This window comes from bacterium (assembly GCA_023150945.1).
Taxonomy (GTDB): Bacteria; Zhuqueibacterota; Zhuqueibacteria; order Zhuqueibacterales; family Zhuqueibacteraceae; genus Coneutiohabitans.
Genome location: JAKLJX010000017.1, coordinates 57488 through 115158, shown reverse-complemented (window position 1 = coordinate 115158; position 57671 = coordinate 57488). Strand labels below are relative to the sequence as shown.

Below are 57671 nucleotides of genomic sequence, written 5' to 3'. Positions count from 1 at the left end.
CAGGTGCCGATCGAAAGCATCATCGCCCGCCTCAAAGAAGTCCGCACCAGTTGCCGGGTGGGCGATTGCTACGGCTATCAAAACGTGATGTATGGCTTGATCGGCGAAGTGCTGCGCCAGGCCACCGGCTACACGTATGAACACCTGCTGCTCACGCGGCTGCTCGTGCCGCTGGAGATGTATGACGCCTCGACCAGCCGCGAGGAGCTGCTCGCCAGCCGCAATCATGCTTCGCCGCACGTGCGGCGCCACAGCGGCTGGCGGGTGGTGGAGGTCAAGCCCACGTATTACTCCGTGCCCGCCGCGGCCGGCGTCAACGCCAGCATCACCGATCTGGCAAAATGGATGAGCGCGCTGCTCGGCGCACGGCCGGAAGTTCTGTCGCCCGAGGTGGTCCAGCAGGTGACCAAGCCGCTGGTGCGCACACCACGGGAACGCCGCCGGCCGCATTGGAACGGCCACATTCGCTCCGCGCATTACGGCCTGGGCTGGCGCATTTTCGATTACGCCGGCAACACCCTGGTCTTTCACAGCGGCGGCTTGCGCGGTTACGTTGCCCAACTCGCGCTGCTGCCGGAACACAACGTCGGCATGGCGTTGTTGTTGAATTGCAGCGAAAGCAACGGCCTGATGCCGGCATTTCTCGACATGTATCTCGGCTTGAATCGGGGCCAGCACGGCGGGCAGGAACAGTTCGAGGAGCATGATCTCAACTAGCGGAGGGCAACTCCGAAGGGTTTCGTGCCTGCCTTTTCACGGCATTCTAGTTGAAGGAAACAAAACGGAAATCCATCTCATGCAACTGCGAAACGCTGTGCCGATGACGATGTTGTTCTTGCTCCTGCTCGGCACGCCCTCCAGCGCCGCCGCGAGCGACAGCAGCCGCGTGTCCGGCGTGCTGGACGGCTTTCACACTGCCGCCGCTCAGGCGGACGCCGCTCGCTATTTCAGCCACTTTGCGCCATCCGCGGTCTTCCTCGGCACCGATCCCGGCGAACGCTGGACGCTGGCGGAATTCAAAGCCTTCGCCCTGCCTTATTTTGAAAAAGGCCGGGGCTGGACCTACACCGTGCAGTCACGCCACATTCAACTCGCCCCGGATCAGCAAACGGCGTGGTTCGATGAATTGCTGCACAACACCAGCTACGGCCTCTGCCGCGGCAGTGGTGTGCTGGTGAAGATCGCGGGCGAATGGAAAATCGCGCAATACAATCTGTCCATACCGATTCCCAATGCCCTCGCCAGACAAATCGTGGCGATCATCCAACAGGGACAGAAATAGCCGCGGCCGCAGGGCCGCCGCTCACCTTCGAATGCAGGAACGCATGAACTCAACTTCCTCTCCTCTGCAAGCCGCCGGCATCCGCTGGGATCTTTCGGATCTCTACACCGGCGTCGATGATCCCCGCCTCGCCGAGACGCTCCGGCTTGCACTTGCGCGCGCCGGAGATTTTCATCAAAACTACTACGGCAAGATTGCGGCCGGTAGCCTCGCCGCACCGGCGCTGCATGCCGCGCTCGTCGAACTGGAAGAGATTCAAGCCATGATGCTGCGGGCGGAAGCCTATGCCTATCTTGCCTTTTCCGCCGACACGGCCAACGACGCCGGCAAAGCGCTGTACGCCAAGTGCCAGGAACTGCAGGCAAATGTGCAGAACCAAGTCTTGTTTTTCGAGCTTGAGCTGCAACAGCTCGAGGAGCAGGCCTTTGCCGCGTTGCTCGCGCCTCCGGCGCTGGCCGGCTACCGGCACTATCTCACCGGCGTGCGCCTGTTTCAGCCCTACATGCTCTCCGAAAAGGAAGAGCAGATCATCAACAAGAAGGATCTCACCGGCAAGCAGGCGCTGGTGAACTTCTTCACGGAATACACCGCCTCCTTCACCTGGCAGCTCGAAGTCGAGGGCGAACTGAAGACGCTGACCGCAGAAGAGATGCGCCATTTGCTGCGCCATCCCGACGCCGGGCTGCGCGAACGCACCAAGCGCGCTTATGACAGCCGCTACGGCGAGAACGCCATCATCTTCTGCAATGTCTTCAACGCCCTCATCAAGGATCATGCACTCGAAACCGAAATGCGCGGCTACGCCAGCCCGATGGCGCCGGCGCATCTGCGCAACCGCCTCGCGCCGGAAATCGTGGACACCATGATGGCGGTGACCGCGGCGCATTATCCCCTCGCGCAGGAATACTACACGCTCAAGGCCCGGCTGCTCGAGTTGCCCAAGACGCGCGGCTGCGATCTGGTGGCGCCGGTGGTGAAGCAGCGCATGCGCGTTTCGTTCGAGGAGGGCCGGGGTCTCATTCTCAGCGCATTCGAGCGCTTTTCGCCGGAAATTGCGCAACTGGCGGAAGAGATGTTTACGCGGCGCTGGATCGACGCCGAAGTCCGGCCGCACAAGCGCGGCGGGGCTTATTGCCATGGCGTGATTCCGCAGCATCACCCCTACATTTTGCTGAGCTACAACGACGATCTCGACAACGTCTACACCCTGGCACACGAGCTGGGTCATGCCGTGCACAACCTGCTGGCGCGGCGCCACCAGTCGCTGTTCAACTATTATCCCCCGCTGGTCGCTGCTGAAACCGCGTCGGTCTTTGCCGAGATGCTGTTGACCAAAAAACTGCTGCAGGAAGTCAGCGATCGCGACTTTCGCCTCGCAATTCTCACCGGCAAGCTCGAAGATTTGTTCGCCACCATTCACACCCAAAACTACTACACCCTGTTCGAGCTGGATGCCCACCATGCCGGCGCGCAAGAACGCCTGTCCGCCGAGCAATTGTGCGAGTTGTGGGTGAATCGCCGGCAGGAGATGTACGGCGACACCGTTGCTTTTCTGCCCGAGCAAAAATGGTTCTGGTCGGCAATTCCGCATTTCATCCACACGCGCTTCTACTGCTACGCCTACACCTTCGGCGCGCTGTTGGTGCTGGCGCTCTTCCGCCGCTATGAAGAAGAAGGCGCCGCTTTCATTCCCCACTATCTGCGGCTGCTGGAGGCCGGCGGCTCGCAGGAACCGGAGGCGTTGGTGGCGCAGTTGGGCTTCGATATCCGCCGGCCGGCGTTTTGGGAAAGCGGTTTTGCGGTGATCCAGGCCATGCTTGCGGATTTGAAGTCGCTGCTCAAGGAATCATCCGGCACGCATTCGTCATGAAGCTCTTGTTCTCCGAAACGCCGCCCGATTACCAGCATTACATCTTTCCGTATGCCATCTGGGCTTTTCCGGAGGCCGGCGAAACGCCGCGCGATTTCTTTGGCCGCGGCTTCCTGCCCTCCTCCAAGAATCTGGACCGCTACTATCTCTGCCGCAGCTTGCGCATCGCCCTCCCCGAATTCAGTCCCTCTTCGGAAAACCGCCGGATCGTACGCAAGTGCGAAGGCCTCACCCACGAACTGGTGCCGCGCAGCGCCTTCACCTTCACGCCCGCCTGGCGGGACTTCTGCCTGACTTATGCCGACATCAAGTTCGGCGCCGAGGTGATGACCGCCGCCCGCCTCGACAATTTGATGAATTCGAAAATCACCTCCCACCTGCTGATCTTTCGCGACCCTGCCGGGCAGCGCAACATCGGCTTGGTGACGCTCTTTCTCGAACCGCCGTACTTGGCGCAGTACTATTACGCCTTCTATGATCTCAACTATTATCGCCGCAACCTCGGCATCTACATGATGACCACTGCAGTGATGCACTTTGCCGAACAAAACCTCCAGCATCTTTATTTGGGAAGCTGCTATTCGCGCAATGCGCTCTACAAGACGCAATTCAGCGGCGCCGAATTCTTCACTGGTGCCGGCTGGTCGCGCGACCTCGACGAGCTGAAATATCTGATCAGCCGCAGCCAGCAACCGCAAACGCAGCATCTCTTCGAAAGCGAAGATTATTTGCACCGTTTCTACGACGGCGACCTCGGCCGCGCAGTCGAGCGCTCGCTGTTTCACCTCGAATAACCCCGCCGTCACCGGACAGAATTCTGTAAGTCTCTCCCTCCCGGTTGCAGCAGTTGACCGCACCGCAAAACTCATCACACGCAAGCCGGCGGCGGCATACGCCTTGCATAAATTGCCGGCGGCGCAAGTGCGCGCCATCTGATCCATTCAATTTGCAGTGATTTGCGCCGGCAGCCGGCGCCGCGGCTCTGCCACGAATGTAATTGCCGCCGGAAACGTAATTCGTACCCGCGCGACCGCGCAGTCTTTGCGGCTTGATTCGTTTGCAACCTGGCGGCTGCGCAAGGTCTCTGCAGTGTGAATTCATTGTACCAATGAGCAAGGGCTTTCTCCCGCGGATCGAAACAACCCAACCGACAAAAGTCCTTTTCGTCTGCTGATTTGTTTCCATTCGTGGGCGCTTCCCTGCTGAGAATTCGCAATCACTTTTGTGCTACAAGGATTGGACAACACCTCGCTTCCACCTTATTGAAAGGACTTCAATATGCACCTGCGTTTACTGCGTTCGGCTGCAGCGATGTTCTTCCTGCTGTTGTTCGTGGCCTTCCAAAACGGGCACGCGCAATTCAGTATCCAGCCTTATGTGCAGAACACCGCGACCAACAAAGCCGTGGTGATATGGTACACCAGCAGCAGTCAATCGGGCTTTCTGCGCTATGGCCGGGAAATGGGGCAATGGCTCAACACCTTGCCGACGCCCAGCGGCACGCGCCATCGCGTCGAGATCACGAATCTCAATCCCAACACCAAATACTTCTATGAAGTCGGCTCCGGCAACGCGGTACATGTCACCGGTGAGCTTTATTTCTTCCGCACGCATCCCAAGCCGGGCGCGCGCGTGCCCTTCCGCTTTTTTGCCTTCGGCGATTTCGGCGACGGCTCGGACACGCAAATGGCCACTGCCGCGCAGTTGATCAAACAGGATCGCCGCCATCAATTCGCGCTGTTGTTGGGCGACATCATCTACAGCAGCGGTTCGCGCGACAAATATCTGAGCGACTACTTTCCGGTTTATCAAGACCTCATCCGCCACAGCGCCTGGTGGCCGACGCTGGGCAATCACGACATCAAATCCAACGGCGGCGCCGCCTATTTTGAATTCTTCGAAACGCCGGCCAACAATCCGAGAAAAATCGAAAACTACTACTCGTTCGACTACGCCAACGCCCACATCGTCTCGCTGGACGATGAGCTGCATTTCTCCGGCAACGATCTGCAGCAGCAATTGGATTGGGTGAAGAAAGATCTCGCCGACGCCAAGAATCGCGGCCAGCAGTGGCTCATCGCCATGTGGCACAAGCCGCCCTACAGCGCCGGCACCCACGGCGACGATGAGGACATTCAGAAATACTTTGTGCCGATCATGGACGAGCACGGCGTCGATTTGGTTTTGTGCGGCCATTCCCATGTGGCCGAGCGCTCATTTCTGCTCAACAACAATCGCATCGTGAACAAGGACCTGAACAGCTATCCCAAGGACGGTTTCAAGCCCGGGACAATCTACGTCGTGTCCGGCGCCGGCGGCAAAACCGGCAGTGTCGATCCGCACCCGTTGATGGGCTTTCAACTCGGCGACGTCACCGGCTTCGAGAGCATCTACATCAACGGCGATACCTTGATCGGCGAATGGATGAACGACAAAGGGGAAAGAAAGGATCGTTTCACCATGATCAAGAGCGGCAGCGGCCGGCCCACGCTGGTGCAGGTCCCGGATGAGGCGATCACGCCCGGCCAGTTTGCGATGCACTATCCCAATCCGTTTCACGCCAGCGCGCCGGGAGCGGGACTGCACCTCCGCTTCAGCATCACCAGCCCTGCGCCAGTGCATGCCGCGATTTACGACATGCTCGGCCGGGAGCTGGCGCGCCTGAGCAACGGCGAGATCCACGCGGCGGGCGAGCATGAACTGCGCTGGAAAGGCCGGGATGAAACCGGCCGAGTCGCGGCCCGGGGCGTTTACTTCTATCGCGTGCAAGCAGGCAATCGCGTGCATTCCGCCAAGGTGTTGGTGCTGCCGTAAAACGAAAAAGCCGGCCGAACGGTGTGCAACGAAATCTCTCTGGCACCAACTCCCACCAAAAAAGGCTCGCGGCCTGGAACATTCCGGGCAACGAGCCTTTTGACTTCAACAGCGGGTTGAGCGACCGGCTGCAACACGAAGCGCAGGTGGGAAACCTATCCAGAGGGCACGGCCGCCGGTTTATTCATCACCGGCTTCCGGCTCTTCCTTCTCGCCTGCCGGGCAGCAGCGATATTCCCGCGATTTCTCCAGCAGCTCGATCTGCTTCTTGAGCAGCTCGTTCTCCAGGCGTTTGCGCTCGATCGCGAGTTGAATCTCACGATCGACCGCCGGCTCGCAGATATCGCATTCATCCAAACAGCCTTTGACGATCACGCCGGGGGTCGGCAGCGAAGAGCGCGATTCGAAGGAAAGCTGGAGCTTGGCTTCCGGCGCAATGTCACCGCCTACTTTGTCCAACAAGCCTTCTTGCACTAATTCCTGATCGACTTGTTGCAACGCCAGCGCGCGGACTTCCGGAGCGAAAGGCTCTTCCAGCGGCAGGTTTGCGCCGAACACCGCGGCCCGCGTCGCAAAACCGGCGGTGCGCTGGCCGCGAAACTCGAAGGCAAAGTTGCGCTCGGCCACCACGCTGGCACGCGCCGCGTTCTCGAGCTCCAGCCGTTTGCCGTCGGTGGCCCGCACGCTTTCAGGCAGGGCGGTGACGCCGGTGCGCGGGATGGGCAGGTTGGGGCTGACGCGGCTATTGTCCACCGGATCGATGACGCGGCGGGTGATGGCCTCGATCTCGAACTTCACCGTCTGAATTTTGTTGATCTGGTAAAACAGAAAGGTGATGGCGCGGCAGCGGTTGGGGTTGGAAAACTCCCGCGAGGCCGATTCAAAATGATCCTGCGTTTCGCCCTCACTGTGGGTACGATTGGAGACTTCACCGATCGAGACCGAGCTGGCGGCGCGCGTGGCCAGTTCCGAGCGGGAATGCGAGGCCTGGGCGTGGCTCCTGAGCTCATGCGCAAAGGTGTTGATCGAGCTGGAATTGTAGGAGCCGCTGGCATTCGCCTCGCCGCCCCACAGCGAAGTCAAACCGGCGTCGGCATGGCCTTCAAAGGCGCTCTGCGATTGATGCGTGTCGGTGGCATTCTGGTTGACGCTGACGTCGTTCATCGACTGCGCCACCATGTTCATGTAGACGCGCGATTCCGACATCTGGGTGTGGCGATAGCTCAGCTTGCTCTCGCTGTCGAAACTGAAACGCGTGCGGCGATCCTGCGAAAACAGCTTCACCTTCTCGCCGGGCAGCAGCGTGGTGGAATAAGCCAGGTCGCCGAGCGCCAGCGGACCGTCGCAGCGCTCGAAGCGGGCGCGCAAAGTCACTTCCACCGGCACGATCAGCCGGCGGTCGTTGATGATGACCTCCGTGTTGCGCGTGAGGCGGTAGGCAAAGCGCATCACATCGCATACCGGTTCGGTTTCCAGGTCAGGGCAGCAGGGGATTTTGGAGGCCGGGATAAGATCTTTGGTGTGGGCCATGGTGGTGACTCCTTCACATTGAAAGTATTGGGAAAGTGTGAGTTGTTGGAGAATACCGAACGATTTCGGATTCGCCCCGGTGAAGCGGCCCTGAGGAGGAACGGCGAAGCGAAGGTCTGTGTTTCTCCAGTAAACGAATAGATGCTGTCGCGCGCCAGAATTCTCGTGACATTTTCACAACAATTCAGCTTTCCGGACGGTGCGTTCCAACTCTGAACAATGTTTCGGGAGAGACGCAGGTGGTGCGCGCTTGCCACGTCGCACGCGCGCAGCAGGCCAAGGCCGGGGCCGGCAATTGCCGTGAAATCAGCCCAAAGCTGCGGCCGGTTGGCCGCTAAAAGGAGAAGCCGGCAGCACCAGGCCAATTGACGAGGTTGGCGTAACGTTTGCCAACTGCCGCATTCAACGCTGGCGGCGCAGCCGGCAACGCCACAGCATGCCCGGCAGAACTGGCCGCCGGCGCCGACCAGCAACACCATCCAGGAGTCAAGGGACTCTGATTCCTCATTTCTTTCTCACCTCGATTCAGTCAATCTTGGGAAGCAACTGCGCAACTTTGTCCGGGCTGGCCGGGTGAAGTACGCAGGTCTGCTCTGAGGCCACATATCTTTTCAGGAAAGGTAATCGCCAATGTTTCGCGAGGTACGGCGCCGTGCCCGGAGATGGGTCATTTTGTTCGGCTTGGGATTCCTGCCTGCTATACCGGCGCTCCATTCCCAGACTCTGCCGGCGCCCCACGTAGATTCACTGCGGCAGGCCATGCAACTGCCGGAAGCCGTGCGCGTGCGCTGGGCCACCAGCCACAACAGCGTGGACACCATCCACGTCAGCGATGATTTCAACCGGCCGGAAATCGGCGAGCATTGGACCTACGACAAACGCTATTGGACGATCAAAGACGGCGAGCTGGTGCTGACGCCCGCGGCCATCTATGGCTGGCGCTATTTGGCACTGTTCGAACCGGTGTTCAACAAGCCCGGGCTGACCGTGCACGAGGTTTCGTATCGCTGGGGCCGGGCGGCTGATTCGATCGGCATCAAAGAGGGCGCGCACGCGTTGATGATCGACACGCTCGCCACCACCGGCAGCGGCTACTGGTTGTGGCATCGCACCAACTGGCACGAAGTGTGGCTGTGGATCATTCGCTATGGCACATGGGAATACCGCTGGGGCCAGGGCAAGAGTGTGGATCAGCAGAAAGCGCAGGTGCGCAACCCCAAAGCCGGCGACCGGGTGCGCGCCGTGATCCGCAACCGTCCCGCCGCGGTCTATTTCGATTACTTCGTCAACGACAGCCTCGATGCCACTTGCTCGGATTCCACCAAGGAGTTTGCCGGTAACGACCGCTGGTATGCCGGCGTGTTCATTCACGGCGAGCAGCTCAACAACGCCGTAGATGATTTCACCATCTCCTGGCTGCAACCGGACAAGATTGCGCCGGCCGCCGTGACGGATTTGCGCGGGGTGGACAGCAGCTCCTCCGCGCTCACGCTCGAGTGGCGGACGCCGGGCGACAACAACTGGGAGGGGCAGGCTGAACGCTACGAAATTCGCTACTCCACCGCGCCCATTACCAAAGAGAATTTTGCCGCCGCGCAATTGTTGCCCGCACCGCCCGTGCCCAAACGCGGCGGCGAGCTGCAGCGCGTGCGCCTCGAGGGTTTGCAGACTTATGAAACCTACTATGTCGCGCTGCGTGCTTTCGATGAAACCGGCCTCGCCAGCGGCCTCTCCAACGTGGCCAAATTGCGCACGCGCGGAGACGGCATTGCCCGGCAACTGGCGCTCGCCGGCGATTGCAACCAGAGCGGTGAAGTCGGGCAGACGCTACCGCTGCCGATCGAGGCACTGGTGACCGATCGCTTTGGCGCGCCCGTCACCGGCTTCGCGGTGCAGTTCGCCGTGATCGCCGGCAACGGCAATCTGCATGGCGAGGCCAGCCGCACGATTTTGACCGACGGCCACGGCCATGCCCGCACCACTTGGACGCTCGGCCCCACGCCCGGAAAGCAGGAAGTCGAAGTTCGCGCCAATGGTTTGACCGGCTCGCCGGCGCGATGTGTGGCCACCGCCACGACCGGCAGCCTGGCGCAAGCCAGTATTGTCAGCGGCGGCAGGCAGGTCGTTTCTGCCGGCCGGGCTTCCGCGCCGCTGGTGGCGCGCTTCAGTGATGATTTCGGCAATGGCATTGCCGGCGGCGCGGTGAAGTTTGCCGTCGTTTCCGGCGGCGGCCGCTTGGCCGATGGTCAAACCACAAAGCAGGCAGTCACCGATGCCAACGGCGCCGCGGCGGCCACGTGCCGCGCGAGTGAGGTGTATGGCGATTCCACTGCCATCATCGCCTCGCCGGCAGCCAGTTCAACGCCGGCGGTGCGATTTCTCATCAAGACCGCGGCGCCGGACTCAATGGCCGCAGCCGGCGGGAACAATCAAACCGCTTTCGCCGGCGCGACTCTACCGGAACCGCTGGCCGTGCAGGTGTTCGATGCCAACGGCATACCGGCCAAAGATTTCGCCGTCACGTTTCGCATCGTCTCCGGCGGCGGCAAATTTGACAACGACACCACCCAAGTCCGCGTGCACACCGACACCAGCGGATTGGCGCGCGTGAAATGGACCCTGGGCAAAAATGCCGGCAACCAGCAAGTGAATGCCAAAGCGGAATTCAACGGCGTGAAACTGCTCAGCTCGCCGCTCTCCTTCTTTGCCGTTGCCAAACCAGCATTGGTCAGCCCCACGCTCTCGCGTCTGGTGGTGACTCCGCAAACCGGCCTGCCGGCGGACAGTCAAGCCGTGGCGACGATCACCGTCACGCTGCGCAATGAACTCAACCAACTCGTCAGCGGTCAGGGCGTGCGCGTAACGGTGTCCGGGCAGCAAAACCTGCTGGCGCCGGCCAGCGCGGCAACTGATGCCTACGGCAAGGCGGTGTTCAAATTGCGCTCACAGCGCGCCGGCCGCAGAATTGTCTCAGCTTATCTGTTATCACCGCTGATGAAACTGGCTGACAGCGTGCAGGTGGAGTTTGTCGCGTTGCCGGCGGTGTCATTTGAAAAGGCGGGGGGAGATCAACAGAGCGGCGTGATCAATCAACCATTGACAGCGCCGGTGGCGGTGCGCTTGCGCGACAAACTCGGCAATCCGCCGGAGCCCACGGCAGTGAAATTCGAAGTAACGGCGGGCGGCGGCGGCGTGTTCGCCAATGGCAGCGGCACGTTCAAGTCGGACAGCAATGGCGTGGCGCAAGCGCGGTGGCAGTTAGGTCCGGGAGTGGGATTGAACCGTCTCAGCGTCAGTGTGCCCGGGCTGTCCACCCCGGCGCTCACATTCACGGCACTGGCGTTGATCACCGCGGTGGAAGATCGAGACGCCGGCAGCGTGCCGATGCAATTCGCCTTGCGGCAAAATCAGCCCAATCCTTTCAATCCGGAAACGAATATTCCTTTTGATTTGCCGGAAGCGGCGCAAGTGCGGTTGGAATTGTACGACATGAGCGGCAGGTTGGTGAGAGTTTTGGCGGAAGGCGAGAAGCCGGCCGGCTCGCATCTACTGCGCTGGGACGGCCGCGATCAGGCCGGACAAGCGGCGAATTCCGGGGTTTATCTTTTTCGCTTGCAGGCGCGGGCGCGGCACAGCGGCGAGGTTTTCACCGCCACCCGCAAGCTTTTGCTGTTGAAATGAGCCTCGCCCGGGCGCTCGGAGCGCCCGGGCGATCAAAGTGATCTAGTGCTGCGCCTCGAGTTTCTCGATCAAAAAGAAAATCTTCTCCGTGCGCAATTGCTGCGCGTCGATCATCTTGATGAGATCGCGATGCCCCGGCTTGGAGATTTGAATCACATGATTCTGCCGGCGCGAAACGTAAGTGACCAGCGGTGATTGCCCGAGATACCGGTCATCCACGATCACGTCAGCGCCGGAGGGGACGGTGTTGATCTGCAATGCGATTTTGCCCTCTGCTGGCGGTGCGGCCAGAGCCGGTTCCGCCGGCGGCAAGGGTGCGGGCAAAGCCGGCGCCGGCGCAGCTTGCGGTTGGGGAATCTCCGTCGCGGCGGGCGCAGGAACAATCAACACCGCCGGCGCCGGCTCTTGTGCCGGGGCGCTCTCGCGCACGGCTGCCGGCTGCGCGGGAAGCGGCACGGTGGCAATCTCGTTTTGGCGACTTGCTGCCGGCGCGGCGGCAGGCACACTGGCGGATTCTCGCGCCAGCGGCTGGGCGCTTTCCGTGAAGAAATTCTTCTTTCTCACCAGACTGCCGTCGGAATTCTTCTCGAGCGTGATGGTGAGCAGCGTCACATGGCCGGGATAGATTCTGACCTGGCCGTCGTGCGTCTCCAACTCGAATTCTTTTTCCTTCCAAAACGACTTGGCGCGAAAGACTGCCCTCACTTGGTAAACCCCCTCTGCCAGCGAAAGCTCGAAAACTTCATTGCGCGGCTGGCGTTCGGCCGTTCGCTGCGGCGGCATTCTCTTGCCGTTGAGATAGAGCGCGACTTCGCCTTTGCTGTTGCGTTGATCGCGAACGTTGTTGATTTGCACGATCAAGGACGGCTGGCCGACGGACGGTGCAGCGGCAAGGGCACCGGCGAAACGGCCGGCAAGCAGAATGACCATCAGAGGCAGCAGCACATGGTAACGGCGGTTGGTGATCATGACTCTTTCCATTCAAGAAGATGAGCCCCTGCACGCCCAGCCTGGGCTGCCGGCGTGATGAAGAAGATTGTTGGTATTCGTTCGAACCGCGAGGACCGGAACCAAGACCCGTTCACCGCGCAAGCTCACCAGGTCAGGCTGCCGTTGCGGCCGAGCGTGGGTTCGCCGGCCACGATGAGAATGCCGTTGTTGAACGGATCGCGCAGGCTGAGCAAGCCGGGTTTCTGCTGAAACATCCAGTCGTTGCGCTCGAGGCGGCTTGCCACCAGCGCCAATTCGGTTTCATTCGGCACGCAAATGGTGAGATAGCGCAAGCCGCGGGCGTCGGAGGGTGCAGGCGGTACGCCCCTGCCCGCCCAGGTGTTCAATCCCAAATGATGATGATAGCCGCCGGCCGCAAGAAAGATGGCTTCGGTTCCGTAGCGCGTGGTCAAAGCAAATCCCAAAATCTCGCGATAGAAGTGCTCGGCGTTTTCCAGATTGCCGACTTGCAGATGCACATGGCCGATGCGCGTGCCGGGATGCAATCCTTCCCACGTAATTCTGCCGCGTCCCAATTCCGCCAGCAGCAAATCCAAATCGAGGGCTTCGGTGGTCATCAGCAACTGGCCTTCCTGCCATTGCCAGTCGCTGCGCGGCCGGTCGGCGTAGATTTCGATGCCGTTGCCGTCGGGATCCGCGAGGTAGATCGCTTCACTCACCAGATGATCCGAGGCGCCCTGCAGCGGGTAGCGCATATCGAGCAGATGATGCAGAGCGCGCGCGAGATCGTAGCGGCCCGGCACCAGAATCGCGAAATGATACAAGCCTGCGCTGTTGAGCGGCCGCGGCTTGGCATCGGGCAGCAGGGTGAGCGCGAGCAGGGGATGCGAGCCGTCGGCGGACAGCCAGGTAGTGCCGCGCTGGCTCTGCAGAATTTTCAGGCCGAGCAGGTTGCTGTAGAAATTCAGCGATTGTTTCAAATCCGCAACCGTGAGATGCACCGGCCCCATGCGTGTATCGGGGTGCATAGCGAACCTATCCCAAAAAGTTGATCTTGATTGCAGGGAATCGCGATAGTTCAAGGTCGAGACTCCGTCCTGGAATGTTGAGGCGTTGGCACCGGCGTCACTCCTGACAGCCGCACGTCTTCTGCCGCGCAGTCCGAGGTTGGGGTGCAGAGGAATGAAGTGCTGCGGCGTTCATGATTTCCGATCGTTTCAACACTGCAGCAAGCGGCGACAAAATAGTTCTATTTCATCAAAAAGTCAATTCGCGGATTGGTTTTGTTTCGATAGCTCGCCTGTTGGCGGAGGCCTGCACTGCTTGCCATCTCAGAAGATGACGGCACCCGGGTACGTCAGGGCTGGCGCCGGGCACTGCGCGCGTAAGGATATGGCAGGCTGGACGCACGCATCAACTCACCGAGCAGGTAGTGCGAGCCGGTAACGCAGAGCAAATCGTTGCTCCGGCAGCGTGTGCGCGCGGCCTGCAGGGCTTCGCTGCCGTCAGCGCACGCGCGCGCCTGCAAGCCCAGGGCGCGGGCGTGTTGCAGCAATTCGCGGCTGGGCAGGGCGCGATCGGCTACGGCCGTGGCGAAAAAAAACTCCGGCTGCAGCGGCAGCCAGGTGCGCAAAACTTTGGCCACAGACTTGTCGTTCAGCAACGCCATAACCACCTTCAGCCGCCGATCGGGAAAGAGTTCCCGCAGCGTGCGGGTGAGCGCGCGCATGCCGTCGGCATTGTGCGCGGCATCCAGCAGGATCGCCGGTGAGCCGGGCAGAAGTTGCAGCCGCGCCGGCCAATGTGTGTGGGACAAACCCGCGCGAATGGCCTCATCAGAGAGCGGAAAACCGGCGCGGCGCAGCAGCCGGGCGCCGCAAACCGCCAGAGCCGCATTGCGCACCTGATGCAAGCCCAGCAGGTTCAAACGCAGATCAGGATAATCAATATCGTGCGCGGCCGAACGAAGATCGAAGCTGGTACCCTCCGCCGCCAATCGCACCTTTGAGATTTTCACACTCCGGTGAACCTCGAGCAGCGGCGCCCGCAGTTCGCGGCAGCGCGCCGCAATGACGGCAGCCGCGGGCGGTGGCAGCACGCCGCTCACGCACGGTCGCCGCGGTTTGATGATGCCGGCCTTCTCGGCTGCAATCGCCGCCAGGGTCTTGCCGAGGTAATTCTGATGCTCCAGACTGATGGAAGTGATGACGCTGATTTCCGGCATGATGATATTGGTGGCATCCAGCCGGCCGCCCAAGCCGGTCTCGATGATTGCCAAATCGACCTGCTGCTCGGCAAAGTATTTGAACGCGAGCGCGGTCAAGACTTCAAAGTAGGTGGCTTGCAGGGCGTCGACCTGCGACCGGCAGGAACGCAGCAGCGCTTCGAAATCGCGGCCGCGAATGGGCCTGCCGTTGATTTGAATGCGTTCGTTGAGGTGGACCAAGTGCGGGGAGGTGTAGAGTCCCACACGCAGGCCGGCCGCCTGAGCAATTGCGGCCAACATCGCCGCGGTCGAGCCTTTGCCGTTGGTGCCAGCAAGATGAACGGAGGGGAAAGCACGCTGGGGATTCCCGAGAAACCGGGTGAATTTTTGAATGCGCTGGAGACCGAGTTGCCAGCCGAAAAATCCCAGCTTATCCAAATAGGCTGCGGTGCGGCTACTTATGGCCATTTCAGAGGTTGACATGGTTTGGTTTGAAATGAGGTTGATTGTCGGAGGTGCCGGAGCGCTCTGTTCAGTGGAGGAGCCGGCGGCGATTGAAATTGCTGCGCAAACGGCCGACAATATGCAAAACTTTTCCGTTTTCTGGAAGCTTTTTGCATATCCTTGCGCCGGGCGTGAAGTGGCCGTGGCAAGTCATCGCGGCAGTGGCGGCTGGTGTACAAGTTTAACTTCATTGAAATCGTGTGGGACAAAACACGGTTTTAGGACCAGCCTGGCGCTGAATGGATGCGTTTATTCTTCCAGCAGCATGGCATAGGCCTTGCAAAGGGTATTTCTCTGGTAAAACAACATCTTGCGCAAACGATGACGCCATCCCCAAGAGCCAAAATCTTGCTGTTCCTTGCGCTGCTCCTGCCGGCCACCAGCAGCTACAGCGGCGCATTCGGAAATATTTCAGGTTTCGTGCGAGACAAGGAGACAAACATCCCCCTGCCGGGCGCGAACATCGTGGTGGAGGGCACCAATTTTGGCGCCAAGGCCAGCAAGCACGGGTATTACATCATCTACAATCTGCCGGTCGGCAGCTACAACCTGCGCGTGAGCATGATCGGCTACAGCTCGCTGAAGCTGACCGAAGTCGAAGTGAAAACCGACCTCAACACCAGCCTCGATATCGATCTCACCAGCCGGGTGCTCAACACTTCTGAGGAAATCGTGGTAACGGCGCCGCGCGTACAGATTTTCCGCGACCTGATGTCGAGCACCGAATATCTCAGCGAAGAAGCGATTGCTGAAACCACACCCGGACTGACTTATCACGACAAACTGGCGCTGGTGCCGGGCTATGTCGCCAATCACATTCGCGGCAGCCGCAGCAGCAACGTGCAGTATTTGATCGACGGCCTGCCGGCCTCCGGCGCGATGACGCGCGCCGCGGCTTTCACCATTCCCACCAGCGCGATCGCGGAGATGGTGGTGCAGACCGGCGGCTTCAGCGCGGAATACGGCAATGTCACCTCGGGCGTCATCAACATCATCACGCGCGAAGGCCGCAACGACTTTTTCGGCGCGCTCAAGCTCGCGCAAGATCTGCCGGCCCGTCGCGATTGGACCTATGACAATGCCCGGCGCGCCGAATTTGCCGTGGGCGGGCCGCTCAAACTCGGTCTGGGCGGACCGCTGATCGATTCCAATTATCTGATTTCCGGCAGTGCCTATCTCACCGACACGCCTTACCGCAAGGAACTCCGGCGAACCTTCCACACGCCGGTGATTTTCAATTATGATCTGAATTCCAAGCTGATGCTGCGGCTGTCCAGCAATCTTTTTCTACGCTGGCAGGGCTTGTTTTCCAATTGGGAATGGCGGCAATACGATGCAGCTTGGGCCGGCCGCCTGTCGGCGCTGCCCAAGCGCTTCAACAACAACAGCCGGATGGATCTTTCCATCATCCAAACGCTGAGCGCAGAGACCTTTTACAAGCTGGAATTCAGCGCGCTGCGCTTGCGGCGGCGCGTCACCGGCACGATCGCCGGCGAGGAAACCACCAACCTCATCCTCGACCAATCGCAATCACTGGCCGAAGTGTGGCAGGGAGCGGTCGAACCCTGGTGGGAAGATTTGCGCGAGCAGCACTATCTCGGCCGCCTCAGCCTGGTGCGGCAATTGAATCCCATCCATCAGTTCCGACTGGGATTCGAGACCAATCTGTGGCAAATCTCGCTCAACCGCGACCGCTTTTTGCTGTGGCCCAATGGCCGCTCGGCGGAGAGTTTGGTTTACAGCCGCTATCAAGATTCGTTTCGACGCAACCCGTATGCGCTCGCCGCTTATTTCCATCACAAGATCGAGCTGCCCGGTTTCCTGGCAACCATGGGCGTGCGCGCCGAGTATTTCTCGGCCAACACCAAACCGGCGCTGCTGCCTTCTGAAGCCGCATTCGCGGTGCCCAATGATTCCATCACCGTGCCGGAGCCGCGCCAGGAAAAATTTCACTTCACCCTGGCGCCGCGGCTCGGCATCGCCATTCCCATCGGCAACATCGAACACCTGGCGGTGAACTACGGCTGGTTTTTCGAGTTGCCGCCGTTTTACTACTTATACACCAACCCAGCGGGCAGCGTCGGCGCCCGCTGGCCGATCTTCGGCAACAGCAACATCAAGCCGATCCGCGCCAAGGCTTGGGAGCTGACTTACCGCCGCGTAATCGCCGAATACTCCACCTTCACGCTCACCGGCTTTCTGCGCGATTTCGATGATTTGATCGACACCTTTCCCTACGCCAACCAACCCACGCGCTTCGAGAATCAACAACAGCCGGTGTTTCGCTATGAAAATCGCGCCAAAGCCAGCACCAGCGGCCTGGAGGCGGCGTATTCGCATCGCTTCGGCAGCACGCTGCAAACGAGCCTGGCCTACACCTATTTGACCAGCACCGGCACCGGCTCCTGGCCGGAATCCACGCTGTTGAGCCGCAGCCGCAACGAAATTCAGCGCAGCCATCTGGAAGAGCCTTTGGCTTGGGATCAACGCCACGCCTTCAAGCTGCGGCTTGCCTACCACACGCCTCGTGGCTTCCTGGTGAGCCTGCTCGCCAAAATCAATGGTCCGGCGCGCGCCATCGAGTGGCTGAGCAACAAAGAGACTGCGCTGGGCTGGCGCCATTTTCTAGATATAAAACTGGCCGGCCCGAAGCTGCAGCGGCTGGGGCTGCCGGTGGCGCCGTTTTTGGAAGTGCGCAATTTGCTCGATCAACGAAGCGCAGACCCGGATCAGGGCGGCATTGATTTCAGCCAACCCACGCTGGAATTTCAAGAACACTACGGCCGCCGGCTTTGGGTGGGCATCAGCTACAAATGATCGGGCTTCGCGGTTGTGGCATTCCCGTCTCTTCCCTTCGCGACTCTTATCCTGCACCGAACCGAAGAAGATGTTCCGCGCGGCTGCTTCGCTCCAGCGGTCAGGGTTACCATGAAAAAAGACGTGGCCTTTTCGCCGTCCTCCCGAATGGATCCCTTGAATACTCAGGCGCAGCACCGCGCCTGACCAGATCAGGTCAACCCTCATGCCATGCCACCAGCCGGTATCGGGCAGAGGAGGTGGCTGGCAGCGGGGCTGTCGGTGGAGTGGAGTCATCGCCCAGCCACTGCGGCATTGCTTACGCTCAACCTTTTGTCTTGCATTTTTAAGAGGTGATTTCTATTTTGCGGCCATTCTGACGGCATCCGGTGAGTGAACATCCGTGGGCATTTCATGCGCTACACTGCACACCCATTGACGGCCAATCCGCACCAGCTTTTCCAAATGCCATTCTTCCCACTCAATCACTGCTGCGCCGCGCCATAATGTCGGATTGAAGGACAGCCGGCCAAGCACGTTCTCACTAACTGCTTGCAATCGCAAAGGAGTTTCAAGTCATGTGTGGCATCGTAGGCTATGTCGGAGAAAAACCGCTGGTTCCGCTGTTGATCGAGGGCTTGAAGCGTCTGGAGTATCGCGGCTATGATTCCGCCGGCATTGCGATCGTCTCAGACGGCAAACTCAGAGTCGAGAAACAAGCGGGCAAAATCTCGAACCTGGAGCGCCGGGTGGATGGCGTCGCGCTGCCGGGCAGCGTCGGCATTGCCCACACGCGCTGGGCCACGCACGGCGTTCCCAACGACGTCAATGCGCACCCCCACACCGACAGCAAGAGCCGCATCGCGCTGATTCACAACGGCATCATCGAAAACTTCTTGGCGATCAAGCGTGAGTTGACCAAGAAGGGCCACACCTTCCGCTCCGAGACCGACACGGAAGTGCTGGTGCACCTGATTGAGGAGTTTCTCACCGAGGGTCTGAAGTTCGAAGAAGCGGTGCGCGCCGCGCTGGCGCAAGTGCAGGGCACCTACGGCATCGCGGTGGTTTCGCACGACCATCCCGACACCATCATTGCGGCACGGCGGGGCAGCCCGCTGGTGGTCGGCATCGGCGAGGGCGAGTACTTCGTCGCTTCGGATGCCACCGCCATGGTCGAGCACACCAAGAACGTCACCTATCTCGATGACGGCGAGATGGCGGTGCTGACGCGCAGCGGCGTGCAGATCAAGACCATCGACAATCAACCGGTGACCAAGGCCATCGAGCGCATCGCCTTCGACATCGAGCGCATCGAGAAGGGCGGCCATGATCATTTCATGATGAAGGAGATCATGGAGCAGCCGCGCACCATCGAAGACGCGCTGCGCGGCCGTCTGCTCGTGGAGGAAGGCATGGCGCGGTTGGGCGGCATCCGCCACGAGATCGATTCCCTGCTCTATGCCCGCCGCATACTGCTCACCGCCTGCGGCACTTCCTGGCACGCCGCGCTCATCGGCGAATACATGCTGGAAGAGTTCGTGCGCATTCCGGTGGAGGTGGAGTATGCCAGCGAATTCCGCTATCGCGATCCGGTGCTCGATCAGGACACGGTGGTGATGGTGATCAGCCAGTCGGGTGAAACCGCGGATACGCTGGCGGCGCTGCGCGAGGCCAAGCGCAAAGGCGCGAAAGTGCTGGGCATTTGCAACGTGGTGGGTTCGTCCATCGCGCGCGAGACGGATGCCGGGGTGTATTTGCATGCCGGCCCGGAAATCGGCGTGGCTTCGACCAAAGCCTTCACGTCCCAGGTGACGGTGCTGTCGCTCATCACTCTGCTGCTGGCGCGCATGCGCAACATGTCGGCGAGCAAGGGCCGCGAAACGGTGCAGGCGATGCAGGCGCTGCCGCGGCAGGTCGAGCAGATTCTGCAACAGCGCGAGCAAGTGCGGGAAATCGCGAAGATCTATCACCAATCGGGCAATTTTCTCTATCTCGGCCGCGGCTACAATTTCCCGGTGGCGCTGGAAGGCGCGCTCAAGCTCAAGGAGATTTCCTACATTCATGCCGAGGGCTATCCCGCGGCGGAAATGAAGCACGGCCCGATTGCCCTGATCGATGAAAACATGCCGGTGGTGTTCATTGCCACGAAGGATTCGACCTACGACAAGATCATCAGCAACATCGAAGAGGTGCGTGCCCGCCGGGGCCGCGTGATCGCAATCGCCACGGCCGGCGATCAGGAGATCAAACGCCACACCGATCACGTCATCTACATCCCGCCGACCATCGAAATGCTGATGCCCATCCTCACCATCATTCCACTGCAACTGCTGGCGTATTACATCGCCATCCTGCGCGGCTGCGACGTGGATCAACCGCGAAATCTAGCCAAAAGTGTAACGGTCGAATGAGATCTCTATCCGCCCTTTCCGGTTATGCCTGGCTTCTGCTGGGCATTGCTGTTTCTACTGCGGTTTCCCAGGAGACCCTGCGCGACAAGAAACTGCAATTCCAGCGTGGCGTGACCGCCTACAACCAGGGCAATTATGCGCTCGCACTTGACCAGGCCGCGCGCACCGTGGCGCGCGGCGCGCAGGATGAGCTTTACACCTCGGGATTATATCTGCAGGCGCGCTGCCATTTTCAGTTGGGCCAGTACAGCCAGACGAGCGAGGCGCTCAATCGCCTGCTGGAGGCATACCCCAAGAGCCGTCACGCGGATCAAGCGCATTTTCTGCTCGGCATGACCGCCTTCAAAGAGGCCAACTACGCGGAAGCGGCGAGTGAATTCATCTGGGTGCTGGATTTTGCCGAAACGCCGGCGTTGCGCGAACCCGCCGCCCGCTACGCCCAAACCCTGTTTGATGATTATCTCCAGCCCAGTGACTTGCGCCGCAAACTGCGCCGCAGCTATTTGGGCGAAAACGGCCTCGCGTTGGTGGCGATCGCGCTCGCCAAAAACGAATATGCGCAGGGCCGCCGTGCAGAGGCGCAAAAGATCGTCGACACCTTCCTGCGCGCGCATCCCAACACCCGTTTCACCCGCCAACTGGAGCAGCTCCGCACGGCGCCGCAGCAGGAGCTCAACACGCCGGTGCGCATCGGCGTCATCGTGCCGCTGAGCGGCATGGATGCCGAGGCCGGCCAGGCGCTTTATCGCGGCATGCGCTACGCGCTGCGAACGCGCAGCGGCAACAGCCGGCCACTGGCGCAAGCAGGCGCAACCGGCATCTTGCCCGTTGCCGACAATCTCCCGGTCGAGTTGGTGGTGCGTGATTCGGAGAGCAGCGTGGTGGGCGCGCTCAAGGCGGCGCAGCTTCTGTTGAGCGATCCCAGCATCGTGGCGCTCATCGGCGAGTATGAAAATTCCGCGAGCAGCGCCATCGCGGCGCTGGCGCAGGAGAAGAGCATTCCCATTCTCGTGCCGGTGTCGACCGCCAACGGCATTGCCGAGCTGGGCGAGTACGTGTTTCAAATGAATGCCAACCGCGAGAGGAAAGGCCGCGCCCTGGCCGAGTATGCCGTGCGCTATCTCAACTGCCGCCGGTTTGCAACCTTCGCCCCGCAGGATGAATACGGCCAGCAGATGACCGATGGTTTGAGCGCCGCGGTGGACAGCCTGGGCGGCCAGATCATCACCCAGAAATGGTATTATGAAGGCACGGAGGATTTCGGCAAGCAGTTCAAGGGCATCCGCGCCGCGGCATTCGAATTGAGCCTGGCGGACACCTTCAAGCTCAACCCGAGTTACCGCTCGTTGAAGGGCATCCGCAATGCCGCCATGGTCGAAGAAGTGGCCACGCCGGTCACCAGCATTCACGCGCTGTTCCTGCCGTTGTACCATGAGGACATCACCTTGATCGCGCCACAGCGCGCTTACTACAACATCCAAGGCCTGCTGCTCGGCGGCGACGACTGGCAGTGGATTGCACCCGAGCGCATGCGCGAGCTGCGTTCCTACATCGACGGCGCGGTCTTCCCCAGCGATTACTATGTCGACTGGCAAAGCGAGCGCGGCCGGCAATTCCGCACTGCCTATCGCAAGCTCACCGGCGCCACGCCCGAGCGCTTTGACGTCATGGGGTATGATGCCGGCAGCCTGTTGCTGCATTGCGTGGAACGCGGCGCCCGCAAGCCGGATCAGATGCGTGATGCGCTCGCCCAGATTGACGACTACCCCGGCATGAAGGGCGAGATCAGTTTCAAGAACTCCGACCGGGTCAACAGCCGTGTGAATATTCTGCAAATTCTCAACGCGGAGATCCGGCGGGTGAAGTAGGCTGTTCCGGTCGTCCGAACATTCTGACCAATGATCTAATTGACGGAACCTCGCGTTCGGACGAACCTTTATCTTTCTAACATTTCCTGGAAAGGAGAAAAGTGAAATGAAGTGTCGTACTGTGGCGGTATTGCTGGTGTTGGTATGGGGAGTCGGTGTGAGTCAGGCGCAAAACGAAACGGATAACGTTCGGTTGCTGCAGACCTTTTTCCAAGATGCTCCGATCGCCACCTCTCCTTATGGCGAGGGTCTGTTTCAGTATTCGACCTATGACAATGATCTCGCGAGCATCGATTTGGCGGTGCAAGCTGCCCTGCCGGTGGCGGAGAAACTGCAGCTCGGCGGCGCCCTGGGATTTCGCAACATTTCCCCGGACGTGGGCGACAGCCAGTCCGGCATCAGTGATTTGTTGGTCTCCGGACGCTACAACGTGGTGCCCGGCCCCACGATGATTTCAGTCGGTGCGTTGATCACGCTGCCGATCGGCAGTGAGGACATCGGCGAAAGCACGTTGGATTTCGGCGGCTTCGGCTCCTTGCGCCATCGGCTGGAGAGCGGCCTGGTGCTGACCAGCACGTTGGGCTTGGATTTCGAAGAGACGAAAGTGCCCAAATTCAATCCGAACACCGGCAAGGTCGAGACCGACTCCGAATACGACAACAGCTTGTTGATCGGCGGCGGCGTGATTTATCCGACCAAGAACAATCTCAACCTCATTGGCGAGATCAACTTCCGCACCGAGGGCGATTACATTCTGCTGTCGGGCGGCCTGGATTATCTGTTGAAATCCGGCGGCCGGCTGCGCGGCGGCTTGGGCCTGGGTTTGGACGATGGTGCGCCCAATTTCACTTTGCGCGCCGGCTATTTGTTGGGATTCTGAGGCAGGAACCTACGCCAGTCTTGTGAGACACCGAGCGGCGTGACCGGCACGCGGCACCATCTGCTGCCGGTCTCATTGCATTTCGTCTGTCACCGCTGCACACCGAAACCCAACTTCGGTGTGAAGCGGTGACAGGCAATTGTGCTGTTACTCAAATTCGTTGGGACGGCCAAATCGACTTGTCGTGCTGCGGGACGACCATGGTGATCGTAGGACTCTTCAAAATAATAAAGCAGTGGGCGCGTGTGTTGCTTCCGCGCAGTGGAACATGTTCGGGCGGAAATCAAATAGAACCGATAACACGCAGCGCTTGACACGGCCAGCATCGCGGAAAATCGCTTGCAATCCAACAGCCGGCCTGCTATATTTGCCGCCGGCGCGGTGAGAGCAACGCGCGACAAACCCACAGCCCGCCGTGTTCTGTCCCTAGAGATTCCATGAAATTCGCGGAGTTTACCCAATCGATTCGCCGGGGCGATTTCAAAGCGGTCTATTTCTTCTCCGGTGAAGAAACCGGTTTGATCGAAGAGGGCGTGCGGCTGTTGCTGGCCAAGCTCGTCACGCCGGAGATGCGCGACTTCAATTTCGATGCCCTGTATGGCAGTGACGTTTCGGCCAACAAGGTGCTGGACATTGCCAGCTCCTATCCCATGCTGGCAGCCTTCCGCACCATTCTCGTCCGGGATGTGCACAAAATGCCGGCGGGCGATCTCCTGGCCCTGGCCGAGTATGCCAAAAAGCCCTGCCCCACCACCCACCTGATTCTCACCCAACGCGAGAAAGGCTCGAAGAAAAAAGGCCTGGAGGCGTTGAGCAAGATTGCGGGCTTCGTCGATTGCCGGCCGCTTTATGACAATCAAATCGTGCCCTGGATCCAGGGCTACATAGAGAGCATCGGCATGGGCATTTCGCCGGAGGCGGCGCAGTGGCTGGCCACGGAAGTGGGCAATTCCATTCAGGCGTTGCGCAGCGAAATCGAAAAGATTCAGGTCTATCTCGGCAGTGAACGGCAGATCACGCTCGATCACGTGCGGGAGGTTGCCGGTTTTCGGCGCGAGTTTTCGATCTTTTCGTTGCAGGAGGCGCTGGGCGGCAAGAATCTGGTGGCGGCCCTGCGCATCGTCGAAGCGCTGGCGGAGAACAGCAGCACCGGCGCGATCGTGAGCAGCCTGGCGCGCTATTTCGGGCAATTGTATTTGGCGCAGGCCTTGTCGCGGCGGCAGGATCTCGGCGCGCTGTCGCAAAAAACCGGCGTGCATTCGTTCTTTGCCGAGCGGCTGCAACGCGAGGCCCGCGCCTATGCCAGCGGCGAGATTTTCAATGCGCTGGAAGTTCTGCGCCATGTCGATTATCTTGCCAAGAGCCAGAGTATTTCCGAGCTTTTGCTGTTGCGGCTGATGACCATCGCCATCATCAAGAAACTGCCGGTGCAGAGCCTGCCGTTTTCGCGCGGTTCTGCAGACGAGTGGGTTGCAGCGTAGACTCATCTGTTCCGCCGGAAACGAGTTTCGGCGGCATTCATGAACGTGGCTTGGGCGTGGGTTGGTGTCGATCTTTGGCGCTGCCGGTTTGCCAGGAGGTCACCCGCCACCATCCTCTCATGAGGGAAGGAAGATGAATGGAGGAAAGTCCCAAAAGAAACGAGGTCAAACCCACTGATGAAGATCTGATCGAGCGCTTTCAACAGGGAGAATTGGCGGCCTACGAAGAGATTGTCCGACGCTACAAGGATCAGTTGCTCAACTTCGTTTTTCGTTTTCTCAACAATCACGAGGAAGCCGAGGACGTCGTGCAGGAGACGTTCCTGCGGGTCTATCGCAACCGTTTCGCCTACACGCGCATCGCGAAGTTTTCGACGTGGATTTACACGATTGCCGGCAATTTGGCGCGCACTGAGCTGCGGCGCCGCAAGCGCCGGCGGTTTTTCTCGCTGTCCGACATGGGGCTGGAAGACCGCGACTATGAGATTTCGGACGAGGTGTTCAATCCTGAGACACAGGCGAACAGCACGCTGGGCGAAGAGTTGATTCAACGCGAAATCAGCAAACTCTCACCAAAGTTTCGTGAGGTGATCATTTTGCGGGACGTCCAGGAACTTTCATATGAAGAGATCAGTAAGATTATCCGGGTTCCGATTGGTACTGTGAAATCGCGCGTCAATCGTGCCCGGCTCCGCCTGCAAAACCGCCTCAAAAAATTACTGGATCAGCGCAAATAATCAACCCTTCACTTTAACTCCAAAGGAGTGGCCGGTATAACTTGCTACAATGAAGGTTACGTATGAACACTTGCGAGAGGCTTTCTGAGTCCTTTTCGGACTACGTCGAGAACATTCTGCCCGCCGCTGAACGACAACAAGTGGAAACCCACCTATCGGCCTGTCACGATTGTCATGACACGGTTGCCCGCCTCGATCACCTGCGGAATCAATTAAGCAGTCTGCGCCAGGTTCGCACCTCCGATGATTTTGCCGCAGTCTTGCGGGCGCGCATCAAGCTGGAGCAGCGCATGCCGCGGGCCGGACGCTTGGTGGGCGCGCGCTACCGCCGGATTCGCACCGCCGGCTACGCGGGCGCCGCGCTGATGCTGGCCGTTTTTCTCGGCTATCTCGTCTGGCGCCCGCAAACGCCCATCGCCGCGGCTTCCAACATGCGCACCTTCCAGACCCAAGGCGCTACCGTGGCCGGCTGGCAAGCTGACCCTTCGAAGTTCCCCACGCGCATTTCCTATCCCCTCGACAAAATCACCCCCACTCTCCCGATTCGGTCCGCCAGCGCCCCGCGCGGCCAGGCTCTTGCTGGTGGCGCATCGGCCGATTCTTCGCGCCCTGGGGTGATCTCCACCGCTCGTCCCGTGAGAGCGACTTTCATTTCATCCTTCTGACGGTGCATGGTCGTGGAGCCAATCCTGACACGTTGCTGGTTGCGCTCTGCGGGCGGGCGCCAATCAGTTTTGCAGAAAAACACGCGATTGCACGCCGGCTGGCAGACCGTCGGCCTGGGTCTGCTCGTGTTGTGCTGCCAAGCCGGCGCCCTGCAGGCCCAGAGCCTGCTTTCGGCGTTGGAGCGCGAGATTGCCGACATCGTCAATTCCGCCAAACCGTCGGTGGTAACCGTAACCGCACTGAAGGCGCCCAGCAGCAGCGGCAGCCGGTTGTTTGAAATGTTCGGTGACCGCCGCGATGCAGCAAAGGAACTGGTGGTCGGCAGCGGCTTGATCGTCAGTAGCGACGGCTTTGTGCTGACTAAAGAATCGGTGGTGCGGGCGGCGGACTACATCGACGTGGCGATGGACGACGGCGCCACTTACCGCGCTGAATTGGTGCGGGTTGATTCCGCGCGCGGCGTCGCAATCGTGAAAATTCACGCCACCGGACTGACGCCCGCGCGCATCGGCTTGGCGAGCGACCTGAATGCCGGCTCCTGGGTAACGGTGATCGGCAACGCGCTGGGGGTGCCGCAGGCCGTGTCGGTGGGCGTGGTGCGCGCGATTCAAGCGGACGGCGGCTTGCACATCACTGCCAATGTCGATCCCGGCAGCAACGGCTCGCCGGTCTTCGACACGCAAGGCCGGGCAGTGGGCATGGTGGCCGGCCGTGTCGGCCTCGAAGAAGCCAGCGCGCAGAACGGCAATTTCTTCAGCAACACGGCGCTGGTTTACGCTTTGAGCGAAATCCTGCCGGCCGTTCGTGCGGCAGCGGAGCACTACTATACCACCCATGGCTGGTTGGGAATCACCGTCGTCACGGACGGCGAGCAGACGTGGCCGCGCATTTTGACCATCGTGCCGGACGGCCCGGCACAGCAAGCCGGCTTGCAGGTGGGTGATATCATTCGTAAATTCTCCGGCCAAACGGTGGATTCTCTCACTTCGTTGAGTACACTAGTGGCGGCCACACTGCCGGGCGAAGAAGTGGAATTGGAAGTTGTCCGACAGGAAAAATTCTCCCGGGTCACAGTGCGCTTGGGAACAAGGATTCCGATCGCGCTCAGCGAACTGCGCGTGCCCATCTCCGGCGAACCCGCCCTGGAAACGCAGCCCCGCTGGCCGCAAGGCGAAAGCATGCGGCCCGAACCTGCCTGGCTGCAGCAGCGTATCAATGCGCTGGAGAAGGAATTGCGGGCCCTGAAGAATCTCTATCAAAAAAAGTAACTGAGCGGCGCGTACAAGTTTTTCACCATCCCCAGAGAGATTGCCACTTGATTCTCGCACGTGTAATTGGCACGGTGTGGGCGACGCGCAAGGATGAACGGCTGCAAGGCCTGAAACTGCAAATCGTCCGGCCGGTGAGCCTTGAATTGAAAGATCGTGAAGGTTTTTTGGTGGCGGTGGATGCCGTGGGTGCCGGCGTCGGTGAAGTTGTGCTGGTGGTGCAGGGCAGCTCAGCGCGGCAAACTGCCGCCACGGAAAACAAGGCGGTTGACGCCACCATCATGGCCATTGTCGACAAACTGGATGTCGCCTGAATGTTTCTCGCACGCGTCCTCGGCACGATCTGGGCCACGCAAAAAGATGCCAGCCTGATCGGCACTAAAATGCAAATTATTCAACCGCTCGACCGGTTTGCCGTACCCACCGGCGCGCCGCTGGTTGCGATCGACACCGTGGGCGCCGGCCCGGGCGAAACCGTGTTTTATGTCACCGCGCGCGAAGCCACCATCCCTCTGCGCCACGGCCTGTCACCGGTCGATGCTTCGATCGTCGGCATCGTGGACACGATAGAAAATTATTGACGACCCGCCATGCCCCTGCCGCCTGCCCGCGTGGTTCTAGCCACACACAATCGCGACAAGATTCTTGAAATTCGGGAAGTCCTGGCCGCCCTTCCACTTGCCCTTCTTTCCCTGGACGATTTTCCCGACATGCCGGAAGTGGAAGAAGACGGCGACACCTTGGAGGAAAATGCCTGCAAGAAAGCGGTGACGCTGCAGCGCTTCACCGGGCTGCCGGCGCTCGCCGACGACACCGGCTTGTTCGTGGCAGCGCTCAACGGTGCCCCCGGCGTGCGCAGCAGCCGCTACGCCGGCCCCGGCGCGAGCTATCAAGACAATGTGCGCAAACTGCTGGCGGAAATGCGGGCGGTGCCGCCCGAGCGCCGCAGCGCGCGTTTTCGCACGGTGATGGCATTCGCCGACGGCAACACGGTGCAGCTCGTGGAAGGATCATGCGACGGCCGGCTGGCCTTCGCGCCGCAGGGCGAGGGCGGGTTCGGCTACGATCCGATTTTCATCGTGGCGGGCGGCGAGCGCACGTTCGCGGAGATGTCCTTGATTGAAAAAAACGCGGTGAGCCATCGCGGACGGGCGCTGGCTGCCGCCAGACAACTACTGAAGCAATACTTTCGAGTGGAGGATTGAATCCATGGCTGAACCAACGAGGGGCGCATTCCGCAAAAACCAAAGACCAGGGTGGTCGATTATTCCGGCGTTCTCGCTGCTGCTCCTCGCCGGCGTGGGCTGCAGCAAGAAGACTTCTCCTAACATTCCAGATCCCTACCCGGATCTGCACTTGGTCAACACTTCGCCGGCGCCCAATGCCACCGGCGTTCCGGCGCAAACCAGTGTGACACTCACCTTCAGCGCGGAAATGTCACTGCAGAATCTCGGATTCATTCTCGCGCCCACGCCGCCGGATTTCTTTGCAAACTGGCAATTGAGTTCCGACGCCCGGCAAATCAGCGTTCCCGCCGCCTTGGCGGCCAACACGACTTACTCGCTCGTCGTCTTCGCTGCCAACGATCGTTACGGCGATTATCTGCGCACGCCGTTCGTGAGCACGTTTGCGACCGGCAGCAGCATTCCGGGCGCGAGCGTGAGCGGCATTTCGGTGAAGCCGTTCAACCAGCCGCTGCAATGCTTCGTCGGTCTGCTCAAGAAAAATCCGGAGTCGATCTTGGCGGCGGCGGCGCCCGATCAGGAATTCTATTCCCATCTCGCCGCGGTTGCGGCGATCGCCGACACCTCGGGCAAATACAGCATTGCCGGCGTCGCAGCGGGCGGGTATTGGCCATTCGCCGCGCTGGATGTGAATCGTGACGGCCGCTTCAGCCTGCAGGAAGGCGACCGCCTGCAGGGCCACAACGCCGATGCCGATCAAGCGCTCGACAGCGTGACGGTGGCAAGCGCCTCGCTCGCGCAAATCGCATTGCAGACGCCGGTGGTCGGTTTGAAAGTCGTGAGCACCTTTCCGGTGAACGGTCAAAAGAACGTGCCGCTCAACACCGCATTTCGCTTGACCTTCACGACCGCCGTCGATACCAGCAGGCTCGGTTTGTTCATTGCGCCGATTCCCGAAGGCCTGACCGGCGCAACGCTGCGGCCGAGCGCCGATCGGCGCGAGCTTTCCGCGCCGGTGACGCTCAAACCCAACACCGTTTACACCGCCGTGCTTTACACCGCCACCAGCGCACGCGGCCAAGTGCTGCAGACGCCGCAACAGATCACCTTCACCACCGGCGCCGAATTCCCCGGCGGCAAAGTGCGCGGGCAAGTTCTCTTCCGTTCCGGCGGCCCCTCGCCGCGCAACACGCTGGTCGCGCTGCTCAATACCGATCTGCTCGATGTGATTCAACAGATTTTTCCGAATCCCAGCCAAGCCACCAACGTGCTGCGCAAAACGCTGGAGGCGATTTCCTTCGTACCCAATGAATCCGGCGAGTTCGTCATTGCCAATGTTCCGGACGGCACATATTGGCCGGTGGGCGCCCAGGACTCGGATTTGGACGGCAGTCTGGAGCCGACGGCAGTGCCACCGGAACCGATCGGGTTCTACGATCGCGATGGTGATCAAGCCGCCTCCCGGGCCGACAGTGTGGTGGTATCCAACGGCGCCACGGTGACAAACATTACGATCGTCTTCTGAGCCTGAAACACAGGTTTCAGCCTACCTCTCACCCACAAAACAAAACTCCCACGGCTGCGACCCGGCATGGGTGCAACCGTGGGAGTTTTTTTTGAATGCCTGGGCCCGGCTGCGATTGTGCCGCGCCGGGCCGGCGTTGATCGAGAGGCCTACCTCCCTCCCCCTCGACCGGCACTGCTCGTGAACTTGGTGGTCACGATCTTCAACATCTTGCCAATAGTAATCATCTCCGGCACCACCGCCTCCGTCATATCCAAGACAATCCAAGTACTGGCATCTTCGGGATGATAACCAAGACGGGCGCGTTGCACCGAGCCACGATTCACTTCCACCGTCAGCGGATCCGCAATGTAGAGTTTTGCGAACCGGATGAGCAAACGCGTGGGATCGGTCAACAAATCCGTGGTGTAGCCCGGCACGCGGCCGTTGTATACCACGTTGACGGTATCACCCAGGACGTGGACCTGTTCGATCTTGGAAGCCTCGGGCAACTCGGGCTGATGATCAATGGTGTAAATCAGGAACTCGACGCGGCGGTTGAGGAAACGGTTCTGCTCGGTGCTGTTGTCGTTCAGCGGCTTCCATTCGCCGTAGGAGACGGGATTGTAGAACTGGCTCGGGCTGTTGCCTTGATTCACCAGAAATTTCATGACGCTGTTCATGCGGCGGTCGCCGAGCTTGATGTTGTACTCATCCGTGCCGATGCTGTCGGTGTGGCCGGCAATCCACACCACGGACTCGGGATAGAGTTTCAAAATCTCGTCGGCTTTGTACATGGTCGGATACATGTCGGAGCGAATGTCCGACTTGTCGAAGTCGAAATTGATGCGCAGGGTCATCAGCACGTCGCGGCCTTTCTGCTCGACAGTGATGCGGCCTTCGGTCAACTGCGCCAGCGAGTCGGCCTTGCGCAGGCGCTCGGCCAGCAGCGCTTCGAGGTCGCGAACGCGTTCTTCCGCCTCCTTCGCGGCCAGACGGGCTTCTTCCGCCTCCTGCCGGGCGCGGCGCGCTTCCGCCAGTTCGCGGTCGATCTCGCCGCGATCGACGAGAAACCCTTGCGGCTCGGCCGTGCCGAAATTGAAGGAGAGCGAGAAACGATGTGCCTGCGAATCGAAGGCCTCGAGCGGGCTGTAGGCATAGTCGAAATGTGTGTTCGACCCGCCGAACCAACTCATCGGAATGACCAGGCCAAAGCCCGCGCCCCAGCGGGAATTGTCATCGAGGTTGTGGAATTTGTAGCCGCCGCGCACGGCAAAGACTTCGGAGAGGAAAAACTCCGTGCCGGCTTGCAGGCGAATGTCCTTGTCGTCCTGATCTAGGAATTTGGAGGCATCCAAGCCGACGCTCCATTGCATGCGGCGGCCGGTGGCGCCCAAGCCGATGGGCACGTGGGTGGCGACACCGGCGCGAATCGTCTCCGGCAACAGGCTGGCGCTGCCGCCGCCGGTGAGTTGGAGTTTTTTCACGGTGAAATTCTGCAGCGTGGCGCCCACCGAGAAATTCTCGAGCCAGTAGAGCGCGCCGACGTCAACGCCGAGCGCGGTGCCGGCGCTGCTGATCAAATCCTGGCGGATGCCTTTGAGTGCGGCGCCGAACGACAGCCGGTGGTTGAGCAGATAGACGTAGTTGCCGTAACCGAGCGAGAGCATCAGATCGCTGCTGCTAAAATCGCCGACCAGCGGCGAGAAATCATCTCCGAGCGCAATAATGTCGCCCTCGTTGAAATAGCCGAAGCTCAGGCCGAAGGTACCGTAGCGGGTGGGCAGCGCGCCCTCGAAAGCGCCCTGATAGGTGTCGTCGATCCATTGATGAAAATGCAGTGACAGCGACTTGTTGCTCAAGCTGCCGAGGCCGCCGACATTGTAGCGCATGACGCTGAGATCGTTCGCGAGCGCCGTGAAGGCCTCGCCCATGGCCACCTGCCGGGCGTAGGGGCTAACGCGCAGAATCGGCGCGGCATACTGGCCGGCCACTTGCGCCTGCACCAGCGCAGCGGTTGCCAGCACGATCAACGTGGCGATTCCGGCACGACGCGAAGGAAATGGGATATGGTTCATAAGATTGATCCTGCTAGTCGTCGTCACAAAATCTCGGGATGAAAGAACGGCGGCATCCGGCCGTTATTGAATGATCACGAATTTGCGCAACTTTACGTCCTCGCCATCGAGGCCCCGGGGCTGGCCGGCCAGGCGCACAAAGACCTTGGCGAAATACGTTCCGCTCGCCACGCTCGCGCCTTCGTCGGTTCGCCGGTTCCACCAGCCGTCGGCAATCACGGCGTTGTCCGCGGCCGTGATCGTATTTCTGCCGTTCAGGGAAATCCGCGTGCCGGGGATGGTGGCCACCAAATCGCTGGCCAGGTTGTAGATTTCGACGCGTTGAATCGTCAACGTGCCGGAACGCACCCGCGCGCGCAGGCGAAGCTGGCTGTGCTTGCTGGCCTGAAACGGATTCGGCGCGATGTCAATGCTGAAGGCTTCGCTCAACGGTTCGACCGGCGGCACGCCGCTGCGCACCGCGATGGTGTCGGCCGTCACGTCGCCGGCCACGGGATCGGTATAGCGCGCGATGATATCATCGCCGCCGGCGGCACGCAAGCGGGAATCACGATTGCCGGTGGGCACGCCCGCGACTTGAATGGGCTGAGCGGTGCGAAATTCGCCGGCGTCCGCTGCAATCTCAACCAGGGTGACCAGCTCCTGCTCGCCGTTTTGCTTGTTCACGAAAACCAACGCCCGAATGGAATCCGGCACGGTCGGCGAGAGATTCTGATCCGTCTCGCCCGTCACCCGCAGGTAGAGCAATCCGCCAACATCGGTGGAGTCGATGCGGGCGCCGTCGATGTTCTCGATGCGAATTTGGCCGAAAGAGCGCTGAATGACGCGCGCCGAATCGGTGCTGATATCGGTGTTGTCATCGGGGTCGATATAGCGCACGATCAGAACATCGCGATCCTTCACCTCCAGCGTGTCGTTGCTGCGGCGCGAGGCGTTGAAGGCCGCCGGCAGGCCGCCGCGAAACTCCGCAAAGTTCTGCGGATTCACCCGCAACACCACGCGCGCCGAATCCTCGGTGAGCGCGCTGAACACCTGCACGGCCACGGTGTCACGCGTGCCCGCGGTGGGCGCCAGCGTCGGATCCTGCACGGCAATGAAAATGCTGTCACTCGGCGCGTTGGCAAACTGGTACATCTCCACCGGCGCGAATTTCCCATTGGTGAAGTGGGTGACCGAAGGTCCCTTGGGCATGACGGCATACACCAGCCGCCAGCTCTCCAGCACGGGCGTATTCGCCATCATGAACGGCGAAGCGGTCCGCAGCGAGGCGCGCAAGCGCAGTTCCTGCTTACCGCGCAAACCGGGCACCCGCGCCGACAAGCTGCCGATTGGATCTTCGGCCTCCGTGAAAGAGGCCAAAACCGCATTGTTTTGCGCGTTGATCACCTCGACCGTGATGCCCTGGCCTTGATGCGGAAACGCCAGCAGCCGCCAGTCGGTGATGACTTTGTCCGCCGAATCCTTGATGACTTTGGAGAGCAGCACGCCTGGCGTCTCGTAGCGGATGAAATGCGAAGTCGCGCCGATCTTCGTCAACACCGGCGTACGCAACGTGCTGCTGGTTTCCAAATGAACCAGGAATTGAAACAAGCTGTCGCCATTCAGCTCGTGAATGGGATTGATGGCGGAACGGCGGTTGGTATAGAAATCTCCCTGGCTGGTGGGGCCATAGAAGGGCCGGGTGAGAATGTCGCTGCGGCTGTTGGAGGACCGCATCTTGATGCTCAAGCGAGTGCCCTCGCGCCCGGACGTGCCAAAATCCTCGCCCTCCCAAAACAGAGAATCGAAATCGACCGCGCGGCCAAAGGAGAAGATCTGCGAAATGACGGAATCCGTCGTGGCGTAAGCCAGCCGGCGCGGCGTCACATCCGTGCCGTTGCTGCGAAAAGCGGCCAACGTTTTGTTGCCGGCAATGCGGTCGGCGTCGGTCAGGCTGCGCAACTCACTTTCAAAACGAAAGAAAATGCTGCCGGTTCGGGTGACCTCGATCAGGCGGTTATTGCCGGCGTCGCAAATGAGCACATTGCCATTGTCCATCAGGTCGGCGTCGGTCGGCCGGGTCAGCCCGGCCAGTGAAGTCACCGGACTGCCGGTGCCGAATTGAAAAATGCGGGTGAGCGTGTTGCCGCTCCGCCGCACCAGTACGATGCGGTGATTGCCTTGATCGGTGACCAGATAGACATTGGCATCATTCCGATCGACTTCCACGTCCACGGGTGTGCGGAAACCCTCACCGCTCAAAACCGTCACCCCGGCGTCACCCGGCACGGTGAGATCCACGGCGAGCAGGCGGTCATTGCCGGTATCGCAAATGATGACTTGATTGAGATTGGTGGGCACGGCCACCGCGTCCGAGGGCCGCAGCAGCTTGAGATCCTGCCGGGTGGCATTGTATTCCCACACGATCGTCGGGCCGCCTTCCAAATCATACTTCACCACGTGGCCGGCGCCGTCGGCATCATCGCTGCCGGTGATGATGACTTTGGAGCGGGCGTTTTCCACGAAGGGATAGGCATCCGCCGGCGTAAACGTCAAGTCGATTGCAAAGCCAATGTCGCCGGCGCCCGCGCTGCCGTCCACGCTGTTGTAGGTAAAAACGGATTTCGTCCCCGCGTCCGTAATCAGATAGAAGTTCGGATTCGCGGGGAAGACATCGATATCCACCACGGTCTTGATGGCCTTCTTGCCGATGTAGCCGCCGTCAATCCCGCGGAGAAAGACGCGAAAATCCGAGCTCGTGGTCAGGGTGGAATCGATGGTGAGCAGCGAAACCTGGCCGGTATCGGCGCCGGAAATCCTGGCCGTGTTCAACACCAGATTGCTGGTCGCTTCGATGCGATCGCGGTTGCGAAAGTCATCGCGCCACTCGCGCTCCTGCTGCTGCGCGAAGCCGGCGCCCGGCAGGCAGGAAATCCATGCCAAGAGAATGAGGCAGCCCCTCATGCCTTGGCTCTGCGGCGACGCAAAGCATGATGAATCAGATCCCTTTTGCATGCGCGGATCATCCTTTTAAAATGATTCGATATGAATGGCTTTCAAATTGGAGCAGAATGTTTTGAGATTCCCTTCGCCCAAAACTGGAAGCGGAGACGGAGTGGCGGCTTTCTGCCTGCTCACCCGTAGGCAAGAGCACATAGCGGGGGTGACCTTGATCAGCACAATTGGCGTCATTCGGCTGATCTTGTCAGACACTGGAACGCTGCACGAACTGGTGGCGGGACTATTTTTTGTGCAGTCAACTGGCACCAGTATAGTGTTTTTTTTGCGAATGTCAACTGTTTTCTTGGTGCCGCCCGGCGGCCAGCAGTTGCAGCGCCACTTGCTTGCCGCGCTCTCCCACCTCCAGCATCGGGCCAACACAGCTCGGGCAGCCGTCCTCACAGCCGCAGGCTTTCACCAGCTCGGTCGCCGCCACCACCAACTCGCCGTGCATGCCGAACAGGCGTTTACTGAAGCCCACGCCGCCCGGGTGATTGTCGTAAATGAATATCGTCGGCCGTTGCGTGAGCAGGGCGCGCGCCATCGGCACAGCGCGAATGTCGCGGCTGTCGCACATCAAAAACACCGCCGCCACGCCGTGCAGCGCATGTGCTGCCGCCTTCAAGCCGTCGCCCAGCGCCGACTCCGGAATGCCCAGCCGCGCAGCCATGTCCGCCGGCAATTCCCACCAATAGGCCGTCGTGTGCATGCTGATCTCCGGCAATTCCACCGGGCCATAGCCGATGTTCTCGTGTGAACCGAACTTGAGTTTCTTGAATTTCGTCGTCTGGCAGTTGACGTTCACTTCGCCATGCGCAAGCTTCAGGGCCTCGCCGGCGGCCGGCGGGCCGGAGGCAATTCTCTCCTCGAACACTTCCAACACGTGAATGCTGGTATCGGTATGCGCGTCGGTGTAGTAATCCACCTCCACCTGGCGAACGTAGGCCTTGCGCCGGTCCCAATCCAGCTTGTCGACGTGATACTGCCGGCCTTCATGAATGTAAATGGCGTCGTCATGCAGCATCACCGGCGCATCGAGCAGGTTGACTTCGCCGATGACGCGCTCGTTATCGGTGGTATCGATGATGATGACGTTTTCCGGCGCCGCGCTGCGCAGACTCACGGCTTCGGCGGGATAGGCATCGGTCATCCAGTGCCAGCGGCCCTCGCTGTGATGCAGCACCTTGTTTTCCTCGAGATATTCCAGAATCTCGTGGGTGGCTTCGACCACGCCCTTGCCATGACCGAACTTCTCGCCGTCTTGAAACGGCAGCTCGAAGGCGGCGCATTTGAGATGGCTCATCAAGATGACCAGATTGTTGGGATCGACGATGCCGGCTTCGGGCGAGGCTTCGAAGAAGTAATCGGGATGGTTGATCATGTACTGATCCAGCGGGCTGCTGGAAGCGATCATGATCGCGGCCGCGGAATCCGATCGGCGGCCGGCGCGGCCCGCTTGCTGCCAGGCGCTGGCAATGCTGCCGGGATAGCCCACCATCACGCACGCGGTGAGCTGGCCGATGTCGATGCCGAGCTCGAGCGCATTGGTCGACACCACGCCCAGCACTTCGCCGCTGCGCAGGCCGGCCTCGATGGCGCGGCGCTCGGTGGGCAGATAGCCGCCGCGATAGCCCCGAATCAGCCGCGCGGAACGCTGTTGCGCCGTCATCGCCTGCTTGAGATAGGTCACCAAAATCTCCACACGCAAGCGGCTGCGCGCAAACACGATGGTTTGAATCTTGTTGGCGAGAAACCGCATCGCCAGGTTGCGCGCCTCCTTCACCGAGGAGCGCCGGATGCCCAGCTCGCGATTGACCACCGGCGGGTTGTAGAGAATGAAATGCTTCTCTCCGCGCGGCGCGCCGTTGTTGTCCACCAGTTCGACTTCCTGGGAGATGATTTGTTCGGCCAGTTCTTTGGGATTGGCGATGGTCGCCGAGCAGCAGATGAATTGCGGCCGCGCGCCGTAGAACTCCGCAATCCGCCGCAGCCGCCGGATCAAATTGGCGAGATGGCTGCCGAACACCCCGCGATAGTTGTGCAGCTCATCGATAACAATATAGCGCAAATTCTCGAACAGCTTGATCCACTTGGTGTGATGCGGCAAGATGCCCTGATGCAGCATGTCGGGATTGGTGACGACGATGTGGCCCGAGCTACGAATCGCCTGGCGCGCGGACTGCGGCGTATCGCCGTCGAATGTGTAGGTCTTCAGGTCGAAGTCGATCTGCTCGCCGAGCAGGGTGACGATGTCCTGCAGCTCCGCGACCTGATCTTGCGACAGCGCTTTGGTGGGAAAAAGATAAAGCGCGCGCGCATCCGGGTCGTTGATCACGCGCTGCAACACCGGAATGTTGTAGCACAGCGTCTTGCCAGAGGCAGTGGGCGTGACCACCGCCACATTTTTGCCGGCGACGATTTTGGCAATGGCCTCGGCTTGATGCGTGAACAGCCGGCTAATGCCGTGCCGGCGCAAAGCCTCCGCCAGAGCCGGATGCAGCTCCGTCGGCAACTCCGCCCATTGCGCCGGCCGCGGCGGCAGGGTGCGCCAATGCGTGACGTTCTGCATGAAATCCGGCTCGTAACGCAATTGCTCGAGAACTTGCAGGAGGTTCATCGGAATCTAGAATCGCTTCAGTCTCTTGAGAGTGAAATCGTTGTCTTGAAAGCAAAAACTTCCTCCAACCGATTAGAAACAACCCAACGGATCGCAAACTCTTTCATTCGCTGGCTTGTTTCCATCTGCTGGCGATTTCCTTTTGGTCACGGTTCATCTGCCCCGTGCCTGCTGGTGTCTGTCCAAGAATGTTCCCATCTCGGCAGAGCCGAGGTTTCCAAAGCTGCAATTGTCGCGAGAACTCCGAGGGCTGTGAAGCACCAGCCCAACCGCTGGAGGTGCATTTTCGCAAAAGTTCGCGATTTACTGGTGGACACCAATCAGTTGGCGGCTGACACGCCGGCGACATGGCCGCTCGCCCACGCCCATTGAAAATTGAATCCGCCAATGCGGCCATCCACATCACAAATTTCCCCGCACAAAAACAACCCCGGACACACGCGCGATTCCATGCGTTCGAGATGAAGCTCGCGCAACGGCACGCCACCGGCCGTGACTTCAGCAAAATTAAAGCCGCGATCGCCGGTGATCGGCAGCGGCATTTGCGTGACCAGCCGCGCCAGCGTGAATCGTTGGCCGCGGGTCAACTCCGAGCCGGTGGTTTCCGCTGCCAGGCCGGCTTCGTCACACAATCCGCGCGCAAGACGCTCCGGCAAGCCCCGCCGCAAATGCGCCAGCACTGTGGCGCGGCCAGGCTGTTGCAACTCCTGCTCGAGCTGCTCAAAAGATCTCTCGGGCCACCAGTTGATCTGTAACGTGACACCGCTGGCTGCGCGTTGCGCGGCGAGATAGTGCCGGCTCATGTCGAGCACCGCCGGCCCGGACAAACCGAAGTGCGTGCACAACGTCGAGCCGGTGATCGTTTTGAGCCTCTTGCCCGTGGCGCTGCGCAGCTCCAACGTTGCGGGCAGGGTCAAGCCGCTCAAGCTGCAGAGAAAATGCGCCCGCGGCAGCAGCAGCGGCACCAACGCCGGCTGAATCGGCGTGAGCGTATGCCCCAATGCTTGCGCAATGGCATAGCCATGGCCATCCGAACCGGTTTTCGGCAGGCTCTTGCCCCCGGTGGCCAGCACCAGACGGCGCGCCGCCGTTTCTCCCCAACTGCCGCGCAGCAGGAAACCCACCGCGAGCCGCTGCACGCTGTCAACCCGGCGCGGATGCAACAGTTTCACCTTGGTCTGCTGCACCGCCTGCAACAATGCTTGTAATACCGTCCTGGCGCTGTCGGTCACCGGGAACAGCTTGCCGCTCTCTTCCTGCTTGAGTTCGACGCCCAGCTCACGAAAAAAAGCCACGGTCTGCGCGACCTCGAAACGCCGCAGCACTTTGGCAATGGCGGGCGGCGTGGAGCCGCAAAAATCCTGCGTCTCCACCTGCGCATGCGTGATGTTGCAGCGGCCGCCGCCGGAGATCAGGATTTTGGCGCCGAGCTTGGCTGCGCCGTCCAGCATCACGATCTCTTGCTCCGGCTGGGTGCGGCCTGCCCAAATGCCGGCCATGAGTCCCGCAGCGCCGGCGCCAATGATGGCGAGATCCGTCATTGCTGCTCACTGCGGCTGCGCGCGCAAGACTTCGGTCAAGCGGTCGGGATAATTCGTGATGATCGCCTCGACGCCGAGGTCGATCAGCCGGGTCATGAGGGCCTTGTCGTTGACGGTCCACACGTGCACGGCCTTGCCGGCAGCGCGGGCTTTACGCATGAACTCGGCATTCACCAGGCTGTAATGCGCGCTCAAAACCTCAACCGGCGCGCTGAACACCGCTTCGCGAAATTCGCGCGGCCCGAAAATATAGCCCACACGCAGCTCGGGCGCGAGTTGTTTGATCTCATCCGCCACCGCGTGGCCAAAGGAGGTGATGAGGCACTCCGGCGCGAAGCCTGTGCGGCGAATGGCCTCCACCACCAGCTTGGCGATATTGCGCTCATGACCATGCAGCTTGACTTCGATATTCAGCTTGATTTTGCCGCGCACGAGCGCTATCGTTTGGGCCAGTGTCGGCAGCGGCTCGCCGGCAAACTCGGCGCTGAACCAACGGCCGGCATCAAGCGTCTGCAATTCAGAGGCGTGCTTTTGCCAGAGCAGGCCGGTACCGTTGGTAGTGCGGCTGAGCGAGTCGTCATGCAGTAGCACGAGCTGATCATCGGCGGTCTGCTGCACGTCGATCTCCACCATCTGCGCGCCCATCGCCATGGCCAGGCGAATCGCGGCCAGGGTGTTTTCTGGCGCGTGCCCGGCAGCGCCGCGGTGGCCGCAGTTGATCACGGTTTGCGGATTGGTTGGCATTTCCCTTTCCTGTGCATGTAGGATGACGGCCGGCCCGAGGAGAATGGCCACAACCGCGGTCAGCGCCGCCGAACTGCCGGCGGCAAATAGCAAAACGCTCTTGGTGGGCACGGCTGATCTCCCGATCGTTGCATTTCCATCCGGCAATTCTTCGAAACATGTCCACGCGAATGCTGCAGCTCGCCGCCCGATGCCTGCGCCGCAACAGCCGAAGGATGGCTTGGCCGCACGCGCTTTTGTTGTCGGCGGGTTGCCATCTCGCCGGATTTCTATTGCTCTCCCTGCTGGCTTGGCTGGCGGGCCATCCCCAGATCAGATTTGAGCCGTTGCACTTCGAGCTGGTCTCGATTTCAGGCGATGCGCAAAACGTCAGTGACCAGCAAACTTCTGTGCCCGAGGTGCAACGCACTCATCGACAAATTGTGCCTGCCGAGCGCGAGACCCAATCACACTTGGCAGCGCCCTGGCAGGCCACAACGCCGGACAATCTACTTCAAAACGCGGACGTGCACAACAGTTTTGTTGCCCTGCCGCCAGAGGCAAGGCGCATCAGGCATTCCAGCGCGCCGTTGCCTGTCGCACTTCCCGCGCCTGCGCCCGCAACCCTGCCGCTCGCGCTGCCGGAACGCCGCACGCTCGAGCAGGCTGTGCTCAAGCTGGCGGCCCAGTTGCCGCGGCGGGATTCCACTTTCACTGTCACCGAAAACGGCAAGACCTACACCATGCAGGTGCGCCACCTGCCGGCAAAAACCCCAATGGATTTGGATGAAATCCACTTTCAGATTTCACGCGAAGAGCACGGCACCGCGCTGACCACCGGCATTCGCCTGCGGCGGCTGGCCTTTTCCCATTTCGCGCAATTCGTCGATTACTGGAATCCCGCGGTGGCATTGCATGATGACGAGCTTACGGGCCGCTTTCATTCCAACTCTTCCATCATCGTGAGCCGCAGCGGTCGCACCCAGCCGCGCTTTCGCGGCAAAGTCACCACCTCCGCTTTTGAGATTAAAGCCGGTGATCGTTACACGTTCATCGATCGCGCCGCAGTGTTTCCCGCGGGTCTGGAAACCGGCGTCCCCGCTTTGCGCGTGCCGAAGAATGTGAGCCAGCTCACCCCCCTGCCGGACAGCCTGGTGCAGCGATTTGATCACGAGGTTTGGATCACGTTCGAGCGGGAAAAGACTTTTTCCTGGCGCGGCAGCGATCCGGCGCCAGCAAGGCAAACGCGCCGCCTGCCGCGTAAGCCATTTCTGATTTTCGGAGAGGGCAAAGCCACGCTGCACGTGCAGGGCGTGGTGCATGGTGTGGTCTTGGTGTGCGCCAGGAACAAAATCGTCATCACGGGCAACCTGGAATATGCCACGCCGCTGGCAGAATTGTGGCGCTCGGATGATTATCTCGGCTTGCTGAGTGAGGGGAATATCGAAATCGCGCCGGCGCACATCACCGGGCCGGGCGATCTTACCATTCATGCCGCGCTGTTTGCGAAAGGAGAATTTCGCGTCAGAGATTTCGTTCACGGTCACGGCCAGGCCCGGCTGCATCTGCTCGGCAGCCTCAGCGCCGGCACCCTTTCCGCCACCGAACCACGCTATGCCACCCGCATCGAATTCGACCAACGCTTTGAAACCCGCCGCCCGCCGCATTTCCCCATGACCGACCGCTACGAAATCGCGCGCTGGGATGAACGCTGGCGCTTCGCAGGCACAGCCGCGGAGTAATCAAACCGGCAACGTTGCAGCGTTTGTTTCCCGGCCGCTCGCCGGCCTCACGGCAACCATCTCCTCGCGCCTCTGTGCGCTGTTCCCCTGTTCTTATGGCCCTGGGTCCACGAGCATGATGACAGTCATCCCAAAAGGATCCTGTGAAGACTGGGGCACAGTACGATCTCATTCGCGAGAAACGACGGCATGCTCTTCATCATGAGCCACGGCGACATTGCGACTGTCCGGAAATTCATGTTCTGAGAATATGTTCCTGCAACGGCTTGGCCGTTGCATCAAAATCCTCGAAGTTTCCACGACCTGCGGCGTCTTAAAAACTTCGGCTCAGCCGCGGTTGAAGCGCTTTCGAACAGACACTGCACACCGAAGCCCTGACGCATTAGAAATAGGTGGCCACGCCGAATTGAATGTTGGCGGCATGCGAAAGATTGCTGAAGCGATCGTAGCTCCATTGGCGCCAATAGCTCAGGCGGATGACGGTGTCGGCCGTCGGGCGGAAGGCCAAACCGGTGGTGAGGCGCGTGGTGCTGTCGCCGATGTTCTGCCCGGTTTTGTCGAACTCGCCGTGATTGAGATCGATGTAGTCGCAGCGGCCGAAGGCAATCAAACTCGCCTCCGGCATGTTGAGCATGCGCCGGCGCAGCAGCGTGTAGTTGCCCTCCACAAAAAAGCCGCGCTGCTTTTCCGCCAGCAGATCGTCGTCAACGTGATCCTGCGGCACCTCGATCCGCGCCAGCGCCGCTTCGCCGCGCAGCAGCAGGCGCCGTTTGCGAAACTCCGCATCCACCGCGAGCAGACGCAAGCTGCGCGGCTCATCCACCCGCACGCCTTCGCGCTGATAGGTGTTGTAACGCCCGCTGTAAAGCGAAACGCCAAACTCGCCACCGAAGCGCGGATTGCTCGCCAACCTGCCGCTGAGCGCGGGCGAACCGTTGTTGTCCTCTTCGAAAGCGGTGCCCGATTTGCCGAACGCAATGCGCGTGCCCTCGCCGCTGCCCAGCACCACGCCCTCGCCCAGGCCGTTCACGGCATAGATTTCGTAGGTGAAGCGATCAAAGGCCGTGGCATAGAATGCGCCGAAGAATCCCACGCCCACTTCCGACAGGGTTGCAGGAATGATCCCGGTGGAAACCAGCGGCCGATCGATGACGTTGTAGCGCGGGCTGTCGTGCGTGATATTGAAGCGTCCGATCGGCGGCAGCACAATGCCGGCGCGCAGATTCAGCGGGGTGGCAAGCAGGACATCCACCAGCGCGGTCTCCAGCGCGATTTCCTCGGTGCCATGCTCGAATTCCAGCTCGGAGGTCAGCTTGACGTGCTCGGAGATGGCGGAGTAAAGAAACACGTTGAAGCGCCGCTGCTCCAGCGAGAAGCCCTCGCCGAGGCCGTCCACGCGCCGGTAGTTCGAGTTCATCTCGGCGTAGCCGCCGAGGGCAGTGTTGCCGCCGAGCTTGAGGATGTAGGGGCGATCATAAATGCCGCCGCGCTGGAACGGTGTCGGGAGGCTGTCAGCGGCAGAGGTTTGCGCGCCGGCCACAAACGCCGCGAGCGCGCTGAGCAAGAAAACCAAAAACGAGATTGACGAAGGTCTCATGATTTCACCCGGATGGTTATGCTGTTCTGGTCTTCCGTCACTGGGAAACTCTGCAGCGCGCGGGACGCAGGTCCTTCGACGACTGCACCGGTGACATCATACTCCGAGCCGTGGCAGGGGCACTGCAGGGCATTGGGCAAAACGCGCACTTCACAGCCGGCGTGGCTGCAGACGGTGGAAAGCGCGATCAGTTGATTGTCATCCAGGCGGCGCACGAGGATCGCCACCGGAAAGTTTTGCGGCCGCACCATCAACACGCTGCGGGGCGCGGCCAGCGCTGCCGCTTCGGTTTTGGGGATGGTGATGGCATCACCGCGCAGTTCGCCGCGAACTGCGGGCAGGCCGGCAGCGCAGCCGGGCAGTAATTCCGCGGCGGCGGCAACGGCCAGCGTGCCGGCCAGTGTTTGCAGAAACTCTCGTCGCGTTGACATAATTGCAGGACTCACCGTTTGCATGAGGATCGGTCAAACCGAGGCGCCGGCCTGGACGGCGGCGATTCGGTTTGGTCACACGCGATCGTATCGCGTGATTGCAGTTGTCTGGTCAAACTTGGAACAAGATTCCAGTTCTTTCCCGGCGAATGGAAACAACCCAGCGGATGTTTTCAATGGTTGGATTGTTTCCATCGGAGTTGAGAGCGCTTTCGTGCCTTGCGTGTGTTGCGCGAGCCAAGGCCCATCCGGCTTGCGAGAATCAGAGTGAATTCAAAAACGCCAGCACGGCCGCCCGTTCGTGTGCACTCAGATTCGTGAAGTTGGTGCGGCTTTTTTGCGCCTCGCCGCCATGCAGCAGAATCGCCGCTTCCAGGCTGGAGGTGCGGCCGTCGTGCAAATAGAACGGCGTGCCGCCGAGCAATTCGCCCACCAAGCCCAAACCCCACAGCGGCGTGGTGCGCCATTCCGAGCCGGTGGCTTCGCCTTCCGGATAGTTGTCGGCAAGCGCCGGGCCCAAATCATGCAAGAGCAAATCAGAGTATAGCGGCACACGTTGAACCGCCAGCGCGGCAATCGGACTCGGGCCGGTTTCCATCTCAGGAACGTGACAACCCGTGCAGCCAATCTCGCCGAACAGCCGTTCGCCTGCACGCACCTGGGCCTGCTCGGCACCTCGGCGCAGCGGCGGCCGCAGCGTCTGCAGGTAGATCACCACGTTGTTGATCGTCTCGGTTGCGACCTCGGGATCAGGGACATTGTCACCGACGCGATTGCCCAATGCCGGATTGAACAGCTCCTCCGGCTCAAACTCCGAAGTCACGCCGATGTCGTTGCGATAGGCGGTAACCGTCTGTTGCAGCAGGTCGATCGCAGTGGCTTTGCGGCCGAACCGGCCGAGGTATTTGCCCTCCCGCGAGACTCTTGTTGGAGCAAGCGTGAGATAGGGCGGCGGTGCCACAAAATTGGCCCGCCCCGAGATGCCGTCGCCATCAGCATCATGCGGATCTTCGCGCGCCAGAATGATTTGATCGGGGATCGCTTCGATCAACCCGAGGCCGACGACCAGCGGGCCGCCGCGCACGGAGAGGCTGGTGGCTTCCGCCGGCAGCTTTTCGGCGGGATAGCCGGGAATGGCGCGGTCTTGCAGTTGCGGGCCGCCCTGTTCCAGCAGGTAATCGAAGCTGTTGGCGGTGGCGCGGCCGAAGCGAATCAGGTTGGTCGAGGGATGGCCGCGGCCTTCGGCAGGATGACAGCTCTCGCATGAGGTTTGATTGAAAATCGGGCCGAGGCCGGTGGCGGACGAAAACGTCTCGCCGAAGCCCTCATCACCGGCGATGTGTGCGGCCAACTGCGCCGGCGAGAGATGTTCCACTGTGGCATCGAGCACTTGGTTGGGCGGCGGCGCTTCGGTGAGCAGCGTGCCACACGCCGCCAACATGGGCAAGAAAAGTATGAGCACGCGTCTGGCTGTCAGTGTCATGTTTGCCTCCGGAGACTTGGTTGCAATACGGCATGAAGGGACGCTTCAACGTGACTTGGGCGTCGTTGTCATGTAATGTAAAACCACCACCATTGTCATCCCGCAAGGATCTTGTGAAGATTTGGGCGCAGGGCCAAGAATTTCACAAGATTCGACGGAATGACATATTGAGAGGCCAATTCCACGAATTGAAGCAAAAGACCACCAGTGAGCGTCCGAAATCACGAGCTTTTGAGAAAATGTTCCCGCCGCGGCTTGGCCGTTGCATTGAAAACCTCACAGTCTCCACGGGGATCGAAGCCTTGGAGACCGCGGCTCAGCCGAGGGCGGAACATTTTCCCAACAGGAACAATGCAGAAAGTGAATGCACCTCTCCCCGCCGAAGAACGCCGCAAGTCGGGGGTTAATCGCTGTAATGAGCGTTTGCGGTCGATCGGCAGGCGGAGCTCAATGCGGTCGCGGTAGCCTGGCCAGCAGCTCGGGCAGCTCTGCAATGCTGGCGATCAAATGCGTGTGAGAGGATTTGCCCAGTTGCTCGAGTCCCTGCGCGCCGGATAGCACGCCGACCACGCCGGCAACACCGGCATTGACGCCGGCTTCGAGATCCAGCACGGTATCACCGACCGTCATCACGCGGCGCACGTCGCGCACGCCGGCGAGCTCCATCGCGCGAAAAATCATGAAGGGCGCCGGCCGGCCCTGCGCCACCTCCTCGCTGCACACCACTGCGGCCAACAGCCTCTCGTCCCAACCCAGTTTCGCGAGAATGATGCCGGTGAGCTGGCGGTCGAATCCCGTCGTCAGGGCGATTTTGATGCCGTGCTCGCGCAGCCAGGCAAAGGTCTCCGGAGCGCCGGCAATCGGATGCACGCCCGATTCCCGGAAGCTCTGCTGCAGGCGGCTGCGAAATTCCGCTGCCGCGGCTTGCACGCGCGCGGCATTTTCCGGCGCGTGGGAACCGAATCCTTGCTCGATGAAAGAACGCAACACTTCGTGCTTGGCCGCGCCGCGCCAGGGCCGCAATGCCGACTCGTCCAGCGCAATGCCGTGCGGCCGCAATGCTGCTTGAAAGGCTCGGACCACGTGGCCGTCATCCGCAACGGTGGTGCCGGCAATATCGCATACAACCAACGCAATCTGATTCATCTGCAATCCATTCACAAAATTATGTCCGATAAAAATAATTTTTAGTTGAGCCTAAATTTAATTTGAAAAGAATAACTTGCAAGAGAATTATTGGGGACGGGCCGATGAGAATTTTGGCTGGGAAGCCTTGCAGGCGGAGTGACAAATCAAGAGGGTTACTTGATCAGCAGTCGCATCGATGCGGAAAAGCGAAAACTCGCGCAGGCAACCGCAGAGCATCTTCAGGGCAACACAAACGTGCGAATGTTGCGCGCTGCACGCAGCGGGAAGGCAAAGATCCTGCGCCCGCAGCGTTCCCCCGCGCGGTCTCACACCAGCTTCGTGACAATGCGCTCGCGATTCAAGCGCCGCACCAGCCAGCGATAGATGAAAACATCCAGAACGTAAATCACCAGCCCCGCGAGCAGGATCAACGGCACGGTCAACACGAAAATCCCCTGGGTTTGTGAAATCACCAAGCCGATGATGGGCAGGAGCAGCAGTGCGGAAATTTGCTGGGCTTCCCACACGCCGGCGGCGCGCTGCGACACCGCCACCACCAGGGCGAGCGAGAGAAAACTCAGGCCGGGCGCAAGCCAAAAGATCATCGCCACCCAGCTCGCGGTCGGGAAGATCAAACGGCCGAAAAACGGATAGGCGAGCGCATTCGCGACAACGCCGTAAATGCCAAAGCAAAGCCAGGAAATGAGCACGGCGGGAATGAAGCAAACCGCGATCTTGCCCAGCACCAGCTCCTGATCGGTGAGCGGCGTGTATAGCAGGCCCTCGATGGTCTTGCGTTCTTTTTCCCCGGCAAAACTGCTGGCGGCAATGATGCTGGCCATCATCACCGGAATCAACAGAAACAACGGCCCGAGGATGAGAATCAGCATCAGGTAGAGAATGGCCTGCTCTTCGTTCAGGCCGGCGGGCAGCGCGAATTGGGGCAGGTTTTTCAGCATGTCGGCTTTGCTGGGATCGGCCACCATCTGCCCGGCGGTGAAAACGAACACTGCCGGCAGCAGCACCACGAACACCAGGGGCACGATGAGCATCGGCAAAACCGCCTGCCGGCTGCGGCGCAGTTCCTTCCAGTCTTTTGCAAAGACGAGTTTAATGCGAGGCAGATTCATGCTTCTCCCTGGGCAACAGTGCGAAATAGATGTCTTTCAGTGAGCGGCGCTCTTCCTGCACCGCGGCAATGTCGGCGCCGGCCTGCACCAGCGTGCGCACCACGCGGGCAATCTCCGCCGCATCGCGCAGCGCAATCTTCAAATGGTGTTCCGGTGCCGCGGGCTGCGGCTGCCAGCCGGCACGGCGCAGCGCCGCAAAGAAGTGCGCGCGCGGCTCCAGGAAATCGATCCACCACACCCGCTCCGGCCATAATTGCCGGCGCAACTCCGCGATGGCGCCGCCGGCGAGAAGGCTGCCGTGATCGATGATCGCAACCGCTTCACACAGCAACTCGACCTCCTCCAGCCGGTGTGAGCACAGAAACACCGTGCGCGTGCGCCCGGCAATGAAGCGGCGCAAGTACTGCAGCAAATCCTCCGAAGTTTCCGGATCAAGCCCGGCGGTGGGTTCATCGAGAAAGAGAATTTCCGGGTCGTGAATGAGCGCGCGGGCGATGCTCAACTTCTGCTTCATGCCCTTGCTCAGGCTGCCGGCCAAATCCCGGCGCTTTTCCGCCAAATCGAACTGCTCCAACAAGGCGCTCAGGCGCTGCTGCAACTCGCTGCTCCGCAGGCCGTAAAGCCCGCCCCAAATTTCCAAATTCTCCTGCACCGTGAGCTTGTCGTAGAGATTGGTGTCGGTTTGCACGCCGCAGCGCCGCCGCACATGGTGGCTGTCTCGCGGCACCTCATGGCCCAGCACGAACGCCTGGCCCGCGGTCGGCAGCAACAGGCCGTTGAGCAAACGCACGGTGGTGGTTTTGCCGGCGCCATTAGGGCCGAGAAATCCGAAGACCGTACCGGGCGCGACCGTGAGATCGACCTGCGCCAGTGCCGTCAGCGTGCCGAATTTTTTGGTGAGATTGCGGGTGGCGATGACTGGACTCATGGCCTCATTCAGATGAAAGAGGTGCGCGCCGGGATCAAGCCGCGCGGCCGCGCGGCGAGGACGCACCCGGCAGTGGAAGGACAGTGAAATTTTGATTGTATGCAAGCATTTTTTCTGCTACCCTTCTGCGGCGCACGCGCCGCGCGCAGATGCTGCAGAAGAGTCAGGGAGCCTACGAAGTATGGAAGGTGTGCTGGAGTTTCTTCGCCAATTCTTGAGCCTGCTGTCAATCCCACTGCTGGTGCTGTTGAACAGTTTTTTCGTGGCGGCGGAGTTTGCCCTGGTGGCGGTGCGGCGCACCCGGGTCGAGGAAATGATTCAAAAAGGCCGCGTGGGCGCCACCGCGGTGCGGCGTGTCATCAGCCGGTTGGATGACGCGATTGCCGCCACCCAACTCGGCATCACACTGGCGAGTCTGGCCTTGGGATGGGTGGGCGAGCCGGCGGTGGCGCATCTGTTTGAGCCGGTGCTGCGCTGGCTGCCGGTTTCCCTCTCTGCGGTGGCCAGCCACTCGCTCGCTGCGGTTTCTTCCTTCACCCTCATCACGTTTCTGCACGTCGTCATCGGTGAGCTGGCGCCCAAGGCGTTGGCGTTGCAGCGTCCGGACGAAATCTCGGTGGTGGTGGCCACGCCGCTGCTGGTGTTTGCACGCGTCATGCGGCCGGCGATCTTGATGATGAACAGCGCCGGCAATTGGGTGGTGCGGCGCCTCGGCTTTCAGCCCGTGTCCGGCCATCAGATGGTGCATTCGGTGGATGAGCTCAGCCTGCTGGTCGAGGAAACCAGCCGGGCCGGCATTCTCTCGCCGGATCAGGCCGTGTATCTGCGCAACGTGTTCCGGCTGTCGGCGAAGCGGGTGCGGGACATTCTGATTCCGCGCGAAAACGTCGCTGCACTCGAGGTGCACGCGCCGGAAAGCGAAATCATGGAGGCGGTACGCGAGGGCGCACACACCCGCATGCCGGTTTATGACGGCGACTTCGACAACGTCGTCGGCATTGTCAATGCCAAGGATCTGTTCTACTTCTTCAGCCTGCGCGGCATGATCACCTTGAGCGATGCCATGTACCCGCCGGTGTTCTTTCCGCCCAGCATGTCGGTGGCGGTGGCGTTGCGCGAATTTCGCAAACAAAGAAAGCAGATGGCAGTGGTGAAAGAGCGCAACGGCCCGGTGCTCGGCATTGTCACGCTCGAAGATGTGCTGGAAGAAATCGTCGGTGAGATCGAGGATGAGCACGACGCGCCGGAGGAGGAATGATCAGCAAACGTTTGATTAGCCGCCCGTTGCATTGCAGCCATGCAAATTTGCATTTCGACTGCAAATTTACACTTGACCCGCAAGATTTCCCCGCTTACTTTCCGCCATGTTCGACTATATCCCACGCACACTGGAAGGCACGCTGGCCCAGGCTGTGAAGGAGTTTCCCGCGGTGCTGGTGACTGGCCCGCGCCAATCCGGCAAGACCACCCTGCTGCAGCATCTGTTCGGCGCAACTCATCGGTTCGTCAGCTTGGACGAGCCGGATTTGCGCGCGCTTGCCCGCCAGGACCCGCGTTTGTTTTTAGAAGAATACTCTCCGCCGGCCATTCTCGATGAAATTCAATATGCGCCGGATTTGCTGCATTACCTCAAACGCGCCATCGACCGGCATCGCAGCACGAAAGGGCGTTACTTGCTCTCCGGCTCGCAGAACCTTTCGCTGATGCAAGGGATTACCGAAACGCTGGCCGGCAGAGCCGCAGTGTTGACGCTGCTGTCGATGTCGCACGCGGAAAGAAAGCTCCGCTCGACGGCCGCGCCGTTTTGGCAACGGCCTGTGACAGAGAATGAGACGCCAGCACTGGACGGCGCTTCGAGCGAAGAGCTCATGGCCGGCCTCCTGCGCAGCGGTTATCCGGAACTGGTTGCCGATCCCCATCGCGAGGCGCGATTGTGGTTTGCCAGTTATGTTCAAACCTATCTCGAGCGCGACGTACGCAACCTGCGCAACGTCGGCAATCTCGAGGATTTCCAACGATTCCTGTTTGCGCTGGCCGCTCGCACCGCACAATTGTTGAATGTTTCCGAGCTTGCGCGCGATCTCGGCATTGCCGTCAATACAGCAAAGTCGTGGCTATCCGTGCTGGAAGCGAGCTATCAAATCGTATTGTTGCGTCCCTATCATGCAAATCTCGGCAAACGCTTGGTGCGGGCACCCAAGCTCTATTTCCTGGATGCCGCTTTGCCTGCCTATCTTGCCGGCCTGACCGACGTCAAGCATGCCTTGTTCGGGCCGATGGCCGGGCCACTGTTTGAGAATGCCGTGTTTGCCGAGCTTTATCGCGCCTTCGTTCATCGCGGCGAGATGCCCCGCCTGTTTTTCTGGCGCACAGCCGCCGGCCATGAAGTCGATTTTATTCTCGATTTCGGCAGGCAATTGATTCCCCTCGAAGTAAAATTGAGCGCGACTCCCACCCCGCCACTTGCCGCCAATTTGGCGGCCTTTCACCGTCTCTTCCCAAAACAAGCGAAACAGTCTTATCTCGTGTGCCTGACGAAAAAGGCGTTTCGCTTGACCACTGACACCATGGCATTGCCATTTGAAGAATTGGCGTGACGATCAATCGCAGATTGACCGCCAAGCGGGAATCCCCAGGCCTTTGGCGTTTCAAACCCAAAACAAAAATCTGAAAGACATTGCAGACTTGCCCGGGATCATTCAGGGCCTCGGCTGGCGCTGCAGCGCCAGCCGGGCCGCGGCCACGCGCTCTTTTGCGATTTCAACCGTCTCCGCCAGCGCGGTGAGGTGTCCCATTTTGCGACCGATGCGCGCGCCCAATTTGCCGTAGAGATGCAGCTTCACTTCGGGGAAAGCGGCCACCGCCGCCCAATCCGGCTCGCCATTTTCCCACAAATCACCGAGCAGGTTGGCCATCGCTGCCGGGCGGAGCAGGTCGGTCGCGCCGAGCGGCAGGCCGCAAACCGCGCGCAGTTGCTGTTCGAACTGGCTGGTGAGCGCAGCTTCGATGGTCAGGTGGCCGGAGTTGTGCGGCCGCGGCGCCAGTTCGTTCACATAGAGCTTTTCGTCGCGCGTGAGAAAGAATTCCACACACAGAATGCCCACCACTTCGAGCTGGTCCAAGATGACGCGCGCCATGGCAATCGCCTCGCGCGCCGCTTTCGGAGACACTGCGGCCGGCGCCAGGGAAACATCGAGAATGTGACGGCGATGGCTGTTCTCGATCACGCCGTAATGCGCAAATGAACCGTCCTGCCCGCGCGCCGCTACCACCGAAACTTCCTTTTCAAAATCGATAAACGCCTCGAGAATACCTTCTTCTCCTGCAAGCAGGTGAAAGGCGGCGGCGGCCTCTTCCAATGAATTGATCCTCGACTGACCTTTGCCGTCATAGCCAAAGCCCGCGGTCTTCAGCACGGCTGGGAACCCCACTTGTTGCAGCGCCAGCCGCAAATCTTCCAGCGACTGCACCGGCTGAAAAGGCGCTACCGGCAGGCCGGCGCTGGTCAGGAAAGACTTCTCCCGCAGCCGGTTTTGCGTGATATGCAACACGCGCGCGCTCGGATGCGCCGGCACATGCGCCGCGGCAATCTCGACGGCCTCGGCGGAGATGTTCTCGAATTCGAAAGTTACGACATTGACTCGGCGCACGAAATCGCGCACGGCATCGAGATCGTCGTAAGCCGCAACGACTTCGTGATCGGCAATTTGTCCGGTGGGAGAATCGGTGTCGATCGAAAGCGTATTCACCCGATAGCCCATGCGCCGCGCCGCCAGCGCCAGCATGCGGCCGAGCTGGCCGCTGCCCAAAATGCCGATGGTCGCGCCCGGCAGAATGATATGCTTCATGTCAGCTTTTCTTTCAAGGTAACAGTCTACGCCAGCTTTCAGACAAGCTGAAAACTGGGGCCGCTGCACAGCAGCCTTTATTTCTGACCGGATAACAGGATCAACATGATTTCTCTGAAGGCTGGTGAACCCTGTAATCCTGTCGAAAAGCAGTTCCTTTTAAAATCGTACCTATTGAAAATTGAAGCCCTGGGGCGGCACAAAAACTCTTGGCAGAATGAGGGAGCGACAGAGTGATCCAGATCATTGTTCTGCCGAAAATGATTCTGCCGCGAACTTTCAGATCTTTTTCCTGAGTTTGGTCGACTCATCCGCCTCCGCCAGGTTTCAGACAAGCTGAAACCCGAAGCCCGCGGGCAACAATAAACCCGATTCGCACACTGTTGTCTCGCACGAGGTGTCCACCGCCACTGTCATCTAGCAAGGATCTTGTGAAGATTTGCGCACATTGCCGCGCCATTCACCTCAAAAGCTCACCGCCGAGATACTGAGAACGCAGAGAAAGGCTTTTTGAGATAGCAACTCTGCGCTCTCCGCGGCTCCGCAGTGCAAGCGTTTGCTTTGTGGTTAAGCATCTTTCAGAGTTTTGTTCTGCCTTTGAGCGCCCGATGGCCTACAGCCGCAGCTCGGCGTTGTCCAAAACCCTTTGCGTTTGCTGCTGGCGGAATACCCGCAGCTTCTCGCGCAATTCCGGCCGCTGGTTGGCGAGAATGGCCACCGCCAGCAGCGCGGCGTTGGTTGCGCCGGCCGTGCCGATCGCCAGCGTGCCGACCGGAATGCCGGCCGGCATCTGCACGATGGCGAGCAGCGAATCCAAGCCGTTGAGCGCTTTGCTTTGCACCGGCACGCCCAGCACCGGCACGAGCGTTTGCGCCGCCAGCATGCCGGGAAGATGAGCAGCTCCGCCGGCACCGGCGATGATCACTTCCAGGCCGCGCGATTCCGCGGTCGCGGCAAACTCCGCCAGCCACGCCGGCGTGCGATGCGCCGAAACGACGCGGCATTCATGCGGCACTTCGAATTGCTTCAACACCTCCGCCGCCGGACGCATGGTCTCCCAATCCGATTTGCTGCCCATCACGACCGCAACCACGGCAGGCTGATCAATCATCAAACGGTTCTCGAGCATAAGCAGCAGCCTTGACTTTGGAAAATGTTGTCCGGTAAATGCGCGCTGCGTTTGCGAAAGCTTGGTGCCGCAGCAGTGATTTGGTCTTGCAGCGCGCGCAATTTGTATGCGAATCTCATTCGGTCATCACGTTTTCCATCTTCACCACTTCGAAATCTTTTCCCCGCACGGACTGCAGCGTGTGCAAGTTGTCATCGTTCCAGCGTGAATCGGGCGCTCCGCTGAGGTACCACGAAGAGCCGTTGTCTGCCACGAACATGCCATACTTCTTCAAAGCCGTGAGAATGGCTCGCACTTCCGGGGGAAACGCCGAGACCTCGTAGTTCGCTTTCAGACGCACGCGCATGCCCATGGGCGGCAGGTTTGTTTCCGTGCGACTGCTCGCGAAATGGCGGGCCGGATAAACATAGGCCCGGCGTGTTACTGCGCAGGTGAAACGCAGCGCATGGCGAATCTCTTTCTGCTCCACGGCTTCTTCGTAGCGTACCAAGCCGGGAAAGATCGGCAGTCCGGCCGCATCCGCAGAAGTCCAGCCCGCGGGACGCATACGATTCGAGCCAAGGTCGAAGATGGCGCCGGAGCCTGCGCGCCAGCTCGTACCGCCGTTTTGCGGATACGCCGCGTACAGCTCATACAGCATCCAATTGTCCTTGTCAATCACGAGCACGTGCCGATCGCCACGACTGCTCGGTCCGCCTTCGATGGGAGCATCGGGCGGAATCGGATAAGGGCCCGGATCACTTTCATCGGCGTAGGTGAAACTCACCGGAACTTTGGGCTGTTGCCCGGCAACCACCACAAAGGGAATTCCGTTCGGCGCGCCGTTCCACACCGTGCCGAAATCCGGGTGCAGCCCGGTATCCCAGCCGATGCTGCGCAGCAAGGCCTCGGAATTGGCATCAACCGGAGCGCTGGAAATGTCGGTGTTCCAGGGATTGTCCGCAGGAAAAATCTGCTTGCCTGCCAGCGTGCCGCCGCCATTTAGGTTCGCCTTTCCATCATCGCCGGATTCGTCGCTGGAAAAGATGCCGCAACCGGGTTGCCCGAACGTGCTCAACAGTAACGCACACATTCCGAGCGTGCGCTTCATTCCTCTTTTCATGTCGTCGTCCTTTCGAGGTAAATCTCCAATCCCTTCCGCATAGGCTCCGCGTGTTTCTCCTCTGCACGGGAGCAGACCCTCACTGCAGGAACAGCATCTTTCTCTGCAAACTGCGCTCACCCACGCGCAGGCGGTAGAGGTAAAGCCCGCTGGCCAGCCCCGCGCCGTCGAACTGCCGTTCGTACCGTCCGGCGGGCTGGCGCTCATCCACCAACGTTGCCACCTGCCGGCCCTGCGCATCATAGACGGTTAAACTCACCGGCACCAGAGCTTCACTGCCCGCTACCGAATAGACGATCCGGGTCGCAGGATTGAAAGGATTGGGATAATTCTGTTCGAGCGTGAATGTCGCCGGCAGGGTTCCGCGAGGCGTCTCCACTTGCGTGAGCTGGTCAAGATCCAGCGCATACATCGACCGGCCGTGCGTGCCGGCCACCAGCAGCCGGCTTTCCGGGTGAATGGCAACATCATACACCGAAACCATGGGCAGCCCCTCGCCGAGCGGATACCAATCGCCGCCGGCGTTCGGGGAATAGTAAGCGCTCACATCGGTGCCGACATACAAATAATTCGGATAAGCGGGATCGATCGCAATGGTGTTCACCGGCGCATCCGGCAGGCCGGCGCTGATGTCTTCCCAAATCAGTCCCATGTGTTGCGTGCGAAACACATGCGGCTGCGGCGAACTCCATTTCAAACCCGAGAAGGTGACATAGGCAATATTCTCATCCGTGGGATCGACGGCCACGCGCGTGACCCAGCGGTAGGGCAGGCCCGCGGAAATATCCTGCCAGGTTTCGCCGTCGTCGTTCGAAACCCACACGTTGCCGTCATCGGTGCCGGCGTAGATCACCGCGGAATTCGTGGGCGCCACCGCGATGGTCGTGATCGTGCCCAGCCGCGAGCCTGGTTCGCGGTCGGTGAGATCGCCGCTGATGGCCTGCCAGGACACGGCGCTATTGGTGGTGCGATAGATGCGATTGGTGCCGTAGTACAACACCGCACTGTTGTTGGGATCCATCACCACCGGCGTCGCCCAGTTCGTCGGTTCCGCCGGGTCGATGCCATTGAGCGCGTAGCTGAAAGTCTGGCCGCCGTCAACAGACTTGCCCAAAGCGCCGAATTGCGACTCGGCATAGATGATATTGGGATGGGTGTGATCGACGATCACATAGAAGCCGTCGCCGCCGTAAATCTCCTCCCAATCATCCACGTTGCCGGTGCGCGTGCGCAGCGTGCCGTTGTCCTGCGTGCCGCCCAGCAAGTGGCCGGGGTTGGAGGCATCGACGGTGATCTGATAGAATTGCGTGACCGGCAGCAAGGCCACTTTTCGCCAACTCCAGCCGCCGTCCTCGGAAATGTCGATGCCGCCGTCGTGCCCGACGAGCAAGCGTTGCGGATTGGAGGGATCGAAGGTCAGCGCATGGTGATCGACGTGCGAAGTGCCCACCCATTGCCATTGCGAACCGCCGTCTTCCGAAATCTGCAGGGTCAAATCCAGCACAAAAACACGCGCGGGATCATTCGGATCGACGCGAATATTGCCGAAATACCAACTGAAGTTGGCGAAGCCATTGCCCAACACGCGATTCAAGTCGGTACGCTGCCAGGTGTCACCGCCGTCTTGCGAGCGATAGATGCTGTCATAGGTATAGCTCGAGTTGGTGAACAGGGCATAGAGCTGGTTGGGTTGCGTGGCGCAGAGCGCCAGTCCGATGCGGCCGAGATCACTGCGGCCGGCGGGCAGGCCGTGTGCCGCGCCCAAGCGCTGCCAGGTGTCGCCGCCGTCGCTGCTGCGGTAAATGCCGCTGCCGCGTCCGTAAAGGTGGGTGTTGAACTTCGGCGGGCGAATGCGTTCCCACGCCGCCGCGAAGAGATTCGCCGGATCTTCCGGATTGATGACGAGATCGATCACGCCAGTGGAATCATTGATGAACAACACCTTTTGCCAACTCGCACCGGCGTCATCGCTGCGATAGACCCCGCGGTCGGCATCCTTCGCAAAATAATCTCCGATGGCGGCAACGAACACGCGTTGCGAGTTGGAGGGATCGACGAGGAGGCGTCCGATCGACGTGGTCGCCGCCAGACCGAGGAATTGCCACGTCATTCCGCCATCGCTGGATTTGAACACGCCGCCGCCGGGAAAATTGTTATGCCCGCCGTTGGCCTCACCGGTGCCGGCGTAGAGCACGCCGGGCTGATTGGGATCGACCGCAAGATCGCCGATGGGCAAGACCGCCTGCTCATCGAAGACTGATTGCCAAGTCTCTCCGCCATCCACTGATTTGAACACGCCGCCGGTGGCCGCGCCGGCATAGACCGTGGTCGCGTCAAACGGATCGAATTCGATATCCGTAATGCGACCGCCGATGTTGAGCGGCCCGGCAAAACGCCAGCGTGCCGCGGATTGGCTGGGTTTGTGCAATTGCCGCAAGCGCTGCGCCTGGGCGAGCGCCTCGAGAGGTGCGGTCTTGTCGGCGGTGCCATATGGAAACGTGCGCTGCCGCCACGCCCAATCAGACGGATATCTTTTCGCCTGGGCTTTATGCTCGGCGTCCGCCCGTTGGTGACTGGTTTCACGCCCGGCGAGCGGCTTGCGCTCCGCCGACAATCCAAAGAAGAGACTCAACAGGCAACTCAACACCAGCAGCGGCACGACTCTGGACTTTCCGGAAAAGGCGAAGAAACGGCGCATATCATGATTCCTAATTGGCAGCAGTGACAAGCAAAGTGTTTTCTGGCTGTATTGTAGCACAAAAAAATCAAAAGGCAAGAGCCAGATTGCCTGCAAACGATTCCTTCTGCGGAATTGTCTATTGAAGAGTTCGGAGGGTGAAGCGTGGCGCAGCCTGCCAGGCTGCAAACGTACCAGGTGCAGCGAAACTTCGCGGTCGCGCTCGTTTTTCCAGAGTCATACTCTGGCAGAGCCGCAACTCATGACTGCCGATGCTGCCGGACGTTGCCAGTGAGAAACCTTCGAAAGGGCAGGCCGTAAGACACGGCGTCGTGCAGTGCCTTATCAATCTCACCAAGGAGGAAGAGAACATGCCTCATCGCAAAAACATTTGGCGCAGTGGAATCCTGCTGGCCTGGCTGGTGCTGCCCCTGCTGGCCGTGGCGCAGGAAGAGCGCAGTGAAAAATCCTTTACCGTCAAACCCGGCGGCTGGCTGGAATTGCGCGCGGATTTTGGTTCGGTGGAGGTGACTTCCTGGTCCAAAGACGAAGTCAAAGTCGAGGTCACCAAATGGGTGGAAGGCCGGTCGCAGCGCCGGGCGAGCGAATTGTTCAAGGATTATGAGATCACTTACAATCAAACGGCCAATGGCGTGGCCATCACCGCCAAGATGTATGGCGGCAGCCGGCGCTGGTGGGGTGGCAACAACGACGGGCTGCAGGTCGAATTCCGGCTGTCGGTGCCGCAGAAATACAATCTCGATTTGAACACGGCGGGCGGCAGCATTTCGGTGGATAATCTCATCGGTGAGGCGCGGGTGAAAACCAGCGGCGGTTCGCTCACGCTCGGCCGCATCGAGGGTCCGGTGGACGCGCGCACCAGTGGCGGCAGCATTGATCTGCGG

General features: G+C 60.4%; 43 protein-coding genes (2 of these 43 running past the window's edge). 23 read left to right on the top strand and 20 right to left on the bottom strand.

The annotated features are described in order from the left end of the window. The 5 genes from L6R21_20360 to L6R21_20340 all read left to right on the top strand — a co-directional run. Positions 1-717: the 3' portion of a beta-lactamase family protein gene (locus L6R21_20360; protein MCK6561557.1), read on the top strand. 486 nt of this gene lie to the left of the window's left edge; 717 of the gene's 1203 nt are visible here — the last part of the coding sequence; its start codon lies off the left edge, out of view; the stop codon is at positions 715-717. Between the two features lie 79 nt (positions 718-796). Further along, positions 797-1282: a nuclear transport factor 2 family protein gene (locus L6R21_20355; GenBank protein ID MCK6561556.1), complete on the top strand. Its 486-nt coding sequence runs from the start codon at positions 797-799 to the stop codon at positions 1280-1282. Positions 1283-1325: 43 nt separating this feature from the next. Then, positions 1326-3152: a M3 family oligoendopeptidase gene (locus L6R21_20350; protein ID MCK6561555.1), complete on the top strand. Its 1827-nt coding sequence runs from the start codon at positions 1326-1328 to the stop codon at positions 3150-3152. Continuing rightward, complete coding sequence (locus L6R21_20345; GenBank protein MCK6561554.1) at positions 3149-3946, top strand: hypothetical protein; 798 nt, start codon at positions 3149-3151, stop codon at positions 3944-3946. The genes L6R21_20350 and L6R21_20345 overlap by 4 nt, the downstream gene beginning before the upstream one ends. Positions 3947-4430: 484 nt before the next feature. Continuing rightward, entirely contained in the window at positions 4431-5966 is a 1536-nt protein-coding gene (locus L6R21_20340; protein MCK6561553.1) for a metallophosphoesterase, read from the top strand. 180 nt (positions 5967-6146) lie between these two features. Here L6R21_20340 and L6R21_20335 read toward each other — a convergent pair whose 3' ends face one another. After that, the gene (locus L6R21_20335; protein MCK6561552.1) at positions 6147-7496 is read right to left on the bottom strand and encodes a hypothetical protein; all 1350 of its coding nucleotides are present in this window, start codon (positions 7494-7496) and stop codon (positions 6147-6149) included. Next, entirely contained in the window at positions 7415-7975 is a 561-nt protein-coding gene (locus tag L6R21_20330; protein ID MCK6561551.1) for a hypothetical protein, read from the bottom strand. The genes L6R21_20335 and L6R21_20330 overlap by 82 nt, the downstream gene beginning before the upstream one ends. Before the next feature lie 280 nt (positions 7976-8255). On the opposite strand from L6R21_20330, the gene L6R21_20325 reads away from it, so the two are divergent. Further along, positions 8256-11177 carry an Ig-like domain-containing protein gene (locus tag L6R21_20325; GenBank protein ID MCK6561550.1) on the top strand — a complete coding sequence of 974 codons (2922 nt, stop codon included), beginning with the start codon at positions 8256-8258 and terminating at the stop codon, positions 11175-11177. A 42-nt stretch (positions 11178-11219) separates the two neighbouring features. Here L6R21_20325 and L6R21_20320 read toward each other — a convergent pair whose 3' ends face one another. The 3 genes from L6R21_20320 to L6R21_20310 all read right to left on the bottom strand — a co-directional run bounded on the left by L6R21_20320 (position 11220) and on the right by L6R21_20310 (position 14817). Then, positions 11220-12146 (bottom strand): PEGA domain-containing protein, encoded by a 927-nt coding sequence (locus L6R21_20320; protein MCK6561549.1) that lies wholly within the window; start codon positions 12144-12146, stop codon positions 11220-11222. A 125-nt stretch (positions 12147-12271) separates the two neighbouring features. Then, positions 12272-13156, bottom strand: a complete 885-nt coding sequence (locus tag L6R21_20315; GenBank protein ID MCK6561548.1) for a VOC family protein — start codon at positions 13154-13156, stop codon at positions 12272-12274. Between the two features lie 329 nt (positions 13157-13485). Continuing rightward, entirely contained in the window at positions 13486-14817 is a 1332-nt protein-coding gene (locus L6R21_20310; protein ID MCK6561547.1) for a bifunctional folylpolyglutamate synthase/dihydrofolate synthase, read from the bottom strand. Between L6R21_20310 and L6R21_20305 the strand changes: the two genes are divergently transcribed. The 13 genes from L6R21_20305 (at position 14816) to L6R21_20245 (ending at position 29654) form a co-directional block, all read left to right on the top strand. Continuing rightward, positions 14816-15112, top strand: a complete 297-nt coding sequence (locus L6R21_20305) for a hypothetical protein (GenBank protein ID MCK6561546.1) — start codon at positions 14816-14818, stop codon at positions 15110-15112. The two genes, L6R21_20310 and L6R21_20305, sit on opposite strands and share 2 nt — an antisense overlap. A 74-nt stretch (positions 15113-15186) precedes the next feature. After that, positions 15187-17655: a TonB-dependent receptor gene (locus L6R21_20300; GenBank protein MCK6561545.1), complete on the top strand. Its 2469-nt coding sequence runs from the start codon at positions 15187-15189 to the stop codon at positions 17653-17655. Positions 17656-18212: 557 nt separating this feature from the next. Further along, entirely contained in the window at positions 18213-20045 is a 1833-nt protein-coding gene (gene glmS, locus L6R21_20295; GenBank protein MCK6561544.1) for a glutamine--fructose-6-phosphate transaminase (isomerizing), read from the top strand. Beyond that, positions 20042-21913 (top strand): ABC transporter substrate-binding protein, encoded by a 1872-nt coding sequence (locus L6R21_20290; protein MCK6561543.1) that lies wholly within the window; start codon positions 20042-20044, stop codon positions 21911-21913. The genes glmS and L6R21_20290 overlap by 4 nt, the downstream gene beginning before the upstream one ends. Before the next feature lie 106 nt (positions 21914-22019). After that, positions 22020-22793 carry a transporter gene (locus L6R21_20285; GenBank protein ID MCK6561542.1) on the top strand — a complete coding sequence of 258 codons (774 nt, stop codon included), beginning with the start codon at positions 22020-22022 and terminating at the stop codon, positions 22791-22793. Between the two features lie 437 nt (positions 22794-23230). After that, positions 23231-24274: a DNA polymerase III subunit delta gene (gene holA / locus L6R21_20280; protein ID MCK6561541.1), complete on the top strand. Its 1044-nt coding sequence runs from the start codon at positions 23231-23233 to the stop codon at positions 24272-24274. Between the two features lie 137 nt (positions 24275-24411). Continuing rightward, positions 24412-25011: a sigma-70 family RNA polymerase sigma factor gene (locus L6R21_20275; GenBank protein ID MCK6561540.1), complete on the top strand. Its 600-nt coding sequence runs from the start codon at positions 24412-24414 to the stop codon at positions 25009-25011. A 62-nt stretch (positions 25012-25073) separates the two neighbouring features. After that, a complete protein-coding gene (locus L6R21_20270) occupies positions 25074-25676 on the top strand; it encodes a zf-HC2 domain-containing protein (protein ID MCK6561539.1) in 603 nt (200 codons plus the stop codon). 69 nt (positions 25677-25745) lie between these two features. Continuing rightward, a complete protein-coding gene (locus L6R21_20265; GenBank protein ID MCK6561538.1) occupies positions 25746-26945 on the top strand; it encodes a S1C family serine protease in 1200 nt (399 codons plus the stop codon). A gap of 47 nt (positions 26946-26992) precedes the next feature. Next, positions 26993-27259 (top strand): EutN/CcmL family microcompartment protein, encoded by a 267-nt coding sequence (locus L6R21_20260; GenBank protein ID MCK6561537.1) that lies wholly within the window; start codon positions 26993-26995, stop codon positions 27257-27259. Further along, entirely contained in the window at positions 27260-27526 is a 267-nt protein-coding gene (locus L6R21_20255; GenBank protein ID MCK6561536.1) for a EutN/CcmL family microcompartment protein, read from the top strand. It begins immediately after the preceding gene. A gap of 9 nt (positions 27527-27535) precedes the next feature. Next, positions 27536-28150, top strand: coding sequence for an RdgB/HAM1 family non-canonical purine NTP pyrophosphatase (rdgB, locus tag L6R21_20250; GenBank protein ID MCK6561535.1), 615 nt, complete (start codon positions 27536-27538; stop codon positions 28148-28150). A gap of 4 nt (positions 28151-28154) precedes the next feature. Continuing rightward, positions 28155-29654: an Ig-like domain-containing protein gene (locus tag L6R21_20245; protein ID MCK6561534.1), complete on the top strand. Its 1500-nt coding sequence runs from the start codon at positions 28155-28157 to the stop codon at positions 29652-29654. Positions 29655-29803: 149 nt separating this feature from the next. Here L6R21_20245 and L6R21_20240 read toward each other — a convergent pair whose 3' ends face one another. The 5 genes from L6R21_20240 to L6R21_20220 all read right to left on the bottom strand — a co-directional run bounded on the left by L6R21_20240 (position 29804) and on the right by L6R21_20220 (position 39703). Beyond that, the gene (locus tag L6R21_20240) at positions 29804-31711 is read right to left on the bottom strand and encodes a PorV/PorQ family protein (protein ID MCK6561533.1); all 1908 of its coding nucleotides are present in this window, start codon (positions 31709-31711) and stop codon (positions 29804-29806) included. A gap of 63 nt (positions 31712-31774) precedes the next feature. After that, a complete protein-coding gene (locus L6R21_20235; protein MCK6561532.1) occupies positions 31775-34654 on the bottom strand; it encodes a hypothetical protein in 2880 nt (959 codons plus the stop codon). A 328-nt stretch (positions 34655-34982) separates the two neighbouring features. Continuing rightward, positions 34983-37307: a DEAD/DEAH box helicase gene (locus L6R21_20230; protein ID MCK6561531.1), complete on the bottom strand. Its 2325-nt coding sequence runs from the start codon at positions 37305-37307 to the stop codon at positions 34983-34985. A 320-nt stretch (positions 37308-37627) separates the two neighbouring features. Continuing rightward, entirely contained in the window at positions 37628-38848 is a 1221-nt protein-coding gene (locus tag L6R21_20225) for an NAD(P)/FAD-dependent oxidoreductase (GenBank protein MCK6561530.1), read from the bottom strand. A 6-nt stretch (positions 38849-38854) separates the two neighbouring features. Further along, positions 38855-39703 carry a glycerophosphodiester phosphodiesterase gene (locus L6R21_20220; GenBank protein MCK6561529.1) on the bottom strand — a complete coding sequence of 283 codons (849 nt, stop codon included), beginning with the start codon at positions 39701-39703 and terminating at the stop codon, positions 38855-38857. Between the two features lie 104 nt (positions 39704-39807). On the opposite strand from L6R21_20220, the gene L6R21_20215 reads away from it, so the two are divergent. Next, entirely contained in the window at positions 39808-41313 is a 1506-nt protein-coding gene (locus L6R21_20215; protein ID MCK6561528.1) for a hypothetical protein, read from the top strand. A 382-nt stretch (positions 41314-41695) separates the two neighbouring features. On the opposite strand, the gene L6R21_20210 is transcribed toward L6R21_20215, so the two are convergent. The 6 genes from L6R21_20210 to L6R21_20185 all read right to left on the bottom strand — a co-directional run bounded on the left by L6R21_20210 (position 41696) and on the right by L6R21_20185 (position 48010). After that, the gene (locus tag L6R21_20210) at positions 41696-42910 is read right to left on the bottom strand and encodes a hypothetical protein (GenBank protein MCK6561527.1); all 1215 of its coding nucleotides are present in this window, start codon (positions 42908-42910) and stop codon (positions 41696-41698) included. Next, positions 42907-43341, bottom strand: coding sequence for a Rieske 2Fe-2S domain-containing protein (locus tag L6R21_20205; protein ID MCK6561526.1), 435 nt, complete (start codon positions 43339-43341; stop codon positions 42907-42909). Before L6R21_20205 ends, L6R21_20210 begins: the two co-directional genes overlap by 4 nt. Positions 43342-43603: 262 nt before the next feature. Further along, positions 43604-44824: a thiol oxidoreductase gene (locus L6R21_20200; protein ID MCK6561525.1), complete on the bottom strand. Its 1221-nt coding sequence runs from the start codon at positions 44822-44824 to the stop codon at positions 43604-43606. Positions 44825-45271: 447 nt separating this feature from the next. Further along, positions 45272-45970: a phosphonatase-like hydrolase gene (locus L6R21_20195; protein ID MCK6561524.1), complete on the bottom strand. Its 699-nt coding sequence runs from the start codon at positions 45968-45970 to the stop codon at positions 45272-45274. 308 nt (positions 45971-46278) lie between these two features. Beyond that, positions 46279-47082, bottom strand: a complete 804-nt coding sequence (locus tag L6R21_20190; GenBank protein MCK6561523.1) for an ABC transporter permease subunit — start codon at positions 47080-47082, stop codon at positions 46279-46281. Further along, complete coding sequence (locus tag L6R21_20185) at positions 47063-48010, bottom strand: ABC transporter ATP-binding protein (GenBank protein MCK6561522.1); 948 nt, start codon at positions 48008-48010, stop codon at positions 47063-47065. Before L6R21_20185 ends, L6R21_20190 begins: the two co-directional genes overlap by 20 nt. Positions 48011-48191: 181 nt before the next feature. Here L6R21_20185 and L6R21_20180 point away from each other — a divergent pair, with 181 nt between their 5' ends. Together L6R21_20180 and L6R21_20175 are read left to right on the top strand one after the other, a co-directional pair. Beyond that, positions 48192-49268 carry a hemolysin family protein gene (locus tag L6R21_20180; GenBank protein MCK6561521.1) on the top strand — a complete coding sequence of 359 codons (1077 nt, stop codon included), beginning with the start codon at positions 48192-48194 and terminating at the stop codon, positions 49266-49268. A gap of 106 nt (positions 49269-49374) precedes the next feature. Next, complete coding sequence (locus tag L6R21_20175) at positions 49375-50607, top strand: ATP-binding protein (protein ID MCK6561520.1); 1233 nt, start codon at positions 49375-49377, stop codon at positions 50605-50607. Positions 50608-50709: 102 nt separating this feature from the next. Here the strand turns inward: L6R21_20175 and L6R21_20170 are convergent, their stop codons facing one another. The 4 genes from L6R21_20170 to L6R21_20155 all read right to left on the bottom strand — a co-directional run bounded on the left by L6R21_20170 (position 50710) and on the right by L6R21_20155 (position 56787). After that, entirely contained in the window at positions 50710-51858 is a 1149-nt protein-coding gene (locus L6R21_20170) for a 5-(carboxyamino)imidazole ribonucleotide synthase (protein MCK6561519.1), read from the bottom strand. A 613-nt stretch (positions 51859-52471) separates the two neighbouring features. After that, positions 52472-52987, bottom strand: coding sequence for a 5-(carboxyamino)imidazole ribonucleotide mutase (gene purE / locus L6R21_20165; GenBank protein ID MCK6561518.1), 516 nt, complete (start codon positions 52985-52987; stop codon positions 52472-52474). 115 nt (positions 52988-53102) lie between these two features. Next, on the bottom strand, positions 53103-54077 hold the full coding sequence (locus tag L6R21_20160) for a hypothetical protein (GenBank protein ID MCK6561517.1): 975 nt from the start codon (positions 54075-54077) through the stop codon (positions 53103-53105). A gap of 91 nt (positions 54078-54168) precedes the next feature. Beyond that, positions 54169-56787, bottom strand: coding sequence for a T9SS type A sorting domain-containing protein (locus tag L6R21_20155; GenBank protein MCK6561516.1), 2619 nt, complete (start codon positions 56785-56787; stop codon positions 54169-54171). A 350-nt stretch (positions 56788-57137) separates the two neighbouring features. Here L6R21_20155 and L6R21_20150 point away from each other — a divergent pair, with 350 nt between their 5' ends. Next, positions 57138-57671, top strand: partial view of a DUF4097 domain-containing protein gene (locus L6R21_20150; protein ID MCK6561515.1) — the 5' portion only. 462 nt of this gene lie beyond the right edge of the window; 534 of the gene's 996 nt are visible here — the first part of the coding sequence; the start codon lies at positions 57138-57140; its stop codon lies off the right edge, out of view.

What these genes read in the sequence shown, in the direction of transcription:
- L6R21_20315 (MCK6561548.1), bottom strand. Translation starts at nt 13,156, where the DNA reads ATGCACCCCGATACACGCATGGGGCCGGTGCATCTCACGGTTGCGGAT.
- L6R21_20245 (MCK6561534.1), top strand. Translation starts at nt 28,155, where the DNA reads ATGGCTGAACCAACGAGGGGCGCATTCCGCAAAAACCAAAGACCAGGG.
- L6R21_20160 (MCK6561517.1), bottom strand. Translation starts at nt 54,077, where the DNA reads ATGAAGCGCACGCTCGGAATGTGTGCGTTACTGTTGAGCACGTTCGGG.
- L6R21_20285 (MCK6561542.1), top strand. Translation starts at nt 22,020, where the DNA reads ATGAAGTGTCGTACTGTGGCGGTATTGCTGGTGTTGGTATGGGGAGTC.
- L6R21_20195 (MCK6561524.1), bottom strand. Translation starts at nt 45,970, where the DNA reads ATGAATCAGATTGCGTTGGTTGTATGCGATATTGCCGGCACCACCGTT.
- L6R21_20345 (MCK6561554.1), top strand. Translation starts at nt 3,149, where the DNA reads ATGAAGCTCTTGTTCTCCGAAACGCCGCCCGATTACCAGCATTACATC.
- L6R21_20335 (MCK6561552.1), bottom strand. Translation starts at nt 7,496, where the DNA reads ATGGCCCACACCAAAGATCTTATCCCGGCCTCCAAAATCCCCTGCTGC.
- holA (MCK6561541.1), top strand. Translation starts at nt 23,231, where the DNA reads ATGAAATTCGCGGAGTTTACCCAATCGATTCGCCGGGGCGATTTCAAA.
- L6R21_20340 (MCK6561553.1), top strand. Translation starts at nt 4,431, where the DNA reads ATGCACCTGCGTTTACTGCGTTCGGCTGCAGCGATGTTCTTCCTGCTG.
- L6R21_20155 (MCK6561516.1), bottom strand. Translation starts at nt 56,787, where the DNA reads ATGCGCCGTTTCTTCGCCTTTTCCGGAAAGTCCAGAGTCGTGCCGCTG.
- L6R21_20355 (MCK6561556.1), top strand. Translation starts at nt 797, where the DNA reads ATGCAACTGCGAAACGCTGTGCCGATGACGATGTTGTTCTTGCTCCTG.
- L6R21_20210 (MCK6561527.1), bottom strand. Translation starts at nt 42,910, where the DNA reads ATGAGACCTTCGTCAATCTCGTTTTTGGTTTTCTTGCTCAGCGCGCTC.
- L6R21_20175 (MCK6561520.1), top strand. Translation starts at nt 49,375, where the DNA reads ATGTTCGACTATATCCCACGCACACTGGAAGGCACGCTGGCCCAGGCT.
- L6R21_20270 (MCK6561539.1), top strand. Translation starts at nt 25,074, where the DNA reads ATGAACACTTGCGAGAGGCTTTCTGAGTCCTTTTCGGACTACGTCGAG.
- L6R21_20180 (MCK6561521.1), top strand. Translation starts at nt 48,192, where the DNA reads ATGGAAGGTGTGCTGGAGTTTCTTCGCCAATTCTTGAGCCTGCTGTCA.
- L6R21_20325 (MCK6561550.1), top strand. Translation starts at nt 8,256, where the DNA reads ATGCAACTGCCGGAAGCCGTGCGCGTGCGCTGGGCCACCAGCCACAAC.
- L6R21_20290 (MCK6561543.1), top strand. Translation starts at nt 20,042, where the DNA reads ATGAGATCTCTATCCGCCCTTTCCGGTTATGCCTGGCTTCTGCTGGGC.
- L6R21_20235 (MCK6561532.1), bottom strand. Translation starts at nt 34,654, where the DNA reads ATGAGGGGCTGCCTCATTCTCTTGGCATGGATTTCCTGCCTGCCGGGC.
- purE (MCK6561518.1), bottom strand. Translation starts at nt 52,987, where the DNA reads ATGCTCGAGAACCGTTTGATGATTGATCAGCCTGCCGTGGTTGCGGTC.
- L6R21_20310 (MCK6561547.1), bottom strand. Translation starts at nt 14,817, where the DNA reads ATGTCAACCTCTGAAATGGCCATAAGTAGCCGCACCGCAGCCTATTTG.
- L6R21_20185 (MCK6561522.1), bottom strand. Translation starts at nt 48,010, where the DNA reads ATGAGTCCAGTCATCGCCACCCGCAATCTCACCAAAAAATTCGGCACG.
- L6R21_20225 (MCK6561530.1), bottom strand. Translation starts at nt 38,848, where the DNA reads ATGACGGATCTCGCCATCATTGGCGCCGGCGCTGCGGGACTCATGGCC.
- L6R21_20200 (MCK6561525.1), bottom strand. Translation starts at nt 44,824, where the DNA reads ATGACACTGACAGCCAGACGCGTGCTCATACTTTTCTTGCCCATGTTG.
- L6R21_20230 (MCK6561531.1), bottom strand. Translation starts at nt 37,307, where the DNA reads ATGAACCTCCTGCAAGTTCTCGAGCAATTGCGTTACGAGCCGGATTTC.
- L6R21_20170 (MCK6561519.1), bottom strand. Translation starts at nt 51,858, where the DNA reads ATGAAGCATATCATTCTGCCGGGCGCGACCATCGGCATTTTGGGCAGC.
- L6R21_20275 (MCK6561540.1), top strand. Translation starts at nt 24,412, where the DNA reads ATGGAGGAAAGTCCCAAAAGAAACGAGGTCAAACCCACTGATGAAGAT.
- rdgB (MCK6561535.1), top strand. Translation starts at nt 27,536, where the DNA reads ATGCCCCTGCCGCCTGCCCGCGTGGTTCTAGCCACACACAATCGCGAC.
- L6R21_20215 (MCK6561528.1), top strand. Translation starts at nt 39,808, where the DNA reads ATGGCTTGGCCGCACGCGCTTTTGTTGTCGGCGGGTTGCCATCTCGCC.
- L6R21_20305 (MCK6561546.1), top strand. Translation starts at nt 14,816, where the DNA reads ATGGTTTGGTTTGAAATGAGGTTGATTGTCGGAGGTGCCGGAGCGCTC.
- glmS (MCK6561544.1), top strand. Translation starts at nt 18,213, where the DNA reads ATGTGTGGCATCGTAGGCTATGTCGGAGAAAAACCGCTGGTTCCGCTG.
- L6R21_20320 (MCK6561549.1), bottom strand. Translation starts at nt 12,146, where the DNA reads ATGATCACCAACCGCCGTTACCATGTGCTGCTGCCTCTGATGGTCATT.
- L6R21_20205 (MCK6561526.1), bottom strand. Translation starts at nt 43,341, where the DNA reads ATGTCAACGCGACGAGAGTTTCTGCAAACACTGGCCGGCACGCTGGCC.
- L6R21_20255 (MCK6561536.1), top strand. Translation starts at nt 27,260, where the DNA reads ATGTTTCTCGCACGCGTCCTCGGCACGATCTGGGCCACGCAAAAAGAT.
- L6R21_20350 (MCK6561555.1), top strand. Translation starts at nt 1,326, where the DNA reads ATGAACTCAACTTCCTCTCCTCTGCAAGCCGCCGGCATCCGCTGGGAT.
- L6R21_20190 (MCK6561523.1), bottom strand. Translation starts at nt 47,082, where the DNA reads ATGAATCTGCCTCGCATTAAACTCGTCTTTGCAAAAGACTGGAAGGAA.
- L6R21_20330 (MCK6561551.1), bottom strand. Translation starts at nt 7,975, where the DNA reads ATGGTGTTGCTGGTCGGCGCCGGCGGCCAGTTCTGCCGGGCATGCTGT.
- L6R21_20240 (MCK6561533.1), bottom strand. Translation starts at nt 31,711, where the DNA reads ATGAACCATATCCCATTTCCTTCGCGTCGTGCCGGAATCGCCACGTTG.